Annotated in this window: 42 protein-coding genes, 10 tRNA genes and 1 rRNA gene (1 of these 53 running past the window's edge); 7 read left to right on the top strand and 46 right to left on the bottom strand. The window is 47.7% G+C overall.

Features of this window, described 5'->3' with window-relative positions; genetic code table 11:
• From ASF12_RS35530 to ASF12_RS09530, 9 genes are all read right to left on the bottom strand, one after another.
• Window positions 1-1964, bottom strand: the 5' end (the start) of a protein-coding gene (locus ASF12_RS35530; RefSeq protein WP_081418718.1) for an S-layer homology domain-containing protein. Its footprint begins 3679 nt before the window's first position; the window shows 1964 of its 5643 coding nt (coding positions 1-1964); the start codon lies at window positions 1962-1964; its stop codon lies beyond the left edge, outside the window.
• A 108-nt stretch (window positions 1965-2072) separates the two neighbouring features.
• Window positions 2073-4358, bottom strand: coding sequence for a GH32 C-terminal domain-containing protein (locus ASF12_RS09565; RefSeq protein ID WP_056033205.1), 2286 nt, complete (start codon window positions 4356-4358; stop codon window positions 2073-2075).
• Window positions 4355-6823 (bottom strand): PfkB family carbohydrate kinase, encoded by a 2469-nt coding sequence (locus ASF12_RS09560; protein ID WP_056033203.1) that lies wholly within the window; start codon window positions 6821-6823, stop codon window positions 4355-4357. The genes ASF12_RS09565 and ASF12_RS09560 overlap by 4 nt, the downstream gene beginning before the upstream one ends.
• Before the next feature lie 20 nt (window positions 6824-6843).
• Window positions 6844-8475: an ABC transporter substrate-binding protein gene (locus ASF12_RS09555; RefSeq protein WP_056033200.1), complete on the bottom strand. Its 1632-nt coding sequence runs from the start codon at window positions 8473-8475 to the stop codon at window positions 6844-6846.
• A 107-nt stretch (window positions 8476-8582) separates the two neighbouring features.
• A complete protein-coding gene (locus tag ASF12_RS09550; protein ID WP_056033197.1) occupies window positions 8583-9479 on the bottom strand; it encodes a carbohydrate ABC transporter permease in 897 nt (298 codons plus the stop codon).
• A gap of 13 nt (window positions 9480-9492) precedes the next feature.
• The gene (locus tag ASF12_RS09545) at window positions 9493-10410 is read right to left on the bottom strand and encodes an ABC transporter permease (protein WP_200931605.1); all 918 of its coding nucleotides are present in this window, start codon (window positions 10408-10410) and stop codon (window positions 9493-9495) included.
• A gap of 261 nt (window positions 10411-10671) precedes the next feature.
• A complete protein-coding gene (locus ASF12_RS09540) occupies window positions 10672-11640 on the bottom strand; it encodes a LacI family DNA-binding transcriptional regulator (protein WP_056033190.1) in 969 nt (322 codons plus the stop codon).
• Between the two features lie 340 nt (window positions 11641-11980).
• Entirely contained in the window at window positions 11981-12490 is a 510-nt protein-coding gene (locus ASF12_RS09535; protein ID WP_056033187.1) for a MepB family protein, read from the bottom strand.
• 1119 nt (window positions 12491-13609) lie between these two features.
• Window positions 13610-14599, bottom strand: a complete 990-nt coding sequence (locus ASF12_RS09530) for an aldo/keto reductase (protein ID WP_056033184.1) — start codon at window positions 14597-14599, stop codon at window positions 13610-13612.
• Between the two features lie 243 nt (window positions 14600-14842).
• Here ASF12_RS09530 and ASF12_RS09525 point away from each other — a divergent pair, with 243 nt between their 5' ends.
• Complete coding sequence (locus ASF12_RS09525; RefSeq protein WP_056033181.1) at window positions 14843-15505, top strand: TetR/AcrR family transcriptional regulator; 663 nt, start codon at window positions 14843-14845, stop codon at window positions 15503-15505.
• A gap of 1215 nt (window positions 15506-16720) precedes the next feature.
• On the opposite strand, the gene glmS is transcribed toward ASF12_RS09525, so the two are convergent.
• The 9 genes from glmS to ppc all read right to left on the bottom strand — a co-directional run bounded on the left by glmS (window position 16721) and on the right by ppc (window position 29712).
• Complete coding sequence (gene glmS, locus ASF12_RS09520) at window positions 16721-18553, bottom strand: glutamine--fructose-6-phosphate transaminase (isomerizing) (RefSeq protein ID WP_056033178.1); 1833 nt, start codon at window positions 18551-18553, stop codon at window positions 16721-16723.
• Window positions 18554-18641: 88 nt separating this feature from the next.
• A complete protein-coding gene (locus tag ASF12_RS09515; protein ID WP_155972986.1) occupies window positions 18642-18917 on the bottom strand; it encodes a hypothetical protein in 276 nt (91 codons plus the stop codon).
• Window positions 18918-19452: 535 nt separating this feature from the next.
• Window positions 19453-20793 carry a phosphoglucosamine mutase gene (glmM, locus tag ASF12_RS09510; RefSeq protein WP_056033172.1) on the bottom strand — a complete coding sequence of 447 codons (1341 nt, stop codon included), beginning with the start codon at window positions 20791-20793 and terminating at the stop codon, window positions 19453-19455.
• 76 nt (window positions 20794-20869) lie between these two features.
• Window positions 20870-22315 carry a CdaR family protein gene (locus ASF12_RS09505; protein WP_056033169.1) on the bottom strand — a complete coding sequence of 482 codons (1446 nt, stop codon included), beginning with the start codon at window positions 22313-22315 and terminating at the stop codon, window positions 20870-20872.
• A complete protein-coding gene (gene cdaA / locus ASF12_RS09500; protein WP_056033166.1) occupies window positions 22308-23147 on the bottom strand; it encodes a diadenylate cyclase CdaA in 840 nt (279 codons plus the stop codon). Before cdaA ends, ASF12_RS09505 begins: the two co-directional genes overlap by 8 nt.
• 326 nt (window positions 23148-23473) lie before the next feature.
• Window positions 23474-24112 (bottom strand): zf-HC2 domain-containing protein, encoded by a 639-nt coding sequence (locus ASF12_RS09490; RefSeq protein WP_056033159.1) that lies wholly within the window; start codon window positions 24110-24112, stop codon window positions 23474-23476.
• A gap of 110 nt (window positions 24113-24222) precedes the next feature.
• On the bottom strand, window positions 24223-24789 hold the full coding sequence (gene sigW, locus ASF12_RS09485) for an RNA polymerase sigma factor SigW (RefSeq protein ID WP_056033156.1): 567 nt from the start codon (window positions 24787-24789) through the stop codon (window positions 24223-24225).
• A gap of 327 nt (window positions 24790-25116) precedes the next feature.
• Complete coding sequence (locus tag ASF12_RS09480) at window positions 25117-26556, bottom strand: S1C family serine protease (RefSeq protein WP_056033153.1); 1440 nt, start codon at window positions 26554-26556, stop codon at window positions 25117-25119.
• Between the two features lie 351 nt (window positions 26557-26907).
• On the bottom strand, window positions 26908-29712 hold the full coding sequence (ppc, locus tag ASF12_RS09475) for a phosphoenolpyruvate carboxylase (RefSeq protein ID WP_056033150.1): 2805 nt from the start codon (window positions 29710-29712) through the stop codon (window positions 26908-26910).
• Between the two features lie 344 nt (window positions 29713-30056).
• Between ppc and ASF12_RS09470 the strand changes: the two genes are divergently transcribed.
• Complete coding sequence (locus tag ASF12_RS09470) at window positions 30057-30389, top strand: hypothetical protein (protein ID WP_056033147.1); 333 nt, start codon at window positions 30057-30059, stop codon at window positions 30387-30389.
• A gap of 125 nt (window positions 30390-30514) precedes the next feature.
• Here the strand turns inward: ASF12_RS09470 and ASF12_RS09465 are convergent, their stop codons facing one another.
• From ASF12_RS09465 to ASF12_RS09430, 9 genes are all read right to left on the bottom strand, one after another.
• Window positions 30515-32158, bottom strand: a complete 1644-nt coding sequence (locus ASF12_RS09465) for an ABC transporter substrate-binding protein (RefSeq protein WP_056033143.1) — start codon at window positions 32156-32158, stop codon at window positions 30515-30517.
• Between the two features lie 27 nt (window positions 32159-32185).
• Window positions 32186-33118 (bottom strand): oligopeptide ABC transporter permease, encoded by a 933-nt coding sequence (opp4C, locus tag ASF12_RS09460; RefSeq protein ID WP_442952522.1) that lies wholly within the window; start codon window positions 33116-33118, stop codon window positions 32186-32188.
• A gap of 54 nt (window positions 33119-33172) precedes the next feature.
• Window positions 33173-34123: an ABC transporter permease gene (locus tag ASF12_RS09455; protein ID WP_056033137.1), complete on the bottom strand. Its 951-nt coding sequence runs from the start codon at window positions 34121-34123 to the stop codon at window positions 33173-33175.
• A gap of 154 nt (window positions 34124-34277) precedes the next feature.
• Window positions 34278-35267: an ABC transporter ATP-binding protein gene (locus tag ASF12_RS09450; protein WP_056033134.1), complete on the bottom strand. Its 990-nt coding sequence runs from the start codon at window positions 35265-35267 to the stop codon at window positions 34278-34280.
• Window positions 35260-36261: an ABC transporter ATP-binding protein gene (locus ASF12_RS09445; protein WP_056033131.1), complete on the bottom strand. Its 1002-nt coding sequence runs from the start codon at window positions 36259-36261 to the stop codon at window positions 35260-35262. Before ASF12_RS09445 ends, ASF12_RS09450 begins: the two co-directional genes overlap by 8 nt.
• A gap of 48 nt (window positions 36262-36309) precedes the next feature.
• Window positions 36310-37737 carry an amidohydrolase gene (locus tag ASF12_RS09440; protein ID WP_056033127.1) on the bottom strand — a complete coding sequence of 476 codons (1428 nt, stop codon included), beginning with the start codon at window positions 37735-37737 and terminating at the stop codon, window positions 36310-36312.
• A 342-nt stretch (window positions 37738-38079) separates the two neighbouring features.
• Entirely contained in the window at window positions 38080-39555 is a 1476-nt protein-coding gene (locus ASF12_RS09435; RefSeq protein ID WP_056033124.1) for an MDR family MFS transporter, read from the bottom strand.
• A gap of 24 nt (window positions 39556-39579) precedes the next feature.
• Window positions 39580-39753 carry a hypothetical protein gene (locus tag ASF12_RS34330; RefSeq protein WP_155972982.1) on the bottom strand — a complete coding sequence of 58 codons (174 nt, stop codon included), beginning with the start codon at window positions 39751-39753 and terminating at the stop codon, window positions 39580-39582.
• 43 nt (window positions 39754-39796) lie between these two features.
• Complete coding sequence (locus ASF12_RS09430) at window positions 39797-41212, bottom strand: M20 family metallopeptidase (RefSeq protein ID WP_056033122.1); 1416 nt, start codon at window positions 41210-41212, stop codon at window positions 39797-39799.
• Between the two features lie 309 nt (window positions 41213-41521).
• Between ASF12_RS09430 and ASF12_RS09425 the strand changes: the two genes are divergently transcribed.
• Window positions 41522-42289 (top strand): response regulator transcription factor, encoded by a 768-nt coding sequence (locus ASF12_RS09425; RefSeq protein ID WP_056033119.1) that lies wholly within the window; start codon window positions 41522-41524, stop codon window positions 42287-42289.
• Window positions 42286-44058, top strand: coding sequence for a cache domain-containing sensor histidine kinase (locus ASF12_RS09420; RefSeq protein ID WP_056033116.1), 1773 nt, complete (start codon window positions 42286-42288; stop codon window positions 44056-44058). Before ASF12_RS09425 ends, ASF12_RS09420 begins: the two co-directional genes overlap by 4 nt.
• 290 nt (window positions 44059-44348) lie before the next feature.
• Here the strand turns inward: ASF12_RS09420 and ASF12_RS09415 are convergent, their stop codons facing one another.
• From ASF12_RS09415 to ASF12_RS09360, 12 genes are all read right to left on the bottom strand, one after another.
• Window positions 44349-44891: a DUF2569 family protein gene (locus ASF12_RS09415; RefSeq protein WP_056033113.1), complete on the bottom strand. Its 543-nt coding sequence runs from the start codon at window positions 44889-44891 to the stop codon at window positions 44349-44351.
• Between the two features lie 134 nt (window positions 44892-45025).
• Window positions 45026-45760: a class I SAM-dependent methyltransferase gene (locus ASF12_RS09410; RefSeq protein WP_056033110.1), complete on the bottom strand. Its 735-nt coding sequence runs from the start codon at window positions 45758-45760 to the stop codon at window positions 45026-45028.
• A gap of 44 nt (window positions 45761-45804) precedes the next feature.
• Window positions 45805-46326 (bottom strand): hypothetical protein, encoded by a 522-nt coding sequence (locus tag ASF12_RS09405; protein WP_056033107.1) that lies wholly within the window; start codon window positions 46324-46326, stop codon window positions 45805-45807.
• Window positions 46327-46633: 307 nt separating this feature from the next.
• Window positions 46634-46704: transfer RNA gene (locus tag ASF12_RS09400), tRNA-Gly, on the bottom strand.
• A gap of 6 nt (window positions 46705-46710) precedes the next feature.
• A tRNA-Pro gene (locus ASF12_RS09395) sits at window positions 46711-46787 on the bottom strand.
• A 24-nt stretch (window positions 46788-46811) separates the two neighbouring features.
• Window positions 46812-46888: transfer RNA gene (locus ASF12_RS09390), tRNA-Arg, on the bottom strand.
• Between the two features lie 6 nt (window positions 46889-46894).
• A tRNA-Gly gene (locus ASF12_RS09385) sits at window positions 46895-46969 on the bottom strand.
• Between the two features lie 196 nt (window positions 46970-47165).
• Window positions 47166-48008, bottom strand: a complete 843-nt coding sequence (locus tag ASF12_RS09380) for an ABC transporter ATP-binding protein (protein ID WP_056033104.1) — start codon at window positions 48006-48008, stop codon at window positions 47166-47168.
• Window positions 48009-48422: 414 nt separating this feature from the next.
• Complete coding sequence (gene nfsA, locus ASF12_RS09375) at window positions 48423-49196, bottom strand: oxygen-insensitive NADPH nitroreductase (protein ID WP_235533107.1); 774 nt, start codon at window positions 49194-49196, stop codon at window positions 48423-48425.
• A complete protein-coding gene (locus ASF12_RS09370) occupies window positions 49196-50812 on the bottom strand; it encodes a helix-turn-helix domain-containing protein (protein WP_056033098.1) in 1617 nt (538 codons plus the stop codon). The genes nfsA and ASF12_RS09370 overlap by 1 nt, the downstream gene beginning before the upstream one ends.
• 225 nt (window positions 50813-51037) lie before the next feature.
• Window positions 51038-52078: an ABC transporter substrate-binding protein gene (locus tag ASF12_RS09365; RefSeq protein ID WP_081418715.1), complete on the bottom strand. Its 1041-nt coding sequence runs from the start codon at window positions 52076-52078 to the stop codon at window positions 51038-51040.
• 394 nt (window positions 52079-52472) lie between these two features.
• Window positions 52473-53117: a TetR/AcrR family transcriptional regulator gene (locus tag ASF12_RS09360; RefSeq protein WP_056033091.1), complete on the bottom strand. Its 645-nt coding sequence runs from the start codon at window positions 53115-53117 to the stop codon at window positions 52473-52475.
• 125 nt (window positions 53118-53242) lie between these two features.
• Between ASF12_RS09360 and ASF12_RS09355 the strand changes: the two genes are divergently transcribed.
• The 3 genes from ASF12_RS09355 (at window position 53243) to ASF12_RS09345 (ending at window position 56530) form a co-directional block, all read left to right on the top strand.
• Window positions 53243-54811, top strand: coding sequence for an FAD-dependent monooxygenase (locus tag ASF12_RS09355; protein ID WP_056033088.1), 1569 nt, complete (start codon window positions 53243-53245; stop codon window positions 54809-54811).
• Window positions 54812-54896: 85 nt separating this feature from the next.
• Window positions 54897-55823 (top strand): ABC transporter ATP-binding protein, encoded by a 927-nt coding sequence (locus ASF12_RS09350; RefSeq protein ID WP_056033085.1) that lies wholly within the window; start codon window positions 54897-54899, stop codon window positions 55821-55823.
• Complete coding sequence (locus tag ASF12_RS09345) at window positions 55820-56530, top strand: ABC transporter permease (RefSeq protein ID WP_056033082.1); 711 nt, start codon at window positions 55820-55822, stop codon at window positions 56528-56530. The genes ASF12_RS09350 and ASF12_RS09345 overlap by 4 nt, the downstream gene beginning before the upstream one ends.
• Window positions 56531-56943: 413 nt before the next feature.
• On the opposite strand, the gene ASF12_RS09340 is transcribed toward ASF12_RS09345, so the two are convergent.
• The 7 genes from ASF12_RS09340 to ASF12_RS09310 all read right to left on the bottom strand — a co-directional run.
• Window positions 56944-57028, bottom strand: a tRNA-Leu gene (locus ASF12_RS09340).
• A 23-nt stretch (window positions 57029-57051) separates the two neighbouring features.
• Window positions 57052-57127 (bottom strand) — tRNA-Lys (locus tag ASF12_RS09335).
• Window positions 57128-57133: 6 nt separating this feature from the next.
• Window positions 57134-57208: transfer RNA gene (locus ASF12_RS09330), tRNA-Gln, on the bottom strand.
• Between the two features lie 5 nt (window positions 57209-57213).
• Window positions 57214-57288: transfer RNA gene (locus tag ASF12_RS09325), tRNA-Glu, on the bottom strand.
• A gap of 13 nt (window positions 57289-57301) precedes the next feature.
• Window positions 57302-57377, bottom strand: a tRNA-Thr gene (locus ASF12_RS09320).
• A gap of 3 nt (window positions 57378-57380) precedes the next feature.
• A tRNA-Asn gene (locus ASF12_RS09315) sits at window positions 57381-57456 on the bottom strand.
• 120 nt (window positions 57457-57576) lie between these two features.
• A 23S ribosomal RNA gene (locus tag ASF12_RS09310) occupies window positions 57577-57671 on the bottom strand; the annotation flags it as partial.

Genomic DNA, 57671 nt, shown 5'->3' with positions numbered 1-57671 from the left:
GGAGCAACCCAGGCTTCAATCGTTAACGCATCGCCTACTGGAATGGTATCCTTAGCATTGACCTCAATATCATTCGAGTAGCCGTCAAACAGCAATGCGCCGCCTTTTACTCCGCGCGGAGTCCATCTTGGATCTTTGGAGTCCATATATCTGGCGTTGTTAAATACATAGTTCACATCATGCTCTAGACCGCTTACTTCCTCAAGCGCCTTTTTCCCTGCGCCTTCATCAAGATTCATGTAAAAAATAGTGCCCGTATTATTGGCTTGAAAAGCATCCACGGAAATACGGGCTTGACTGGATTGATCGACAACCTTGATATAAAACTTCTTATTGTAGTGTTTCTGCATTTTCCAGGAAATCTTCTCATTCGCACTGACATCCCCGGTCTTCTCAAGTAGCGCATTAGTGCTGGCATCATATAGCGCGACGTAAGCATCTTCTGGATTGTCGATGCCTAAAACGGTGAAGGTAATCGTTCCGGTTCCCTGAAGCATGAAGGTACTGGAGATTATAGAGCCGACTTCTTCCAAGATGGACTTGGCAAAAAAGCTGCCTTCTTTGCCAGCCCCGGCTTCATCAGTCACTTGAAAAGCATCACCATCAATCGTCCAGCCCTCGAAGTTTCCGTTTTCAAAACTGCGGTTTGCGATTTCGGTCGGGATAATGTTATCCACCATGATTCCATCTTCTGGTACGAGTTCATTGAAGGTGTTGAAGGCATCCGCAAAGATCACTCCCCAATCCGAAGCTGCATGATCAACGACTTCAAGATACAGTTTTTTTCCGATATGCTTGGAGAGATCGGCTTTATATTGCTCCATATTCGCAAGTCTCAAGCCCTGTGCCGGTTCTGGGAAACCCGACTCGTTAAACTCTGTATTTCCGTACCTGGCAATCAATTCGCCAGTGTCCGCTTCGATGACGCTCACATATACTTGATCCATATGCTTGCCGCCGCCTAGTCTGAAAGTAATCCATCCAGTTCCCCCCAATTCAAAGGTACTGGAACGAAGCACGCCAGTTGCAGCTTCGGGATACTTCCAGCCATTTAAATGATAAGCGCCTTCCTGGTTGTACGGGATTTGTTCATCCCACCAGGTAGTTTCATCGGAAACGCTGTTTGGCCCGAATGCTTCGCCTTCTACAACGGTCCATCCGGTCAAATCCCCAGTTTCAAAGCTTGGATTGTCTATCCGGTAGCGCGTGAAATCTGGCTTGATATCCTTGGCAATGATGCCCTCGGCAGGCTCGGATTCATGATACATAAAGAATGCATCTGCAAAAATCAATCCCCAGTCTGAGGTTGCATTATCTACAATCTCTACGTACAGCTTCTTGCCTAAATAATCGGATAGATTTGCCTTATACTGCTCCATATTGGCAAGCCGCATACCCTGAGCGGGATTCGGAAAGCCTACGTCAGCGAATACGCTATTGCCATACCTGGCAATCACTTGGCCCGTATCTGCTTCCACGATATTTACATATGCCTTGTCAGGATTTTTTGCACCGCCAAGCTTAAAGCTGATCCAACCGCTGCCTCCCAGCTCGAAAGTGCTAGAACGGAGCACACCTGTCTCAGCCTCATTATATTTCCAGCCGTTTAAATGATAATTCCCCTCTTGGTTATAAGGAATTTGTTCCGACCACCAAGTACCCTCTTCCGATACGCTGTTCTGACCGAAGGCTTGACCTCTAATAACTGTCCAGCCTGACATGTCCCCAGTTTCAAACCCTGGGTTCTGAATTTGATAGACCGTATCCGTGACAGATGTTCTCAAACTACTACTTGGACTCTGATTGACCGCATCTGTAACAGACGATCCCATATCCACCATTGGAGCAGAAGTATCTGTTTCTGCTGCGGCTGAGGCCGTAATCCCCGGAGTCACTAGCTGAAGAAACAAAACCCCTATAATCAAATTGGAGATCCATGATTTGCTTCTTTGTTTGTCTATCACGAATAAGCCTCCTATGTTATTAATTTGTAAAATAAAACGCTTCCAACAAGGTTTTTTTGCTTGAGTATTGCCCGCATTTATAGGGTAAGGAGCGCCAAGGCGCTCACATTACCATATAGAATGCATATTCCATATTTCCATCGATTTTACCAGCGGTTCGCCATCTCCCCAGAGTTCAAGACCCAAGGCATCCTTACGGCTCGGATATACCCGGGTCGTCAGACTTTTCAAGCCGTTGGCGTAAGTTTCAACCATAGAGCGGTCCAGATAAATATGCAGCTTAAGATTCTCCCCTGACAGCTCCAGCTTACCTCCTTGTACTCCTTTACAGTTCTCACCGGAATGCAGTGTCGTTTTGGTCCGGTCAGCGAAGAGCATGGATTCATTTATGTCATAATACAGCAGCGTTTCTTCCTCTCCATCCGGCGATCGCCGGATTTTGATTCCAAGTTGTTTGGCACTACCAGGCTCCAGCTCTAGTTGAATCTCAAGCATGTCTCCTTGAACATCCTTGAGAAGGCTATTTGCTTCACTTAATGACTTGTCCCTGAGCGATAGCCTCTTCTTGTCGCGCAGCGATTGAAGCTCCTCAATCGGCTCGATACCCAAGCGCCCATCCTCTCTCAAATACACACTTATCGGCAGGCCGCCGTTATGGGCCCAGCCCGATTGATACTCCAATTCAGATGTACGGTCACCTTGAGCAATAGTAAAAATAATTTTTCTGCCCGTCACAGGATCAACCATTCCACTTGGACCTGTAAAATGGAAATCGCCGACATCAATTAATTGAGGTTCCTCTTGATCGGGTTTGAACGATAGATTGTCTTTGTCCAGCTGTCCGATCCAGTAGAAGACCTCTACATCTGCCCCTGCTCCAACAGGGCTGACCAGCAGAAGATGCTTGTAATCTCCCTGCTTGTCAGTTCCAAGAGGGAGAAGGACAGGCAATTCCCATATAGGACCAAGATAAGGGAATTTACGAATATCTGCTTGATAGAAAGATCCTTTGTATGTCCAATTCAACATATCTTCTGATACAAATGCCAGCGCTGCTCCGCCCTCCCCTTCAATTCCGGAACCCGAACCAACCAGGGCATACCAGCCGTCCTCATCCTTCCATACAAACGGGTCACGGAAATCTCCGAATACCCCCATTCCATTTTTTTGTACAATAAGCGGCTCGGGATGTTTGACCCATCGGACCAAATCAATATCTTTGTCTTCGGAGTAGGTGCTTCTAGCAAGCGCGACGCTTTGATTTGGTGAGGCACTATCATTACCTGCTGTAAAAAACAAGACAGGAAGGCTATCAGCATCATAAGTCGCGCTCCCAGACCATATTCCATCCGGTGCAAGCTGATCCTTCTCAGGCGCTAGAGCAATAGGTAGATCACGCCAATGCACCATATCCTCACTCACCCAATGTCCCCAATGAATATGATGAAAGTAGGGCCCTTGAGGATTATGTTGATAGAACAAGTGGTATTGCCCCTCAAAGTAGATCGGTGCGTGAGGTTCGTTCATCCAATGAGCCGGCGGGCTAACATGATACTGTGGTCTGTGCCGATCTGTTAGCAAAAGGGTACGATCCAGCTTGATATCATCATATTGTAATTGTGGATGGACGCCTCCATGTTCTAAATCCAGCACTTCTTGATAAGAAGTGGCCACCTCTTCCGCACTCAGTACCCGGCTGTAGATTTTAAGTTCATCAATGATGCCGCTAAACATATGAAGGCTGAATACTTTTGCCAGCTTGCTACTATGATTATTTTTAGCGATGAATAAATCTGTGCCTACTGCCTCAGTTATACGCGAATCGCGAGGTAAAGCTTCCGAAGCGATTTCTCTGCCATTCAAATACAGCTTGATTTCACCCTCGTGCCCATTGAACACAGCGCTCACGTAGGACCAATCATTCTTTGGCAATTCGTAGCCATCCGGCGACCAGATTTCCTTCCACTCTCCTCCTTCCAGCCCTACTTGAAAGGACCATGACCCGTGGCGGAACATGCCAAGTAGATACCCCTGTTTGTTATCCCTATTGTGGCGGTTCACGATGGCAGCCAGCTTGCCTTCATGACCCCATTCATGGGTTCGCGGGGCAACCCATACTCCGATACTGAGAGCCGAGAGGTATTCCGGTTCGCCATTACGCTCTTCCCTATGAACGCAATGGGCAATGTATGATGAGTAGCCATCGAACAGGAGCCCGCTTCCTTTAACCCCGTGTCTCCACGGCGGAGTAGATGGTTCGGTAAACTCCGCTTGGTTAAATACGTACTGGATATTATTTATGGATTTCGATACGCTCTCCAAAGTGCTTGCCCCGGTTCCTTCATCAAACGCCCAATGCATAATTAATCCCCGGTTATCCGTTGTATTGCTCATACATCATTCCTCCCTAATATCACCTCTGTGCTTTCATCTGAAGCATGAATAGATTTAAGCGAATGGATTTGAAGCGATTTGAGGACAACCTGTCCTGATTTTGCGCTTACCTCAATATTCTCTATCGGTGCATCAGGGAAAATCTGATCGGTCAGCACAACCAAACCATTATCCGCGTACACTTCTACCGCATTGCGGTCCAACCAGATATGCAACTTCAGCTGTCCATTTACCGCAGCCAGGCTGGCTCCGTGCTGGCATGCAAACGCCGGGTGGAAATTGGTCTCACCTGATTTCGAGCGGTCGGTGAACAGCCACTCCATAGCAGAGTCGTACCCGATAACAATCTCGCTCTGTCCAGAGGATTTCAGATGGAAACGCACTTCGTCCCCTAACCGGAAATCCATCTCCGCTTCAATCTCTAGCAGATCATTATTCGACTTCTGCATAAAAGAGGTCACTGGCGTAACTGTGATATCATTCCAGCTCATGGATTCTTTGCGTAGCTGCCCGATTTCCCTGACAGGCATTTGGGTCAGCACTATACTGCCATCCTTGCTGGTGAGTGACAAGGTGCGCGGCAGGGTCATTGCTCCTCTCCAGGAACCGGTAGGCGTCTCATTGGCATACTTCCAGTTGCTCATCCAACCAATGATCACACGGCGTCCGTCCTGCTCAGGGATATCTGACCAGGTAACTCCTGCATAGTTGTCTCTGCCATAATCCAGCCACATGATATGATCAGCCGGATTATCATTAATGAAGGTATTTCCGTCGAACTCTCCAACAAAATATTGTGTACGCGAACCTTCCGGACAATTGGGATTGTCTCCGATGCTTATGATCAGTACCCATTTGGAATGTCCGGTGTCATCCACCGGCAACTCAAACAGATCCGGGCATTCCCAAACACCATCATGTGAGCCTTCTTCTCTGCCGAATTCACCCGTCAGTGACCATTCACGCAAATTATCGGATGCATAGAACCGGGCGTGGTCTCCCGCAACAATAGTCATAATCCACCGCTCACTTTGCGCATGCCAGAACACCTTCGGGTCACGGAAGTCTATCAAATTATCCTCGACAAGCACTGGATTCCCGTCATACTTGTGCCAGGTTTGGCCTTTATCACTGCTGTAAGCCAGGCTCTGACGCTGGCGTGGCTGTCTCGTCTCCGGATGGATATCCGCATGCGTAAAGATTGCAACGAGTCCATGGGAATCTTTAAATAAGCCGCTGCTATTATTCCAATCCACTACACAGCAGCCAGAAAATATCGCTCCATGCTCATCCGGGAATAGAGCAACAGGTGCGTGCTCCCAGTGAACCAGGTCTTCACTTATAGCATGGCCCCAATGCATCGGCCCCCATTTATTACTGTAAGGATGATATTGATAGAATAAATGATAGCTTCCCTCATAATAGACTAATCCGTTTGGATCATTCGCCCAATTGGAGGGTGGTGAAAAATGATACCCCGGTCTGAAACGCTCTTCATTGTACGGTTTGCTGGACTCTATCATCTGATTAATCTCATCTGTCGTCGGCATGGACCCAAGAGCCCCCTTTCGTGTTGTTACTAACGCGCCGCCGGCATTAGCAAAAGTCAGCATGCTAATAATTTGCTGTTTGGTTAGATCTTCCAATGAACTTCCGCCTTCCAGGATCTTATATAACAAGCAGCCCAGAAAAGCATCGCCAGCTCCTGTTGTGTCGATGGCATTCACCTGAAATCCAGACACATATCCATCCTGACCAGCCAACCGGTAATAACAGCCTTGTTCCGCTAAAGTGACGACGACCAACACGATACCGAATTGTTGTTGCAACTCTAGCGAGCCCTGTTCCATATCGCTAGTCCCAGTTATAAAAAAGAGCTCTTCTTCCGATATTTTCAAGATATCGGCGTACTTCATACCCCAAAGGATATTATGTTTTGCTTCCTCCTTGCTCTCCCATAAAGCAAACCGGATATTCGGATCGAACGAGAGCAACACTCCTGCTTCCTTGGCTCTGAGAACTGCCGTCCTGGTTGCGGTACGGGCCGGTTCATGGGTCATGGACAATGAGCCAAAATGCAGGGCTTGGCAGGTTTCAATCCGATCGAGCGGGACATCCTTCGAGTGTAAGAAGGTATCTGCTCCCGGCTTTCGGAAGAAGCTGAACGATCTGTCTCCCTTATCATCCAGATGGACAAAGGCAAGCGTTGTACTCGCTTCATTTGTGAATGAAACTTCAGACACATCAACACCACTACTTAGCAGTGTGTTGTGCAGCAGGGAACCGAATTGGTCCTCCCCAACCTTGCTAATCAATGCAGTTCTGGCTCCTAATCGGGATAGCACAACGGCTACGTTAGCCGGAGCACCTCCTGGATTGCATTCAAACTGCTCGTTCCCCCCAGTTGTATGGCCTGCTGGAGTAAAGTCAATCAATGCTTCTCCAATAGTAATAACATCAAGCACAGTTTCTCCCCACCTGTCATCTATTTATTTATTTTTAGATTTGCGTTATAGCGATCCAGTCCGTTTTGATAAATCTCCATTAATTCGTTTAGGCCCATCTTTTCCAGTGTTTTCACATAGCTTTCCCACTCCTCATCCGCGCCGCCATTAACAATGAATTTTCCCCTTTGGGTATTTACATACTTAATCAATTCAGGCTCGATCTTGTTGATTTTGTCCAGTTCGTCTGGTTCAAAGAAAATACTCGGATAGTTTTCCTTTTCCATGTATGGATCGTAATATTGCTTTAAATCTTCAACACGCTGTTGAGCTCGTGGTTCCAGATCAACAACTTTCCCCAAGTCCTGTATGGTAATGACGCCAGGTCCGCCTGCGCCTGGAGCAACTTTTTGACGGAATTCACCTGCAGAAGCTCCCTCAGGAAGCGGCAGGTTCACCAATTTACCATTTTCGTCTTTCTTGTATACAATATCTAGTGGACCCCAATGAATCTGAGCAGCCATGTACGGTTCATACTGTTCATCGATCCAACGCATCGTGATTTCCGGATTACTGTTCTCTTTTGTAATCACAAAGGCCCCACGCCCTGGACCACCGCCATTGCCGCGTCCGATTGTTTGATCCCCATTTGGTCCTTTAAGTGGAGATAGTAGAACATAATCCTTACCACGTTCAGTTCCTACAACCTCTTCAATTTCCCACCAGATATAAGATCCAAGTGTCTCATCTGTCGTTTTTCCTTTTGCCAGATACTGTGCCGCATCTTGCGTGAAAGATTCGGGGTCAATCAGACCCTGCTTATACCATTTTTCATGGAAGTAATTCAGGGCTTCCTTATATTCAGGCTGAGTAGCAGTAAAAATAACTTTTCCATCTCTGACTACTCGATGCTCCATATTATCAGGAAGACCAAATGCTCCAAAAATTCCGGCAATATCCATGCACCACTGCATATGCATGAAACTCAACGGGATTTCATCTTGCTTACCATTACCATTTGGATCCTTTGTTTTAAAGGCAAGCAGAGCTTCCGTATATTCATCCAGTGTTTGTGGCACTTCTAGACCCAGCTTATCTAGCCATTTTTTATTGATGACATGGAAAAAGGGGTTGGTTCCGAGATTATTCTCTTCGAATGATGGCAGCCCATAAATATGTCCATCCGGTGCTGTAATCGATGATTTGATGTCGGGTCGGCCATCAAGAAGCGCTTTCAAATTTGGCGCATATTGATCAATCAAATCCTCCAGTGGAATAATGGTTCCGTCTTTACCGTAATTGATCAGCTCGTAATCGGTGAATCCAGCTCCGTAAAATGCATCCGGCAGATCTCCGCTTGCCAATAACAAATTTTTCTTTTCAGCAAAATCAGTATCAGGGATGTTTTCCCATTCTATCTTTACGTTTGTTTGCTCTTCCAGCCTCTTGAAAATTTCCATCTCCGAGTATTTCGGAGCCAAGGCAGCTTTCGGGGACACCATTCTCAACGATACTGCTTCTTGAACAATCGGAAGACCGGTTTTATTGAAATTGGCTTCTAGATTTGTATTTTCTGCCTGATTCTTTGATCCGTTACTGTTTCCCGAACATCCACTAACCACAAACGCTCCGGCCAACACAAGAATCCCCACATTTTTAAATAAAGATTTCATTGTACATAACCTCCCTTAGTTGTCATCCAACATGCTGAAAATCACTTTCTTACATGCTTCATCTGAATACTGCTTGTACATCCCCCCTTTCAAGCATTACGTCCACATCACCCCTTGATTGATCCGATCATCACGCCTTTAACAAAGTACTTTTGCAGGAATGGATACAAAATCAACAGTGGCAGACTGGATACAATAATAACACCGTATTTGATTAGTTCTGTGACGCGCATCTTCGCCGCGTAAGATTCAACATCTATCATCATGCCGGAGTTAACCTGATTCTGAACAAGAATGTTGCGAAGCACCAATTGCAGCGGGTATTTGCTTTCATCGCTAAGGTAGATCAAGGAGTCAAAAAAACCATTCCAGAAACCAACGACATGATACAGCACCATTACGGCTAGGATCGATTTGGACAAAGGCAGAACGATGCTCCAAAAAAATCTGGTGTTGGAACATCCGTCAATAGATGCGGCTTCCCACATTTCATCCGGTATGGACGACTGAAAAAAAGTTCTCACGATAATAACATTGAATACACCGCCCGCTCCGGGAATCACGAGTGCCCATATTGTATTTAGCATGTGAAGATCCTTAATCAGCAAATAGGTTGGAATCAGTCCTCCGCTAAAAAACATGGTAACCAACAAAAACCACATAATCACAGACTTACCTGCCAGATTTTTGCGTGCTAAAGGGTAGGCTGCACAAACAGTCACGGCGACTCCAATAAATGTTCCAAGTGTCGCGTATAAAATTGAGTTGGCATACCCAATCCATATAGATGAATCATTGAAAATTCGTTCGTATCCATCTAACGTAAAGCCTTTCGGAAACAACCAAACTTCACCTGAGTATATATAATTGGGGTCACTGAATGATGCTATCAGCACAAAGTACAACGGAAATAATACGAGCAGCATGATGATGGTTAACAAGAAGTAGTTGACTAAGTCAAACCATGCATCCCCTGTGCTCTTTCTCTTCAATAATTGATTCAAAATGAACTCCTCCTTACCACAGGCTAGTTTCAGTTACTTTTTTGGCGATCCGGTTAACGGTGAAAATTAGGATGATATTGATTAGAGAGTTGAACAGGCCAATCGCCGTGGAAAAGCTGTATTGCGCCTTCTGAATCCCCATTTCATACACGTAGGTGGGAATAATATTGGAGGTGGCGTAGTTCAGATCGCTCTGCATTAGAAACGCTTTTTCAAAACCAATGCTCATTATGTTGCCGAGTGCGAGAATCAGCAGAATGACGATCGTCGGCAGAATGCTCGGAATGTCCACGTGCCATACACGCTTCCTTTTGCTCGCTCCATCCATAGTTGCAGCTTCATGCAGTTCGGGATTGACTCCCGCAAGGGCAGCAAGATAAATAATCGTGGCAAATCCGGTCTCCTGCCATATCCCTGATAAGATATACAAGGGACGGAACCAGCCCTCATCGGCCATAAAGAGCACGGGGTCCCCTCCAAACCAGGTGATGATGTGATTCACGATCCCGCTGTTCGGAGATAAAAAAACATTAAGCATACCGACAAGTACAACGGTAGAGATAAAGTGCGGCGCGTAAATTACGGTCTGAACAAATTTCTTATAGGTCTTCCCAAGCATCTGATTCAGCATGATTGCGATAATGATGGGAGCCGGGAAGCCAAACAGCAGGGATAGAAAACTGAGTGTAAGCGTATTCGTAATGATAGTCCAGAAGTTATAGGAATTGAAAAAATCTATAAAGTGCTGAAATCCCACCCATTCACTACCCCATATCCCCTGACTTGGTGAAAAGTCCTTAAAAGCAATTTGCACCCCGTACATCGGATAATACTTGAATACGAGATAAAGAATAATGATCGGCAGTAAGAACAGATACAGTTCATAGTCGCGTTTGACTCGGCTCCATCTCTTTCGTTTTGGTTTGATCATGGAATGATCCAGGCTACTAATTTTTGAATTCACTCTTGTACACCCTTTCCAGTAAAGTATTCTCCGTTTTGAAACGTTTCCAATTCAGTGTGTGCGAAGGGATTTATAGATAAATCGACATCATAAACCGACCGAATAAACGAATACTTTCCAACCTGATCATAATTTGAAACGTTTCCAATTATGGGTAAGAAAAACGCCAGAGGGTCAATTCACACTGTTAAATCGACCATGAGCTGATGCTTTTCCTACCAATCATAATCACGTAGTTTCGCCTTGCCTAAAAGTAACCGGGAGTCGATACACTTGCTGTTCTAAATCCTTGCCTTCAATCTTCTCATAAAGCAGTCTGATGGTCATGCGTGCCATTTCCTCCACCGGTTGTCTGATTGTTGACAACAAAGGATGGAAATAGGGATGATCCTGGATGCCATCGTATCCAATGACCTTTACATCTTCTGGGACCCGAATACCCTGCCTGCCTGCTCTTTCAATATATTTGGCGGCAAATATATCGGTAATGGCAAAAACGCCGTCCACATCGTGATGCTCTTTTAGTAACTCATCAAAATAAGCGTCGTCATCCTCAACGGGGTCTGGCTTCTCGTATACAACGTACTCAACACCCATTGTTTTCGCCTCTTGAATGAAGCCTTCTCTACGATTCATGGTTTCACTGTAAACTGAAGTGACGCTTCCTATAAATGCCGGTTTTCTAGCACCCGCTTTTACTAGCTCCCTTAAGGCCAAACGCCCGCCTTCGTAATTATCCGAAGTTACGCAGGTAATTTTCTTGTTAAAATGCCTGTCGATACTTACAATCGGAATGTCGTTTCTCACGTTGTTCTCTATATCGTTGTAAGTAATGCCGACGATACCAGCCACTTTGTTTTGCTGAAGCATTTCCAAATAATAAAGTTCTTTTTCAGGCTTGCCTCCGCTATTACAGAGCATGAGCTTATAACCCTCAAGGTCCAACTCATCCTCAATGTAATACGCCAGTTCAGAAAAAAATGGGTGCCAGATGCTTGGTAACATCAGTGCTACCATCTTGGATTTACGCATTTTGAAATTTCGGGCAATTTCATTAGGGACATAATTCAGCTCTTGTATGGCTTCTTCAACTTTTCTGCGTGTAGCGGGTTTTACAGCACCTGATTTATTAATGACACGGGACACGGTTCCTACTGCTACGCCAGCTAAGATGGCTACATCTTTAATACTCGACATCTAACCCCCCACTTAAACCCTCGATAAAAATTATAATATCACCAAATTGGAAACGTTTCAATATTTTTTTGAACGTTTCCATCAGAGTTCACTTCCTGCGGAATGTAGTTGTCCTTGAAGAATTGTCTGACCGCTAAGCCTCTAAGTGAAGAGCGCTTCTGGCGGCATGAAATTTTCATGCGGTATGTTTACCATAGTTCTCCCTAACTCTCTTATCATGCAGACAGGAGTCCTTCTGATACCTAAATCAATACGGTTTGGTGCTACTTATGTAGCTTTGGAATAAAGTTTGATCATTTTCTGGCTATGATCTTCAACAATCGCGCCCGATTGCGGAGGATTAAAGAGAATACAGTTCTATTACTTTTTCTAAGGAAAATTGATTCGGAATACACATATCAACAAAATAGGGTAACTGCCATTTTTGAGTTTTCATCGCTTGTTTACTACTCGGACTATCCCAGCTAGGATAAACTCTTATTGCCATTTTGCCCTTTGTTGAAGTAGACCTAAGAATGTTCTGTTTTAAAAGTATTTCTTTTGGAAAAATAAATTGCCCAAACTCATTTTCATTTTTAAAGGTAGTTATAACTAATAAATCAGGGGCTTCCTCATATAAGTAAGGTTGATTTTGATTATTTTCGTCCTTTTCCCAAAATGCAACAAACTGCCCTACTTTGGTAGGGGTTATATTCGAAACTCTGAATCGCACTGTTTTAGAAGATAATTGAAATGTACCAGCACCATACTTAGAATTTTGCTTTTCTTCTTGAACTGACTTTACAGTTAAGTGATTCGACTCATAAATCTTTTTATTTACATAAGTTAATGCTGTAAAAAAATTATTCATTTCTTCACTCCTAAAATTCACACAAAATGGCCCGATTGCTGAATTGTCATAATCCATCCTGTCGACGTAATTGTATCAAACTTTATTATAAATTATCGAACTTTATTCCAAAGCCACAACTTAACCCAGTCGATTCGGAGTATTGTCACTAAATAATGTATCAGGAAAAAAGTTCAATTATAATCGCTTTTTTAGACGCATAATTTTATCTCATTCATATAATTTCACTACCTTTTAAATTATTTGAATTTCATAAAGCCAATTTAACGGTGACACTAGCAAAACAATGTCACTTTAACAATCACGTAATGATAAAAATAAGGGTAGCCCTATAAATGACTTAGGGCTACCCTTGATGAATTATTAAGTTTTAAATTCCCGTTTCGTCACTTCCTATTTGGAAGAGAACAACACTTTATTGTAATGAATCAGATTGCATTAAATAAAAGGGCATAGACCCGTCGAGAAATGTGAGTGAAAGCCTCCAGAGGTGTGTGGAGCAGCGTGCAGCAGATCAACAAAAAAGGAGCAAAACTCGCCCCTTCTGTTCCCGCATGCTTGCCGGTTGCCCATTTTGACGGCTCTCGTCCCATTCAATCCGGGTTACGATTTATCTTCTGGTGAAATCCTGCGAATAATCGAGCATTAGTGAGAAAACTGCATCGTACCAAGGGAGCTTAATGAAGCATAGTCAGTCTAATACTTTATTTGCCGAGTCTAACATTTTATTTTCTTCTGACAGTAATGAATCAGTTACCACACTCCTCCGGACATGAGAATCCGTCATGAGCTACATCCGCCCAAGTTCTTGCCAGTAGATTGATCAGAGGTAGCCCTTTGCCATGTAAAGCTGAACACCACTATGTTGGAGCTGAACGTGTAAAAATAACTTCATAACAGCAACAAAAAAATAAACAGCCTCAGTCCTATGGAATACAGGAAAAAGACCGTCTATTTTTCTAATTGTACTACCTACTTGACGTGGTGCAGTTCAGTCCTAGATTGCCGTTGTTAGTCTGAAGTATTAATGCTCCTGCAATACAATAAGGACTTTGTATTGTTCATTCTTTTATTTACTTGCAAGTAAAATAGAATGTTCACCTTGCTCTTGGCGAGTCGTTACTCTCTTGTGAAATTCTCTAACATCCCCGCAGGATATCGACTACCTGCCGATCCATTAGGAATGATTTCTGCAATACGCGCAAGGTCATTATCAGTTAGTTCAATATCCGCAGCCCCAACGTTCTCTTTAAGGCGACCAACACTTCGCGTTCCAGGAATCGGAACAATACTCTCATCCTGTGCTAGTAACCAAGAGAGCGCCAATTGTGCAACTGTGATCCCTTTGTTTGATGCCAATTCTTTAAGTTGTTGAACGGCCTTCAAATTATAGGTAAAATTCTCTCCCTTCCAGCGCTCATCTATACGACGAAAATCATCTTCAGGATACTCCTCAGCTGGTTTAACATCATTAGTTAGAAATCCTCTGCCTAACGGTGCATAAGGGACTAAACCAATGCCTAATTCCCTTAACACTGTAATTATGTTTCTATCTTCAAGCTCCCTCTCAAAAATAGAATACTCACTCTGCAATACCGATACTGGTGTCACAGCATGTGCACGGCGAATGGTATCTGTGCCAGCATTACTTAACCCAAAATATTTCACTTTTCCTTGTTGAATGAGGTCACCTACTGCACCAGCAACTTCCTCAATTGGGACATTTGGATCTGGAATGTGTTGATAAAAGACATCAATATAATCTGTTTGTAAGTAGCGCAAGCTATTCTCAGCCACTTTACGAATATTGTCTGGATGGCTGTTGAAACCTGCACCAACCTGCTCTGCTTTCATATCAAAACCAAATTTTGTTGCGAGCACAACTTTATCACGAAAATCTTTAACGGCTCTGCCAAGCACTTGCTCATTATGACCATTACCGTATAACTCTGCTGTATCAAAGAAATTGATACCGAGGTCATAAGCTTGTCGTATCGTCTCAATGCCCTCATTCTCATTAGAAGGACCATACGCTACTGAAATGCCCATGCAACCAAAACCAAGTGAAGAAACACGCAACCCCTGTTGTCCTAAAGAACGATACTGCATATTTTATTCTCCCTTCGTTTAAGGCTAATGAAAGCCTTGTAAATAATTATCTTTACTCCCTAGCGATCATCAACCTAATTGAAGTGGTCTACACTTCAGAGTTAGTATCATATCGTCGAAGTAATCATACCAAATTAAAATTACAAAGTAAACAAAAAGAATAAAGTTTGTATATTCCGTTTATAAAATGTATTATGTATTTCATGTAGAGGAGCGGTTATAATATTGAAAGGAGGGAATGAAATGAATAACAAGATTGTCACCGATAAGCACAATGAAACAAGAAGCAAACTCATGGCGAAATTACTTCCTTACGTGAGGAAAAATGGGTTTCAGTTGCTTACAATGGACGAAATATCTAGAATAATGGGCATTAGTCGAGCCACATTATATAAGTACTACTCTACAAAAGAAGATATTGTGGAATTTATAGTAGATAGTTTTGTTCAATATATTCATGAAATCGTTGATGAAACAAGTGGGGAGAAAATGGGGGATCGTTTTCAACAAATTTTCGAGCAAACCGTTTTATTAATGCAATACATTACAGATGTATTCTTGAAGGATCTTGAGGTCCATTACCCAGAGAAATTTGATCAACTCGGCGAGGCGCTAAAAACACGCGAGCAACAAATATTAGATTTTTATAATGCGGGAATAAAACAGGGGATTTTCAACAAAATTAACGTGAAGATTACCATTAAGCAGGATGAGATTTTAAGAGATATCTTGGATGCAAAGTATCTAATGGAAAATAATCTTACAGTATATAATGCGATTTCCGACTATTATACGATAAAAAAAATATTACTATTTATACCCGATAAACTGCATACCGTCGATGACAAGGCAATGACTCCGAAAATCGAATATATGGCTGCTAAAATAACCAAAAATCTTTTTTAATAATATCCACACTTAGGACTATACCAACTATAAGTATTCCCCTCTCCCTATTGATCAAAGAAGCCCTGCTAAGGGCTCTTTTGATTACACCTTTGATCAAAACAAAACCCTTGTTTTCATTACCCAAAACAAGCGCTCCCCAAGCATAGTATTTGCGCTGCCGCTTTAAAGGAACGGGGGTAGTGAAGAGGAACAAACAAAAGTTTTAAATAAGTGTCCCCATCTATTCAATCCTGCCCCTCCTCCCCACAAGGCTTCCCAGCCCTTTCTCCTCCCTTCTCCCTAACCCCTAAAGCATAATAAGTTTGAGCTGAGCTTAGGAAGTGATCAATCAGGTAAAGCAGTCGAGGAAACACCTGAGAAAATAGCTTGAGAACGCAGGCGTGATACGGAATTCCAAGGCTGTGGATGCTGGGAAAAGCCTGCTTCCTGGGGAAAAGAGTGAGAAAAATGCCGAGCGAAAATCAGGGGTGGATACCTGAAGTTCGTCGGTGACGAAAGAAAACAAAGTTGTGGACTAAGAGGACGGCGAAGCTGTAGCCGTGCGCCTGCTTGTTCTTCCTGGATCGGTATGCTGGTGCCGGCAGCGGCGAGCTGCGGATCATGCTTCCAGTTTGTTCTTTCAGAAGTTCCTGTTCGGCACGATCTTTCACCGCCGATCGCTCCAGTCTTCCAGCGTGATACAGTTGGTTTTTCAGTCTAATACCTATTTCGCTGGGCTGACAATTCTAACAGCTGTAAAGCGCGTAACATCAACCATGCTAGTCTACAACTTAATTTTCTTTCGACAGTCGACTCGTGAGCAAACTTTAAGTGGAGAGCGGCAAACATAGTGTGGAGAGTTGCAGACTTCAATGGAAGTCTACACCTATCTCATTCATTTGGTTTCACCGCTCATTCATTTATTTGAGCTACTAATAGCTAGTCTAAAAAATTCATTATTAAAAGTCATTTAAAAATCTCACGACGAAAAAACAAGGGCAGTCCTATAAAATAACTTAGGACTACCCTTAATGATTAAAAAAGTTTTAAACTTTCGTTTCGTCTTTCGTTTCGTCACTTCCTATTTAGAAAGAGAAAAAAGACTTTATTGTAATGAATCATGGACATAAACTATTTTGAAAAATCACACACTATATTGTTAAAGAAACGACTATATTGTCTAGACAACAACTTTAATGTCACTAGACACAGGGGGGAATTTATTACTCTCCCCTACTCCACCGTAACACTCTTCGCCAAATTTCTCGGTTTATCAACATCATGCCCGAGCGCAAGCGAAGCATAGTAGGAGATCAATTGCAGTGGTACAACGGACAGTGCTGGCGTCAGGATCGGCAGTGTGCGAGGGATCGAGAACAGTGTATCAACCGACTTGTTCGCTTCCTCTTCATAGCCAACATTACCAATACCGAGCACATTCGCGCCGCGCGCTTTTACTTCTTTAATATTGCTCAATGTTTTCTCATACAACTCTTCCTGCGTGACCAAAGCGATAACCGGAACGCCTTCTTCGATCAGCGCCAGCGTGCCATGCTTCAGCTCGCCAGCTGGGTAAGCTTCCGAGTGAATATACGAAATTTCTTTCAGCTTCAGCGAGCCTTCCAGCGCTACTGGATAGTCAATGCCGCGGCCAATAAAGAATAGGCTCGGATGCGAGGAGATCGATTCAGCAATATCGCGCAATACCGGCGCTTGCTCCAAAATGCTTTCCACTTGCTCAGGAAGCTCTTGCATCGCAGCAAGAATTTCGCTTACCTCCGCTGTATTTTTCGTTCCCAGCGTATCCGCGAAATACAAGCTGAGCAGGTAGAATACTACGAGCTGCGACGTGTAAGCTTTCGTCGAAGCAACCGCAATTTCCGGTCCTGCCAACGTTACCAGCACATCATCCGCTTCGCGGGCAATCGAGCTGCCCACTACGTTCGTAATCGCCAATACGCGAGCGCCATTGCGCTTCGCTTCACGAAGTGCAGCAAGCGTATCCGCTGTTTCACCGGATTGGCTGACTACAATTACGAGCGTGTCTGGCGTAATGATCGGCGAGCGGTAACGATATTCCGAAGCGACATCCGTTTCAACCGGAATGCGGGCAATGGACTCAATAACCGTTTTACCAACAAGGCCAGCATGATATGCTGTTCCGCAAGCTACGATATGCACTTTACGAATCGATTTAATATAATCCTTCGTCATCGCCAGTTCAGACAGCTGTACCGATTTGCCGTCGTCAGCAACGCGGCCCAGCATCGTGTCGCGGTATGCTTTCGGCTGCTCATAAATTTCTTTCAGCATAAAATGATCAAATCCGGCTTTTTCTGCGGTTACCAGATCCCAATCGACATGGAATATTTCCTTGGAAATAGCTGCGCCTTCTGTCGTCATCAATTCGACACTATCACGTGTCAAAATAGCCATTTCGCCGTCGTCCAAAATATAAACGTCACGCGTATGCTCCAAAATCGCCGGAATATCCGATCCGATGAAGTTTTCGCCTTTGCCTACGCCGATGACGAGCGGGCTTGCAAAACGAACCGCTACGAGCTTCTCCGGTTCAAACTCTGTCAAAACGCCCAGAGCGAATGCTCCGCGCATACGTTTAACGGCACGCTGCACCGCTTCAATGATGTTGCCGTCATACTCATCAGCTACGAGATGCGAGATCACTTCTGTATCCGTCTCCGATACGAATACATGGCCTTTCGCAGTCAATTCATCTTTCAGATCCAGATAGTTCTCAATGATACCATTGTGAACGACCGAAAATTTAGCGGAATTGTCCGTATGCGGATGAGAGTTCACATCGGATGGCTTGCCGTGTGTTGCCCAGCGCGTATGCCCAATGCCGACGGAACCATGCAATGGCTCACCTTGCAGCTTGCCTTCAAGATTAGCAAGGCGTCCTTTAGCTTTCGAAACTTCAAGACCGTTGTCTGTGAATACAGCAATACCTGCCGAGTCATAGCCGCGGTATTCCAGCTTTTTCAGCCCTTCGATCAAAATCGCCTGCGAGTCACGTTTACCAATATATCCTACAATTCCACACATAATTTAATAGACCTCCGTTTTAGGTATAATGCCCTTATGACGGATGCCTGCCTATATGCGGCACAGGCGCTATTCGGTTGTCACAAATTCAGTTCTGCTTTTGTCCAAAGAAGTTGTGTAACCCTCTGCCCATACCAGCCCCACAGGCGGCACCATAGACATACGGGAATAAAAGTTCAATTATTTCGTCTGTTGATGCCTGCTGAACGTTTGTATGAATGGTCGCCCAATCATTTTGCGTCTCAGCTTTCGGTTGGCATGCTATAACCGGGAGGCCCCCGCCGAACATTTCGAACACCTCCACCTCGTCAGCTTCCCGTATGATCGCCCCGAGTGCTTCTCCATAACCACTGTATCCGCACATCCAACATGCAGCCCATTCATCGGTTACGTAGAGCATCAAAACGAATCATCACGCAAGCTCTGGCGCTTATATTGCAGTGTAACCTCGATCCTCGCTTTCCTTCTGGAATGAAATCATTACTCTCTATTGTATTCATTATCAGGCAAATATGCAACAGCATCGGGCTCGTGCCCATTCATAAGCAGCTATACCCACCGATTGTCTCCATTGCCTCATTCATTCTATGTCTCAACAAATTATCGGTGCCTAGCCGCCTGCCTCCCGCAAATCACCTTAGCATGCGCTCAAGCTTCAACGCATATGCTTCGGTTCAATCACCGGAGGCAAGCGGCCTTAATCATTAAAGGCACTGATTATTGTCATTTATGCCGCTTAACATTACTATCGTTTACTATTGCTCACATAAAAAATAAGTCACGTATAATATGACTGCCATTAAAGTATATAGGCGCCAACCCTTACGGACATTGAAGATTATGGTTGAAGTTTCCTATCGTTAACGATTATCGCCGCTGAAAACTCAGCCCATTAATCTTTAACCGAGTTCTTTTTTCACCACATCAACGATTTTTGCCACGTATGCTTCAACCTGAGCCTTGTCTGGCCCTTCTGCCATGACGCGAATGAGCGATTCCGTACCGGAAGGACGAACGAGCACACGGCCGTTGTCGCCAAGCTCACGAGACACTTCTTCCGCTACTGCTTCAATCGCCTGGTTGCCCAGGTATTTGCTCTTGTCTTCTACGCGCACGTTAACGAGCACTTGCGGGAACTTGCGCATAATGGTTTTCAGCTCGCTGAGCTTGCGGCCGGAAGCTTTAATCGTATCGACCAGCTGCAAAGCGGTCAGAATGCCGTCACCCGTTGTAATATAATCCAGAAAAATAACATGGCCGGACTGCTCGCCGCCCAAGTTGAAGCCGCCGCGACGCATTTCTTCCATCACGTAGCGGTCGCCAACAGCCGTTTGCGCGGTTTGCAGGCCAAGCTGCCCCGCCGCTTTGAAGAAACCAATGTTCGCCATAACTGTCGTAACGACGGTGTCATGCTTCAGCTTTCCAGCCTGTTTCATAGCGTCGCCAATGATGCACAAAATATAATCGCCATCGACCTCTTCGCCCTGGTCATCAATCGCAATCAGACGATCGGCGTCGCCGTCAAAGGATAGTCCCAAATCCGCTTTATGCGCCAGCACCTGCTCACGCAAATATTCCGGATGCGTCGATCCGACGCCCGCATTGATGTTGCGGCCATCCGGCTCCGCTCCTACCGTAATAATTTCCGCGCCAAGCTCGCGGAATACAGCTGGCGCCAGCTCATAAGCAGAGCCGTTCGCGCAGTCGAGCACGATTTTAAGGCCGCTGAACCCGCCTCTAATCGTCGTTTTCAAAAAGTCCAGATAACGCTTCTTCGCGGAATCGTCATCGGTTACAGTGCCAATATCGCCGCCTACAGGGCGCGGCAATTCATCCTGCTCCGCATCAATCAGCTGCTCAATGCGAATTTCCGTCTCATCCGACAGCTTGAAGCCGTCGCCAGCGAAAAACTTAATGCCATTATCCTCAACCGGATTATGCGAAGCGGAAATCATAACGCCCGCATCCGCCTTCAGCTCGCGTGTAATATAAGCGACTGCCGGCGTCGACACGACACCTAGGCGCACAACGCTTGCGCCGATAGACAGCAAGCCTGCGATAAGCGCCGATTCCAGCATTGGACCGGAGATACGCGTATCCCGTCCGATGACGACTACCGGCTTATCTGCCTCTCCCGTTAATACGAATCCGCCGCAGCGGCCAATTTTATAAGCAAGCTCTGGTGTCAATTCCTGATTCGCGACACCGCGCACGCCATCTGTACCAAAATATTTCCCCATTGTCGTTCTAGCCCCTTTTATTATATCGATATTGACTGAAAAACCAGCCAATCCTATGCTGCTGCTCATTAATCAACTAACCATTTGCGTTTGCGGAGCTGCCATTGCTAGGCTCGCCGCCCGCATTCGTAGCTCCATTGCCATCATTGCCGCCATCGTTTCCCGAGCCAGGACTAGGCGTACTTTCTTCCTCATCCGGCGTTGCCGATGGCTCAGGCGTTGGAGTCGGCTCCGGCTTGGTCGTACCGCCGCTTTCTTCCGGATCTGCCGTCACCGGATCAGACTTCTCGCCAATAACTACCGTAGCGGTTAATGCCGCTTCTTCGTTCGTCAAGGTCACGAAACGCGGCACCGTTGTCGACAGCTTAATCGTATGCGTTCCAGCCTTCAGTCCCTGCAAATCAGCTGTCAGCTGCAAATCCTTGTCGCTAATTGCCGATAGCACATCTGGTGCGCCGTGAATGGTGAGGCTCGCCTCGCCGCTCTGCGGCTTGCTGATTTCAGCAAAAAGCCCTTCGCCAACATTTGTTAATTGAATCGCTCTCGTCAAGGTCAGCGCTTCCCATGAAACGACATTCACCTCAACATTAATTTCAGCAGGCTCAACCATCACTATGCCATCCAGCTTCGTGACCTTCGCCTTCACCGTGCCCGACTGCTCGACAGCTCCGAGATCAATCGTCACCCCATTATATACTTCGAGAGCATCAAGCGTTTTTTGATCCGCATAAACGGCAACTTTGTCGATTTCCGGTTTAATCGAAGCGATGCTTAAACCTTCCGGCAAGCTGCCCGTATAGCTGATCTGGAGCGGTACCATCTTGATTGGCGGAGTGACGGGAACCTCCACATCGACGATCTTCGGATCGGTAATGGCATGCTCCATCACTTTGCCTTCCGTATCATAAACGACAACACCCGCTTTTTTATCCTCAACTGTCGATTTCGCGCCTTCCACACTAACGGTCGCGCTTACCGAACCGACATATTCCATTTCATCCTTCGGGAGCGTCACTTTAACGGACGGAACTGTCTCCTTGCCGACCAGTGATGGCGTTCCAACAATATAGCCGCTTGAAGGCGTACCAGACGTCTTCAGCCCCAAATCAAAGGACTTCGTCTGAATTTCTTCGATATCTACCTTTATCGTACGCTGTGAAATTTCCAGCAGGTTGACGCCGCTCGGCATCGTATACGTTAACGGCACAACATGCTCGCCTTCCCCAAGTCCGGTTAAATCAGCTGTAATAATATAATCCTCGTCTTTGGCAGTGAGCAGCTTGGAGCGGCGGCCTTCTACCATAATCCTGACAACGGTCGGCTCCATCTGCACGAGCGAATATTTAGCTTCATCCAGCCCGGTTGGAATAATTTGCGCGGCCTCGATAATTTTTTTATCTGTATTGGAGGTCACCGCAGCAGGAGTCGATTCCGGATCGAAATGCACGACTGCCCACAGCAGCAGCGCAATGACGATAGAAATAATTTTGATCGCTGTCGGATGACTAAGCCATTTATCCATCCTGGCCTCCTTTCCGCTTCCAGAACGCGAACGACTGACGTTCCTTCGTGCGTCCATTCGTCTTCGGAGTCAGCTCCTCGAACAGCTTCGAGATTAGCGATTCTTCTTTAATATCACGAACGATCATGCCGTTGAGCGCCAAGGAAACTTGTCCCGTTTCTTCCGATACGACGACCGACACCGCGTCACTAACCTCGCTGACGCCGATGGCCGCACGATGGCGCGTCCCAAGCTCCTTGCTTATAAAAGGATTTTCAGACAGCGGCAAATAACAGCCCGCCGCCATAATTTGATTACCCCGAATAATGACCGCTCCATCATGCAGCGGCGTATTTGGCGTGAAAATATTGTTCAGCAGCTCGGAGGTAATCCGCGACTCCATCTGTACACCTGATTCAATCAGTTCATTGACGCCGGTTGTCCGTTCAAATACAATTAGCGCGCCAATTTTTCTTTTCGCCATAAACTGAACAGCCTTCATCACTTCATCAATCTGCTCATTGACGACATCCTTATCCATGAAGGAGGAGCTGACGAACAGCTTTCCTCGTCCCACCTGCTCCAGCACCCGCCTCAGCTCCGGCTGAAAAATGATGAGGACAGACACGACGCCAAAGGTGAACATTTGGTTCATTACCCATTTGAGCGTATATAAATTAAACCATGTGCTAATCGCCCATACAGCAATAAGCACAAGGATTCCCTTCAAGAGCTGAACCGCTCTGGTTCCTTGTACAAGCAAAATGATTTTGTAAATAATATAGCTGACGATCCCGATATCAATGACGTCCTTGATGCCGTTCTGCCAAGTCAAATCTGCAAAGTAACTCATGTATGAACCCCCAAACAACCGAGCACGTATCGCATGTATTTTGAATTTCAACTTATTATTTTCTATATTCGGTGCGGAAACTCCTTTATTCAAGGTGAAACAGCTGTCGCCATCCTTTGGCGGTGCAGCACGTTTCATTCCGAGAAATATAGAGAAAGGATGGACACATCATATCCTTTCCTATATTTCAAGGTGAAACGGCTGTCGCCATCCTTTGGCGGTGCAGCGCGTTTCATTCCGAGAAATATAGAGAAAGGATGGAACAATCATATCCTTCCCTATATTTTCGAAAAAAAAGCTGCCTTCCCGTCAGGAAGGCAGCTCACCTAAGAAGCCAATCCGCTGAAAGTTGTCGTTACCTTATACCAGAACCAATCCAGTGCCTGATCAATGGTCCGGCTTTGCCCGGCAATAAAACCGGTCGAGGCCAAATTGAGGGAACCGTCAATGACCGTTACATTGCCATCGATTTCGCCTCTAACGTCGGCCATGCCATTTTCAACGATCAAATTTCCTTTAATATGCACACCTTCTGGAATTGTAACCGTGTTGCCGTCAATAACGACCTGATGCAGATCCTCGCCCGACACCACCAGCTTCGTATCGTGTCCCCACATGGAGACAAAGCTGCCCAGCATAACGAGTACAAAAATCGCTGCGACCGTTACGCCTGGGTACTTGTAGAGCAAACGCAAATACTGCGGACGAGTCTTCGCCTGCGGTTTCGGTATTTGGTCCAAAATAAGCTGCGTCAGCTTCTCGGAAGCCTGTATATCGTAATGCGGGACCACTGCGGCATGCTCTAAGGCGGAAAAAGTCATCGCTTCCGTCTTCTCCAGCTGTTCGAACCGAGCGAGGCAAGCGGGACAAGTACTCATATGCCCCTTCAAATCCATCGTACCTTGTCTGGTCAGATCACCGTCAAAATAGTCGTGCATCATTCCGATGGCGACTTTGCATTCCATAGCAGCCAGTCCTTTCTTTCTTTTGCTTACGTTAACGCCCTACTACAACTATAGGATACGTATCAAATCCGAAAGTGTTTCAAAATTTCGCGACAAGCTTTCGGCCAATTTTACAGCTTGTATTCCAGCTTCTTGCGCAGAAACTCCCGTCCCCGGTGTACCCTCGTCTTAATCGTCGTGACAGGGATATCCATGACCTCGCTAATTTCTTGAAGAGACAAATCCTCAATATAGCGCAGCATCATTACCGTCTTGTATTTCGGCGGAAGCGAGGCAATCGCCTGATGAATAATCCGCTGTGTCTCAGACAGCAGCGTCTCCGACTCGGGCGTTCGATTGTCGCTTGGAATCATCGAATAACCATCCAAACCTTCATGATCCGTCGATTCCGCATCTAGCGAATATACAGGCTTGCGCTTGCGCAGCTTGTCGATGCAAAGATTCGTCGCGATCCGATAAATCCAGGTGGAAAATTTCAAGGTTTCATCATAACGCTCTAAATTTCTATACACTCGCATGAACGCTTCCTGCACGACATCTTCCGCCTCTTGACGGTTGCTCAGCATGCGGTACGCCATGTGAAAAAGCTTGTCCTGATAGAGCCCTACGAGCTCAGCAAATGCCCGCTGGTCGCCTTTTAACGATAATTTTGCAAGGCGGGCTTCCAATACATTCACTTCTACTCCTCCAAACTTTCCGTTTGAACGGATTGTTGCCGCGAGTGCTATTATGAATCAGCAATGCCTACTAAAACAAATATAACTCCTGCCGCGTCCTCTGCCCTTAAACTCTATAGAAAATCGTAATCCACATGGACTTAAAAAGCAAGATAAATGCGCAAGTTGAAACGGCTATTGCCGCCTTATTTGAACTATTATATACGTTTTCCACTCTTTATGGCAAAAAAGCAGCTCTCAAGCTTATCGCTTGATGCTGCTCTTGCCGGGCCTTTTACGGATGCGCTGCGTACCGCACTTCGTCCCAGCCTTCTTTTATAAAAGAGATTATAAGGAATTGGTCATCAGTTTTTGAAGCACGCTTTGAATTTCGCTCGATGGAATGGCAAAACCAATGCCCTGCGCCTCGGTGCTTACCGCCGTATTAATGCCAATGACCTGACCGCTCGTATTGAGCAGCGGACCGCCCGAGTTGCCCGGGTTAATGGAGGCATCGGTTTGCAGCAAATGCTTGTAATCCTTCGTGCCGCCATCTTCGTCTTGGACGGAAATCGGACGTTCTTTCGCGCTTAGCACACCCACTGTCATCGTGTGGTCAAAGCCATACGGATTGCCAATTGCAATAACCCAGTCGCCGATTGCTGTGCTGTCAGAGTCGCCAAGCGACAGCGTCGGGAACGCCGTCGTTCCGGTAATTTTCAGAACCGCCAAATCCAGATCGGCGCTGGAGCCTACCACCTTAGCCACAAACGGCTCATCATAACCTTCTACGGTTACCTTCACTTGGGAAGCTCCGCTAATGACATGCTCATTCGTTAAAATGTAGCCATCGGACTGGAATATGAATCCCGTTCCCGAACCTGTAAGCTGCAAATTGGAATCGTCTGTTCCGCTCTGGTCATTAGAGCCTGCACTCGGCTGCTGCTGGCCGCTCTGCGGTGCCAGCTGCCCGAAAAACTGCCAGTAGTCTGAACCGCGTCCGCTTGCGCGTGTCGCTTGGCCGTAATTTTCAATTTTGACAACCGCCGGGGACGCTGCCGCATAAATGTTGGAAATTTGGCTGTCCACCGAATTCGCTGCTGTTGTCACGCCCGCGCTGTTCTCGCTGCCATTGCTAACTACACTGCCGTTAGTCGTATTTACCGTAGCCACGCCGCCTGTGAACAAATTGCTGCGATCCGCTGTATACATAAAGCCGCCAATGACGACAGCCCCTGCTAAAAATGCTGCAAAAATGGACTTCAACGGCGTACGCTTCGCTGGCTTCTGTGAACCCTCATCGCCGCCTCTGCCTGCGTCGCTTTGTCCTCTGTCCGTCATCGTCCGCAGCTCACTGAGCTGCTTCTCATACGAATGGCGCAAGTTAGAGGGAGAACGCTCCGACTCGTAGATGTAGGAAGCAACAAGCGGCGCCGTCTGTTTTCCAGCTTCTTGCCCTGCAGCTGTTTCCTGCTGCGCCGCGGATGAATCTGCTTGCTGCGGCTTTGCCTGGCTGCTATCCGCATCCGCTGACGCCGAAGCCTCACGCCCCGGTTCAGCCGCATCTTCATAACCATAAACGGTTTTGAAAACTTGCTCACCCTCCGGCTTGCCCTCTTGCTTGCCAACTGCACTCGATTGCTCGATTTTGCTATCGCTTGCCCCCGCTGCGTTCATCTTCGCCTGTTGTTTCCCTTGTTCGCCGCCATTTACTTGATCCGCCATACGTTCATCTCCCTGTCCATTCATGCTGTTATTTGTTCCTCTATATTGGTTGTCCTCGCTCATCTTGATTGCCTCCTTCAAGTTTTACCGAGTAAATTTCTTCACGTAAGCTAAGTATTGAGATAATAAGGATTAGTCAGTGTGTATTCGGTCATTTTGTTTGCCTTCTATGTATACATCATGCAGGATGCACCTTAAACCAAACTTAAGCGATATTTAAAGCAACATAAAACCTTTCGGGGCAGCCCTATTTGCGTACTAAAAAGCTGTACAAGCGCATAACAAGTCCCCTTGCTGCCGCTCAACCCACCTTTTCAACGCAAAAAAAAGCCAAGCTGGGCAATGGCTGCCCTGCTTGGCTTTCCTGTTCACGCCAGCGTTTTCTGGCGTTTATTTATTTGTTCAAGCGCCTTATTAGCCCGTGTTTCTCAGGCCGGCGGCAATTCCGTTAATCGTGAGCAATACTTCACGAAGCAGCTCTGGATCATCCTCGTCCTTCGCCCGCAGTCCGCGGAGCTCAGTCAGAAGCTGTACTTGCATGTAGCTGAGCGGATCGACGTACGGATTACGGAGGCGAATCGATTCTTGAATAACGGGTACGTTATCCAAAATTTCCGTTTGGCCCGTAATGCTTAAAATCATTTGCGACGTCAGCGCGTATTCCGACTCGATTTGCTGGAAAATACGGTTGCGGATCGCCTCGTCGGAAATCATGCCCGCGTATTCCTTCGCAATAATAAGATCGGCTTTCGCCAGTGCCATCTGCAAATTGTCGATCAAAGAGCGGAAGAATGGGAACTGCTCATACATCGTTTTTAGCGTCTGCAGACGCTCTTCGCTTCCATCCACATATTGCTGGAGCGCTGTGCCGGCTGCATACCAGGCTGGCAGCAAATAACGGCTTTGCGTCCAAGCGAATACCCATGGAATGGCACGCAAATCTTCAAAGCGGTCACTGTTTTTCCGTTTGGACGGACGGGAGCCAATGTTCAGCTCGCCAACCTCAGGCAGCGGTGTCGACTCCTTGAAGTATGTGAGGAAATCCGGATCACGGAAAATCAAATCCTGATATTTCTCCAGCGCCGTCTCGGAAATCGAACGGGCAATCTCTTCCCACTCCGGCTCGGCTGTCTGGCCTTGCTCCGGATATTTGGCCAAGCGCGCAGCTGTAATCAGCGCCCAAGTGGCCTGCTCCAAGCTGCGGTATGCGATACCCTGCATCGAATAACGCGAGGAAAGCACTTCGCCTTGCTCGGTAATTTTGATGCCGCCGCCTACTGTATGCGGAGGCTGTGCCAAAATGCTGCGGTTCAGCGGCATGCCGCCGCGACCGAGCGCGCCGCCGCGTCCGTGGAAAAACTTCAGCTTAACGTCGTATTCGTTCGCCGCTGCTGTAATTTCCTTAAGCGCTACACGCAGCTCCCAGTTAGCTGTAACCGCTCCGCCATCTTTATTGCTGTCGGAGTAGCCCAGCATAATTTCATGCAGATCGCCGCGAGCCGCAATGGCTTGACGGTAAATCGGCAGCTCGAACAGCTGCTTCATAATAGCTGGAGCCGCATGAAGGTCGTCAATCGTCTCGAACAGCGGCACCGATTGAACGGAGCAGTGAACGGTACCGTCGCGATCTTGGCGGAACAAGCCGACTTCCTTCGAGAAGACCATGACTTCCAGCATGTCGCTGGCGCCCTGCGTCATACTGATCAGGTAGCTCGAAATGCAGTTCGGGCCAAATTCTTGCTTCGCACGGTAAGCCGTATGGTAGACATCGAGGCATTCACGCGTTGCATCTGTATAGTCCAAATGGCTCGACGTCAACGGACGCGGATCATTCAGCAGGCGATGCAGCAGCTCAACCTTTTCATCCTCATTCAAAGCCGCATAATTCGGCGTAATGTTCATTTTCGCCAAAATTTCAGTCATCGCATTTTCATGCTCTTTGCTGTGCTGGCGAATATCGAGCGTCATCAGGTGGAAGCCGAACAGCTCAACCTGGCGTACCAGCTTGCCGATATGCGTATCTGCGACATAATCCGCGAAGTGATTGCGCAGGCTGCGGTCAATAATTTTCAAATCCTCCAGCAGCTCTTCCGGGTTGTTATAGCGCATAGCGGAGCCTTTAAGCGCCTCATTGCGCGTATTTGCGAGCTTCTCCAGCATAAAGCCAAGCTTGATGCGGTAAGGCTCCTTCGTATTGCGCCACAGCTCTACGCATTTCAGCTCAACCTGCTCGCGGTCGCGGCGAATCGATTCGATCAATTCATCCGACACTTCCACAATGTTCGTGCTGAAGCTCAGTTGGCCCATCAGCTCATTCAGCGTTTCTTCATACTTGCGAATCGCCAGCAGGCGGTGCATCGTCAGCGCTTCCCACGTCACCTTCGCGGTTACGGAAGGGTTGCCGTCACGGTCGCCGCCGATCCACGAGCCAAAACGGAGAAAGTCTGGCGCATGCCATTTTTCACCTGGATAATATTTTTCAAGGCAGCGCTCTAGCTCCTCGTAAACAGCAGGCAGCACCTCGAATAACGTTTCATCAAAATAATACAAGCCGTTGCGAACTTCGTCGATAACCGTAGGCTTACGGTCGCGAAGCTCATCGCTTTGCCACAAAATAAGCACTTCATTCAATAGCTTCTCGCGAAGCTTCTCGCGCTCACGGTAAGTCAGCGTCGGATTATCAAGCTCCATCACATCTTCAGCAATCCGCTTGTGGATGTCCAGCACCGCTCTGCGTGTAGCTTCCGTAGGATGTGCGGTCATGACAAGCTCCAGCGAAATGCCGCTCAGCATTTGCTGTACATCTTCCACTGCGATTTGACGTTCCTTCAGATCCGCTACAGCGCTCTCAATGGAGCCGCGTTGAACGCCTTCCCCAGTAGAACGCTCATAATCGCGCTTGCGGCGAATACGGTGATTTTGTTCAGCAATGTTAACCAGTTGAAAATAAATCGCGAAGGCACGAATGACCTGGTGCCTAATTTCCGGGCTCAATGACGACACGGTCGTCTTGAATTGCGCGAATAGCTCCGGAATATATTCCGCTCGCAACGATTTGCTTGTTTCGCGGATTTGCTCCACAATTTCAAGCAATTCCTTGCCGCCCTGGTGGACGAGCACTTCGCCGAGTATGTTGCCTAGAAACCGAACATCCCTACGCAGCAAATTGTTCGCTTGCTGGCGGCTTGCCGATAAATTCGTTGCAGCTTGTTCCGACATACTGAAATCCTCCTGTAGCGTGCCCTATAACGGACTCATTTTAACTATCATACATCATACTACAAAATCCTTCATGGTTGAAGCCCCGCCATTTACCAAGATGTATGGGAGGATGTCTATCATGCTCGCAACTAAAAAGGGGGTATTTCTCATAAAATAAGGCGATGATCTTCTGCATTTCCGCCAACTCCCTACATTACCCCTATCTGCTTCATTTCTATCTAAATCACTATTTTTGAATAAATGTAATCGTTTTCTTATCCAGAAAAAAGAGTAGTTGCGATTTTCGTAAACCATCAGGTATGGTATAAAAAGGAATTTAAGGTGAAAAGGTGGGAACTTCTATGCTCCAGCTATACTTGCCATTGCTTTTGTTTATCGCAGCTATTGTTTATGTGACAGTTAAACTTACAGACAAAAAGGGCAGCTACCAGATGCTTGCCCCTTATCAAATCGCCGTTATCGCCTTCAGCTTGCTGCTTATGCTCGTGCAGTCATTTATCCCTTACCAGAATGTTACGTTTAGGGGCGGCGCATTGGCATCCTCGCTGCTGTCCACCGCCTTGTCCCTGCTCGCAATTTTCCTCACCTATTTCAGAAAAAATAGTTGGGCCTACCTCTCTCTTGCTGCTGCTTGCGCTTCGGGAATCGTGTCCGTCCTTCTGAAAATATATTAATGGAAAATTTTCCGAAAACCGAAATTTATAGAAAATAACAAAAGCCAACCAAACAGCGCTGGCTAGTTGGTTGGCTTTTATTTGGCTAAAGAATTACTAAATCTGCTTGCTACTTTTCAAGCCGCTTATTTCGACTCCACATCCCACTCATACACATTGATGAACGCGCCCAAATCCTTCGGCCCACCGACCAGCACGCGTTTGTTCGTTGCCAGCAGGCGGTAATCGGCGAACAAAGCAATTTGCGGCAGATCCTCCATGATTAGCTCCTGCACCTTGTCATAGATGACGCGGCGTTTGTCCGAATCCGTCTCCTTCGTGCCTTCCAGCAGCAGCTTGTCCATTTCTATACTGGAATAGCGGGCATAGTTTGTTTTGCTTCCCGTACCAAATACGGTCGTCAAATCGGGATCAAGAATAAAGATGAGGCCCAAAATATCCAAATCGTATTCGCCTTTGATCAGCTTCTGCACCGACGTGGCAAGATCAAACTTTTGCACTTGGGCGTTGATGCCTACCGCCTTCAAATTTTCGACAATAATGTCGGCAGCCTGCTCCCTCGTCTTATTGCCCGAAGGCACGACCAGCCTCAGCGTCTTGCTCGAATCCCAGCCTGCTTCCTTGAGCAGCTCCTTCGCTTTTTCCGGATTATACGTAATAGGCGTCAGGTTTTTGTTATAGTACGGGTGAATCGGCGTATATTGCACATCCATGCTCTCGCCTTCGCCTTTAAGCAGATTGTCGATCATCATCTCGCGATTAATCGCATAAGCGATGGCGTGGCGCACGCGAGCGTCGGTTATCGTCTCATTATTGAAATAAAGATTTTGGTAGTTGAACGGCTTGCCGGACACCGCATTAACGTTGGACATGTTTTTCACTTTCTCAAAATCCTGTACCGAAATCGTGCCGATACCCGGGAAGTTCATATCAATCTCGCCGCTTTGCAGCTGGGCAACCAAATTGCTCGAAGGCATAATTTTAAAATTCAGCTTGTCCAGCTTGGGCGCGCCTTTGAAAAAATCCTTGTTGGCTTGCAGCTCAATATATTGATCCTTGGCGTAAGTAACGAAGGTGAATGGTCCATTGACGACGGTCGGCTTTTGGAAAAATGGATTTTGCGCCAGCGTCTCCGGACTCGCGTCTTTCAATACATGCTCCGGCAGCGGCTTAAGGTTTTTGCCGAAGCTTTCCATGAACAGGTTAGGGTCCACTGGCTGCTTCGTGCGGAATTCGACGGTGTGGTCGTCGATTTTTTTCACGCCCGCTACATCGCTTGCCCCTTCCGGCAGCTTGCCTAGCTCATCGAAGCCTTCCAGCAGCGCATAACGAGTGGACAGCGATACAATCGACTTCGGATTGCCAATCAGCTTCACCGTAAATACGACATCATCCGCTGTGACGGACTCACCGTCGCTCCATTTGGCCTTTTCATTCAGCTTTACGGTGTAAACCTGATTATCTTCGGTTTCAATGCTGTCGGCCAGCATCGGAACGAACTTCAAGTTTTCATCCAGCTCCATGAGCGGCTGGAACAAAATCGACGTCACAATAATCGACGTATTGTCCGTCTGGTCAATGGGATTAAACATAAGCGGCGCATTCGTAATCCCGATGTTTACGACCTTACTTTCCCCCGCTGGCTTCGCTTCGCTGCCGCCGCTTTCTCCGGCTGTAGCTGGACCGCTGCTTGAGCATGCGCTTAGTGTCAGCATAGATATAATTCCAACAAGCGCACAAACCATTTTCCAACTGTTTTTTGTCTTCATCGATGATTGTCCCCCTTAAAATGGTCGTTATTTCAAGCTTTTTGGATCCATTGCATCGCGCAGCCCGTCGCCGATAAAATTTACCGACAATACGCTAACGACGATCATGATGCCCGGCGGCAGCCACAGCCATGGCTGCGAGGTCAGCACCGTAAGCGATTGGGCATCGGTAAGCATATTGCCCCAGCTTGCTGTTGGCGGCTGAACGCCAAGCCCCAGGAAGCTAAGCGAAGCCTCGGATACGATAGCACCTGCAATACCGAAGGTTGCATTCACGAGAATCGGAGCCAGAGCATTTGGCAAAATGTGCTTGAACAAAATACTCTGCGTACCTAGTCCCAAAGCGACTCCCGCTTTGACATAATCCATCTGCTTAATCGACAGCACGCTTCCCCTTACAAGCCGCGCTACGCCCGTCCAGCCAAGGAAGCCAAGAATCAAAATGACATTCGTCAAGCTGGGACCGACTACGCTGACCACAACGAGAATAAGCATCAGCTGGGGAAAGGACATAAAAATATCCGTCACCCGCATGACCGCCATATCCACAATGCCGCCAAAATACCCCGAAACGAGGCCCAGCACCGTCCCTATCGTGACGCTGATTAAGACGGAGCCCAAGCCGACCATAAGCGACACTCTCGCCGCGTATATTAACCGGCTCAACACATCGCGCCCTACCTGGTCGGTGCCAAGCAAATGCTCGGCGGAAGGCTCGGCTTCGAAAGCCTCCGTCACCTGATAAGGATCATGCGGAACGATCCAAGGAGCCATAATTGCTCCCAGCGAAAGCAGCGTCATGAGGACAAGCCCCGCTACCGCAAGCTTGTGCTTCTTAAATCTGCGAACGACCATCCCTGCATAGCTCTCTTCTTTATGGCTGCTTTTCACAGCCGTCTCTGCGAGCTGGCCGCCTCCACCTCCAGAGCCCGCTGCCTTGTTCGTGCTCATCTGCAGCATAGCCATGGCGCTTCCCCCTCTCCTTGTTGCGAGACTATCGTTTTCGTTACGTTCTTACTTATATTTAATACGCGGATCTGCAACGGAATAAATAATATCTGTCAGCAGGTTTGCCGCAAGCACCATGAAAGCCGCCAATAAGTTTAATGCCATTAAGGTTGGATAATCCCTGTTCATAATGGAGCCCATCGTCAGCTGGCCGATCCCCGGCCAAGAGAATATTTGCTCGGTTACAACAGCACCGCCCAGCAGAATCGGCACTTCAAGCCCGATGACCGTGACAATGGGAATCAGCGCATTGCGCAAGGCATGCTTATTCACGACCATAAACTCGCGTACGCCCTTGGCGCGTGCGGTCCGCAAATAATCCTGGCCTAAAATATCGATGACGCTCGACCGCACATAACGAATCTTTTTCCCCGCAATGCCTGTCCCCAGTACGAGTACGGGAAGGATGAGATGCTTCAGCCGGTCGACGAACCCGCCATCCCCGCCAAGCGTAATCATGCCACCTGAGGGCAGCAGCTTTAATTCCAGTGAAAATACGTAGATTAAGCCCAGCGCGAGGAAAAAGTTCGGAATGGATATGCCGAGAAAGGAACCGCCAGTCGCCAAATAATCCAGCTTGGAATTTTGCCGGGTTGCGCTAATGATGCCGAGGGGAACCGCAATCGCCAAGCCGACGATGAGCGACAGCCCCATAAGGGTGACGGTCGGCCCAATGCGCTCGCCGATCATTTGCGCCACAGGCTGATAGGTCGTCAGCGAGAAGCCGAAGTTTCCTTTGAACACATCAACCAACCAGTGGATGTATTGCAAATACAGAGGGTCATTCAGCCCCAGCGCGTCCTTCTTCGCTTCAATGTCGGCTGGCGGCGTATTGGGGTCGATCATCATTTCGACCGGACTTCCGGGCGCCAGATTGATGACAATGAAATTAATGATGGTCACGCCCAGCAGCACCGGCACAGCAATTAACAGACGCCTAATGATATAGGCCAGCATGCGGCTCTCCCCCTCTTCTCATAAACGATAGACTCTAGTGAAAAATGTTCCCTGCGGGCATTCCCGCAATCTTGCAATCTTGCCTTCCAGCGTTCTTGCCTTCCAGCGTTCTCGCATTCTTGCATTCCAGCGTTCTTGCAATCCCGCCACAACGTTAGGCTTCGCTCGCAAAGCACGCGACACTGTGCTGGGCGCCCTTCAGCTCCGGCTCCTGCTCGCGGCAGATTGCCATCGCCAGCGGGCAGCGTGTATGAAACCGGCAGCCGCTTGGCGGATTCGCCGGACTTGGCACATCGCCTTGAATAACGATGCGCTCCTTCGTCCGCAAATGCGGGTTAGGGACCGGGTAGGCGCTGAGCAGCGCCCGCGTGTATGGATGCTTCGGCTGGCGAAAAATGCTCTCCGTCGTCGCAATTTCAACGATCTTGCCCAAATACATGACCGCAATGCGGTCGCTAATATACCGAACAGCCCCGAGGCCGTGACCGATAAACAAATAAGTGAGCTGGAACTCCTTCTGCAAGTCCTTTAGCAGATTTAGCACCTGCGCTTGAATCGATACGTCGAGGGCTGATACCGGCTCATCGCAGACGATCAGCTTCGGCTTAAGCGAGAGCGCCCGTGCAATGCCGATCCGCTGGCGCTGTCCTCCCGAAAACTCGTGAGGATAGCGGTTTTTGTAGCTTTTTGGCAAGCCTACAATTTCAAGCAGCATCTCCACCTCGCCCGCCACCTGCTCCTTCGGCAAAATGCCATGCACCAGCATCGGCTCCGCCAATATATCGCTAATGCGCTTGCGCGGATTGAGCGAGGAGTACGGATCTTGAAAAATCATCTGCATGTCCGAGCGGACCTGTTTCATCGCCTTGCTGCCATAATGGGCAATATCGTCGCCCCGGAACAAAATCCGCCCCTCCGTCGGCTCCTCCAGCCTGACAATCGTGCGGCCAATCGTGGATTTGCCGCAGCCGGACTCCCCGACCAGCCCCACCGTCTCGCCCGGATAGATTGCCAAATTGACGCCATCGACCGCTTTGACATGCCCGACCGTACGGGAGATGACCCCTTTACGAATCGGATAATAGGTTTTCAACTGCTCGATTTGCAGCAGCGGCTGTCTGCCTGCCAGCTCCGGATTAACCATACGCAGCCTCCTTCGCCATGCTTGCCGGCTGCTCAGCGAGCCAACAGCGTGTTAAGTGATTTTTGCCGGAGGGAATTAATGGTGGAAGCTCCGCTTCGCATTTTTCCATCGCATGGGGACATCTGGCACGGAAGCGGCAGCCTGCCGGCATATTTTGCAAGGACGGGACGGAGCCCGGTATGGATGCAAGCCGTTCGCCAAGCTCCGCATCAATATGCGGAATGGACTGCATAAGCCCCTGTGTATAGGGATGCCTAGGCTCATCGAACAATGTATACACATCCGTCTCCTCTACAACTTGGCCTGCATACATCACGATGACTTTATCCGCCATTTCCGCAATGACGCCAAGATCATGGGTAATGAGCATAATCGCGGTGCCCGACTCCTGCTTCAGCTTCTTCATCAGCTCCAAAATTTGCGCCTGTATCGTCACGTCCAGCGCCGTCGTCGGCTCATCCGCAATGAGCAGGCGCGGCTCGCAGGACAGCGCCATCGCAATCATGACCCGCTGTCTCATGCCCCCGGAGAGCGCATGCGGATATTCATCCACCATAACCTCGGGGCGGGGAATGCCTACCCTTTTCAACATTTCTATCGCATAGGCTCTAGCCGCCTTTTTATCCAAGCTCATATGCAGCCGAATCGCTTCAATCATTTGATGCCCGATCGTAAATACCGGATTAAGCGACGTCATCGGCTCCTGAAAAATCATTGAAATATCATTGCCGCGAATATCGCGCATCTGAGCTTCGGTCAGTTCCCCAAGGCTTTTATCCTCAAAAATAATTTCCCCGCGTCTGATGCGCCCCTTCGCCCCGAGCAATCGCATAATCGACAAGGAGGTGACGCTTTTGCCGCAGCCAGACTCGCCAACGATGCCCAGCGTCTCTCCCGGTTTAAGCCGAAAGCTGACATCATCAATTGAAATCACTTCCCCCTGATCGGTACGAAAGGCCGTCTGCAGCCGATTGACGGTTAGCAAATGCTCCATGCGCTTCTCACGCTCCCTCTGCAAATGTGTGTAAGCTGAACCTGATTCTTACCTTGCAACAACGGGCAGCGGCTTCGCTTCAGGCGGTATTAAGCTTTGGTAGGGCTTGCCCTCGCGCTCTGCCTCATGCTCCTGCTTCGCCAACGCAAGCAGCTCGGGATTTAGCAGAAGCTCCGCTGCCGTCGCCGCCATAACTTTGCCGGCATGCAGCATGCCTTTGTGTCCTATCGACGTGGCGCCTTGGGAGACGACCTGCCATGTATGAAGCGGCGTGCCAAGCGCAAGACATGCGGTTCCGCACTGCGCTGTCGGCACAAGCCAGCTTACATCGCCTACATCCGTCGAGCCGGGCACGATGCCGGCTTTGGGCTTGTACGCCTCCAGCTTATCGGCCAGCGGCTGCTCCGTATCCTCGCCCTGCTGCCTATCGCTTTGCAGCTCCTGCGGGGACAGCGTCTGGCGAATGTGGCTGGCGAACGCCTTTTCCTCCGCATCAAACTGCGGAATGCCAAGCCGTTCGAAATTTTGCTGCATCACCTTTTCAAGCGCCGTGTTCAAAATCATATTCGAGGAAGCCGCGTCAAAGCGGATTTCCAGCTCTGTTTCGGTCATCAGTGCTGCGCCGCGGGCAATGTTCGTTACACGCTCATACATTTGCGCCACCTGCTCATTCAGCGGAGCTCTCAGCTTATACAGCACCTCGGCCTCCGCCTGTACAACGTTTGGCGAAATGCCGCCGGCATTCGTAACCGCATAATGCAGGCGCGTTTCCTGCTCCAGATGCTCACGCAAGTAGTTGGCGCCCACGTTCATCAGCTCCACGGCATCTAGCGCGCTGCGTCCCAGATGCGGGCTGGCAGCGGCATGGGAGCTGCGTCCCTTGAACTTGTAATACACTTGGCACGTAGCGAGGAAGCCATAGGACATCACGCCATTGCGCGTGGAAGGATGCCAAGTCAATGCCGCATCTACACCGTCGAAAAGCCCGGCCCTCGCCATAAAGGCTTTGCCGCCTCCGCCTTCCTCTGCTGGACAGCCATAATATTTCACCGTGCCGGCCAAGCCATTTTCCAGCATGTAAATCCGAAGTGCTGCTGCCGCCGCTAGCGCCCCGGCACCTAGCAAATTATGTCCGCACCCATGTCCATTGCCGCCTGCCTCAATCGGCTGCTTCTCCGTCAAGCCTGGGCGCTGACTCAAATTAAATAAGGCATCATATTCGCCCAAGATGGCGATGACCGGCGCACCCGAGCCAAAGCTGCCAACGATGGCATGAGGCACATCGCCCGCTTCCCTCACAACGTCGAAGCCTGCCTGCTCAAGGGTGGCAGCGACAAGCTCCGCCGACTTCTGCTCCGTATAACGCGTTTCTGCATATGCCCAAATTTCATCGCTCAGGCGAATGAATGCCTCTCGTTTCTGGTCAATAATTGCGGATAAACGTTCTGCATGATGCGTCTTATTCGTTGGGCTCAAAGCAGTCAGCTCCTTTTCCTGTCTCTGTTATTCACTAGCGCGAATTGCGTGTGAACTTTCCTTACGTCAATTAAACAGGATTTTGAGCCGTTTTAGTAGGCATTGGATTTATGATTTGGATTCATATCTTGGCATAAAGCTGGAGGCTTGACGGCAATAGGTATCTTTATTTCATTTTTCCAGCTAAAATAGATACTTTTTCACCCAAGACAGCTAATGAAGATCCCTTTACAGCCTTTTCCATGAGACCAATGCTATTTAAAAAAGCTCCCACGACTAAAACTAGTCATGGAAGCTTTTTGTTCGGATGTTCATATGAGAGCCTATTCGCCTAAGAGTGTGTTATTTAGAAACGAAGGCTTGATCTGGAGGCAAAATAACGGGTTCCTTCCGCTGCCGCAGCACCCATAAAAACGGCAAAACCGCAAATACAATAAGAGCAGCCAGAAGCGTGACGTCATTAATCGCCATCGTATAGGCCTGCAGTTCTGTACCCGTATCTGGTGTTTGCGGACCCTTTTCCGCCACATGCACCATGAGCCGCGTCGACAGCAGCGACGTAAACAAGCCTATTGCAAGCGATGCACTCGCCTGACGCACCCAATTGCTAGCCGATGAAGCATGAGCCGTCATCTGGCGGGCAATTTGCTCCATCCCCGCATTAGACACAGGCACAATGCCAAGCGCCACGCCAATGTTGCGAACAATCATCCAGCCTATTACGTAACCATGCGGCGTATCCACCGTTAACCGCGACATCGCAAGCGTTCCAATCCCCATTAGCAAAAGGCCTGTCAGAACTAGCCTCGCTGGGCCAACACGCCCATACAGCTTTCCAGCTATCGGAATAAAAACCGCCATGGCAATGGAAGCTGGCAGCATCACCAGTCCCGCCTCCATCGCAGAAGCCGATTGAATCGTTTGGAGGAAGACAGGGGTCAAATATGATCCACTGTATAGGGACATGCCAAGCACGCTGCTGACGACGAGACACATCGCAAACCGCCTGTTGCTGAATACGGACAAATCAAGCAGCGGCTCCGCAGCATTTCTCTCCCGCCATATGAAGGCAAGCAGCAGCAGCATTCCGGCAACCAGCAGCCCGACTGTTTTCCAAGAGCCCCAGCCCCATTGATCGATTTCACTGAACGCAATGAGCAGGAAGGAGCTGCATGTAATGACCAGCGCAAAGCCCGAGCTGTCGAACCGCTTCGGCTCGCTTAAGCGATAATGCGGAAGCAGCTTCCAAGCCGCAACCACCGCAGCAATGCCGAAGGGCAGATTCATCCAAAACACCCACTGCCAGGACAGCGACTGAATGAGCCACCCTGACAACGTCGGCCCAAGCGCAGGCGCAAGTACGGTGGAAAGGCTCCACATGCTGCTGGCGAAGGCTTGGCGCTCCCGCGGTATAACCTGATAAATAATCGTCATCGTCACAGGCAAAATCAAACCGCTGAACAGCCCTTGCAGCAGCCGGAAGACGATCAGCGCCTCCATGCTCCACGCCACTGCGCACAGTGCGCACGATACCGTGAAGCCGACAAGCGCCAAAATGTATAAATATTTCGCACTTAGCTTATCGACTAAATAGCCCGTCACCGGAGCAATAATGCCATTAGCCAGCATAAATCCCGTCAATGTCCATTTCACGGTGCTTAGCTCCGCCTGAAAATGGTTCATAAGCACAGGGATCGCCACATTAATCGAGGATATAGCCAATACGGATAAAAACGCTCCGAAAAATATCGCTGTCATAATCGGCCAAAACGAGCCTTCCGAAAATTCTCCTGTTGCTTCCTTGCGCGAAGCGGACATATCCCTCTCTCCTTTGGCGGCAGCCTATGCCGTGAGCGCACGGGGGCAGCAAGGCAAGCGCCGCATCAAATGCGGCTTTGCCCGCAGCGCCTCATGCTCCTGATGATAAAAGCTTAATTGCAAAAAGGCTGCATGCGCCATATCCTCACGAGCTTCGCAGCCTTTTTGATTGCCCTTTGCTTTGCTTTTCGCTGCCATTGCTTTATTACTCCTGTTACGTTGTCACGCGCCCCTATCGTTGTTACTTTTTCGCCGATGGTTTTACATATGCAGGTATTGGGCATTCATAAGCTCCACCCTGCAGCCGCTCCTTCAGCTCCGCCTTCGCCTCCGCAATAAGCCCAGGCGATTGCAGCGCTTCGAGTCCGGTCATCGCCATCACCTTGGCGGCGTGCAGCATGCCTTTATGACCGATGGACGAGGCGCCCTGTGCGACGACCTGCCACGTATGGAAGGGCGTGCCAATGGCGACGCAGGAGGTGAAGCATTGCACCGTTGGCACAATCCAGCTGACATCGCCTACATCCGTCGAGCCCGACATTCGGCTCCCGCCCTCCCGCTCATCAAAGGGCAGCAAAATGTCGCATAAATCCTTTCCTGCAACCTCCTTAATAGAAACGCTCGCTTTGTCCGCCTCCGACAGCGTAGCGCGAATCGCACGGGCGTAGCGCTGCTCCTCTTCGGAAAATACAGGCATCCCCAGTTGTTCGAACTGCTTATGCATAGCACGGCCAAGCGTATAGTTCGGCACCAAATTAGAGCAGGCCTTGTCGAACACGATTTCGACCTCGGTGCCTGTCATCAGCGCGGCCCCTCTTGCAATATTGCATACACGCTGATAGATTTCCTCTACCTGCGGCGTTTCCGGCGCCCGGATGAGGTACAGCACCTCTGCCGCCCCTTGCACAACATTCGGCGAAATGCCGCCCGCGTTCGTCACCGCATAATGCACTCTGGCTTCCGGGATGATATGCTCGCGCAAATAGTTCACGCCCACATTCATCAGCTCGACCGCATCGAGCGCGCTTCTGCCTAAATGCGGACTGCCTGCTGCATGGGAGGAGCGGCCCTTAAATTTATAATAAATTTGGTAGTTGGCGAGGGAGTTCCCCGGCATAATGCCGTTCAAGCCGCTCGGATGCCAGCAAATCGCCATATCCGCATCATCGAATAAGCCCTCTCGCGCCATAAACGCTTTGCCCGAGCCGCCCTCCTCGCCTGGACAGCCATAATAGCGTACCGTTCCGGCAATCCCGTTCTGCTCCATATAATGGCGCAGCGCAACAGCCGCAGCCAGCGAGCCCGTGCCGAGCAGATTATGGCCGCATCCATGCCCATTGCCCCCCGGCTCAACCGGCTGCTCTTCCGACAGCCCCTTGTGCTGGCTCAGCCCTGCGAGTGCGTCAAACTCGCCCAATATCGCAAGTACAGGCGCTCCTTCGCCATAGCTGTAACTGCCAATGAAGGCCGTTTCTATGCCGCCGACGCCCCGTTCGACTCGAAAGCCTTCCTCCTCAAGCGCCTTGCACAGCAGCTCAGCCGATTGGTGCTCTTCAAAACGTGTTTCGGCAAGTGCCCAAATTTGATCGCTTAACGCCGTGAACAATGGCTTCTTAAGCTCAATCATGTCGCTTATATCCAAACCCTGCTTCAGCATGCCCCAGCACCTCCAGATTCAACGTTAAATTACATAACATAATTGTAACAATAGAACCTAAAGCATAAACAGGGACTGCATTTGTGAATTACTCTCCTTTTTTAACGTATTTCTAGCTCTGGCAAGGCTGAAAGGTATCATTTTTCAATATTCTGCCTCCATTTTTGACACTAACCTTCCTTCTCCTATTGTCCAAAACGAATAAAATCGCTCATTACCCAGTCATTTTTCATAGAATATCTGTTTACGCAATGCTATAATGTCACTTAACATAACATAATATCTTACTTTGGAAAAGGGGGCTGCCCTTTGTATAAGCTGTTGATCGCTGATGATGAGATTGAAATTCGCAATGGATTAAGCCAGTACATTCCTTGGGATCATATTGGCTTCGAGGTAGTGGGACAAGCAGCAAATGGCTTGCATGCGCTCGAATATATGGCGGAGAAGCCCGTGGACGTGCTTCTGTGCGACATTAAAATGCCGCAGATGGGAGGAATTGAAGTTGCCCGCAAGCTGTTTGAGCAGCGTTCAAGCGTAAGCGTTGTGCTGCTAAGCGGCCACCGGGAATTTGAGCTGGCCCAGCAGGCGTTAAACTATGGCGTGAAGCAATACTTATTAAAGCCGACGAAATACAGCGAAATCAATAAAGTTTTCGAGCGCCTGAAAGAGGATCTAGATCTCAAGGCTTTGCTTGAGCAGCAATCGGAGCCGTCAGATGATGCTCAAACCGAAGAACAGCCGGCACCCGAAACAGCGATTGATAAAATTAAGCATTATATTTCATGCCATTACAAGGAAGCCTCCTTGGAAAATGCCTCTAATGTCGTATATATGAACCCCTACTATTTAAGCAAATATTTTAAGCAGAAGACGGGTGAAAACTTCTCCGATTATTTAACGGCGGTCCGTATGAACAAAGCGGCCGAGCTGCTTAAGGACCCTTCCTATAAAACGTATGAAATTAGCGAGCTGGTTGGCTATAGCAATGCCAAAAACTTCACACGCACGTTCCGCCGCTATTTTGGAGAAACGCCTAGAGAATACCGCAATATGGATGGCAGGCGATTGGAATGACCAAGGTGTATTTTAAATTTTTCGCCCGCAATCTGCTTACTTTTCTTATCCCAATGCTTGTACCGTTGCTGGTGCTTGGCACATTGTCCACGTTCCTCATTTCGCAATATATAACGAAGGAAATCAACAATAACAATATGAATCTGCTGAAGCAGACGAAAGGCAATATCGAGCTGATCTTTAACGAGCTAGATACGCTGAATCTGCATATTGTCGCCAGCGCGCTTCAGTTTACGAATTTGAAAAATATGATGACCAAAGAATTTCCCGAGCCCGTCGATTACGATCAGCTTGCCTCGCTCAAAAACTTTATCGATTCGCCCTCCATCGGCAAGCCTTATATTGATTCGATTTATATTTATTTAAATAATGACCGCAAGCGGTTTATTTCCTCAACGACTGGCGGCCTGGTCGAGCTGAATGACTTTTACGATTCGGACTGGTACAGCAGCTATCAAAGCCACCCTTTAGATGAGCTGATGTGGGCGGAAAGCCGGCCCGTCATCCGTCCAACAACTGGCCAGTCCACCGTGCAGACGAATGTCATTACAATGTTCCGCCGCATTTCCGTAGCCGCCGACAACGATGGCATCATTGTCCTCAATGTTAAGCCTGATTACATTACACAAAGCTTAAACGAGCTGGATACGCTGCAAGGGCAAAGCATCTTTATTTTGGACCGTGACAATAACGTTATTTTTCGCAATCATCCAGACTATAAGCTGACCGCCGAAGATGCCGAGACGATTTATCGGACAGACAGCTCCTTCTTCTCTATGAAGGTCAATGGCGAAACGCAGGTGCTGAACAAGCTGGCCTCCGAAAAATATCAATGGACCTTTCTCTCTAGCGTGCCTAGCGACTCCTTATATGTCATTCCGAATGGGCTCAAGCTGACTACATTGGTGCTGCTGATCATTTCGTTCGCAATCGGCACGATGCTGGCCTACTGGCTGACTCGCAAAAACTACAGCAATCTGAAGGCGATTGTCACGATTTTGGATTTCGCCAAGAGCGGCCGCCCGCTTCCGCCTCTGCCTCGTTACTCTAAGGATGTTTTTGGCTACATTTTGCAAAATACGCTTAATCATTTCATCGAGCATAATTTCTTAAAGGTTCAGCTGTCCGAGCGAAAATATTTGCTGCAAACGCTGGAATTCGAAGCGCTGCATGCGCAAATCAATCCCCATTTTCTCTTTAATACACTAGAAACGCTCAATTGGAAGGCGAGCAAGCTGACCGGTGGCCCTAATGATATGACCGATATTATCGAGAACTTATCCGATATTTTGCGCTATTCGCTCGAAGGCGGCTCGGGCATGGTATCGCTGCAAACAGAAATCAATCAAACGCTGCCCTATATCGCCATTCTCCGCACACGCTACAAGGACAAATTTGATGTCAGCTGGGACGTAGATGACAAAGCGCTCAAATATCATGTGCTCAAGCTGACCTTCCAGCCGCTCATTGAAAACAGCCTTTATCATGGCATAAAAGAAAAGGACGGCTTTGGCCTAATCCGGGTAAAAGCACGGGTGTCTGGCGCGCGGCTGCTGCTCTCCGTCGTCGACAACGGCATAGGCGTAACGGCTGAAAAGCTCGCTTATTTGCGAACCCAGCTGGAAAGCAGCCTGGATCAATCCCAGCATATCGGCATGTTTAACACGCAAAAAAGATTGAAGCTTACCTATGGCAAAACCTTCGGTTTAACTATCCGCAGCAAGCTGGGCTGGGGAACTGGCATATACATCGCGATCCCGATTGATTGAGCGCGTGCAGGAGCGCTTATAGCCTTGATACATGTCCTGGGATGAACTATCCATCGCCATATCGCTTATCCCATACCTCCTCCCCTCCGTTCACTCCCCTCCTCTGAGTCTCCTTCGCCTCCCTCAAATCAAAAAAAGACGCCTGCTCTGTTCTACACAGAGCAAACGTCTCTCTTGATTGGATAGCTGCTTGCACTTGCAGCAAATGTCTCCAGTATTACGCCTCTAATAGGCCGGACAGACGCTCCTGCGATACATCGGCCCGCAGCCTTTTACTTTTTTATGAAGAGCTATTTATCAAATGTATTCTCAACTCTTTCAGATACAGTAAAGTAAACAATCCAAATTAGATTTTTAATAACTGAAATTATTGTCATTATTATTAAATATTCACCTATCCGAGATTCAACTATATAATAATTGTCCGAATAATAACTCAGCCAACAATTTGCAATTGAAATCAGTGATATGACAATAAGGTAACCTCTAATCCAATGAACCGTCTGTCTCTTCTCAAAATAGAACATAAGCATAATGGGAATCAGTATTATAATGATAAAAGGATTTTGCAAATAGCCAAGCCATTGGGATAAAACATATTCTGGCGCCGTCTCCCAACTCTTCTCTGTTACTCTCATTATGGATGACAATTCTTTTAATTCTAAGCCTTTTATTATTTGATACGCCGCCATCATTATTCCGAGCCAAATGCTAATTTGAAATAAAAAGAGCCAGCCCCCAAAGCCTTGAAGCCCATATGCTTCATGTACCTCTACATCATCTGAGCTTGAGCTGCGCGATAATGCATCTAAATTAAATTTCGACTCCACCATTCCTTCGTCCCTTCAAATTCATAACTACCACATAAAAACTGGGTATTTGTCATTTATTATCGGTACAAAGGAACTAAATGTGTATAGTATGAAGCCGAAATCTGCTTTATTATTCAATTAGCATCTTTATTTTGTTATTTTTTAACTGCCGAAACTAAAAGAAACATCGGACGGCGCATTTCCTCCTGCCAAGCTGGATGGCTATCCAGCAACTCCTTCGTTGGCGCAAGCTCCGAAAGCTGTTTAAGCTCAAACCCGGATTCAAGCAAAAGGTTCATATAAGTTGAAACCGTACGATGGTATTTAACGACATCATGCTCCAAAAATCTGGAATGGCGCAGGCCCTCCCGATGATAATCATCAAGCGGCCAATGCAGCTTTTCCCCTTCTACCCCATAATGCCAGTCCTGCCCCGCAAGCGCAGTGAACACCGGGTGCTCGACTGAAAATACAAAAGCTCCGCCTGGCGCCAAGCAATGATGGATTTTCTTGAAAAGGTCACCCAATTGCTCCACATAGTGCAGCGCAAGCGAGCTAATAACGATATCGAACTCCTCTGCTGGAAAATCGATGTCCTCAATCGCAAGCTGGCGATATTCAATCTGCTCATCGTCCGTCATTTCTTTTGCCCGTTCCAGCATGTTGCCCGAAAGGTCAATCCCAACAACCGAGCGGGCCAGCTGCTCCCGCGCATAGCGGCAATGCCAGCCAAACCCGCAGCCTAGATCGAGTACTTTTGTACCAGCCAGCTCCGGAAGCATTTGCCGAAAGAACGACCATTCTCCAGCGGCGTCCAGTCCCCCAATCGAACGAGCCATCTGGCTATAATTTGTGAAAAAAGAGGACTCATCATATTTGTTCTGCTTCAATATTTATCAGACCTCCATTACTTTAGGCGGAATGAGGGTAGAAATTATAAGATCGTTTCTGATGGACCTGATTTTTGATCTTCCATATCACCTAATATTTTTAAAGCAGCCTCGCTTCTTAGAACCAATTGCATGTTCTTTTTTAATATCTGGTCAAATTTCCGGGTAACACTAACCATTGGAAGCGGCATTTTGAAGGTAATGTTATTAATGTCTCCCGAAGAGGACACGTAAGATACGATATATACTTGCAACGTTTTCCCTTTTTTTGTACCGATGCCCGACATGCCACCTAATACCAGCCCTGCTGGACCAAAAATAAGTCCACCGACAATTCCACGGCCGATTACACTTTTTTGAACCTCTTCCATGTCCTTGTCTGTTGTCAGCGTTGATTCAAGAAAGTTAGCCAATGGAATTTTGAATGTGTTTTCCACATTTCTTTTAAAGCCTTTATAAGCATGCTCTACGATAATCAAAAATTCGTTATCAAATGTAATCTCCAGTTGCGCCTCTGGGTCCTTCAAATTCAATCCATCAACTAAACTTACAATCGCTTTTACCATTAACAATCATTCCCTTCGCTTCAAGTATGTAATTAACAAATTATACAACATTGCTCCGCTCTTTACCTCCACTTTTCTACAAATAATGACAATCCCACGCAGCGACCTAACAATGGATCAAAAATATCCCATAACAAAAAGCCTTGCATGCCGCAAGGCTTTCTTCGTAATTAGAGGCATTAAAACCAAAAAAGCTGAGATTTGCCCCACGATCTGCCCCATAGACCAAAAGTACTCGTCCGAATTTGAAAAAACAGCAAGCAAAAAACCCCTGCTGCACAAGGGTTTCAAGTCTTTCTCTTCGTTAAGCGGGTGATGGGAATCGAACCCACGCTATTAGCTTGGAAGGCTAAAGTTCTACCATTGAACTACACCCGCAAATAATGGTCGGGACGACACGATTTGAACATGCGACCCCCTGGTCCCAAACCAGGTGCTCTACCAAGCTGAGCTACGTCCCGACAGACGATTCTTTTGTAAAGAAATGGCGTGCCCTAAGAGATTCGAACTCCTGGCCTTTTGATTCGTAGTCAAACGCTCTATCCAGCTGAGCTAAGGGCACACAATATGGAGCGGACGACGAGATTCGAACTCGCGACCCTCGCCTTGGCAAGGCGATGCTCTACCACTGAGCCACGTCCGCATTATATTTCCGCCTGTATTTCTCAAGTATTTCATCGCGGCGACAAGTAATAATATATCATGTTGCGGAGGGAATTGCAACTGTTATTTGCTCTTTTTCAAAAAAAACTTTTTTCCTCGTGCTGAGCTTTCCTTCGCTGCATGTCTCGCCATAAAAACATCAAACCGTGCTCCTTCCAGCACGGTTTGATGACCAACTATACGACTCCAGCTAATGCCGGTTTCTTATCAAGAATGACTTTGGATGCAGCCGACTCGCCTGCGAGCGCATACGGCATGCACAGCGGAACACCGGTACGCGGATCAGGCATAATATCCGCTTCAATGTTAAACACCTCGCGCAAAATCTCCGGTGTCATAACCTGTTGCGGCGAGCCTTCGCCAACGACACTGCCTTTTTTAATCGCGATCATGTGATGCGCATAACGCGAAGCGTGGTTCAAGTCATGGACAACCATAACGACCGTCCGGTTATTAACCTCGTTAAGCTTCTCAAGCAAATGCAATACTTCGAGCTGATGCGCCATATCAAGGAACGTGGTTGGCTCATCCAAAAATAAAATATCCGTTTCTTGCGCCAAAGACATCGCGATCCAGGCACGCTGGCGTTGGCCGCCTGACAGCTGGTCAACCGGACGGTCTGCAAAATCAACCATTCCTGTCGCTTCAATCGCCCATTGAATAATTTTACGGTCATCCTTGCTCACAGAGCCGAAGCCCTTCTGATAAGGAAAACGTCCATACGATACAAGCTCAGATACAGTCAGACCATCTGGAGCAGTCGGATTTTGCGGCAAAATCGCCAGCTGCTTCGCCACTTCCTTCGTCGCTTGCTTATGAATCGACTTCCCATCCAGCAATACGCTGCCTGCAGATGGATTCATCAGACGAGCCATCGTTTTCAAAATCGTCGATTTACCCGAACCGTTAGACCCTACCAACGCAGTAATTTTTCCTTGTGGGATAGCAATATTCAGATCTTGAACGATTAACCGTTCATCATAAGCAATGTCGAGATTCGATGTTGTGAGGCGAATCATGTGACATGCACGCTCCTTCCGATGCCCGCTTATACGGGTTTTTTGCTGATTTTATTATATAAGGTGAAACGGTTGTCGCTATCCTCTGGCGGCGCGGCGCGTTTCATTCCGAAAAATATAGAGATAGGATAGCGTTAGGTTACCCTTTTCTATATTTCAAGGTGAAACGGCTGTCGCCGTCCTCTGGCGGCAAAGCTACCGTTTCGCGTTGAAAAATAAGCCCATTATAAGTGTGAAACTTATAAATGCTTATATTTTAAAAACACACGACTTATCATTCATTAAGCATGATAACTATTATCAGTATCATTCAATAATTAATGATAATCGTTCTCACGTATAAAGTCAATGAAAATAAAGCAATTGTTAAGGCTAAAATAAATTTGCACAGCCCAAACCCCGCCTAACGGCTTCTTATTGTTGCAAGAAGCCTTTGCTGCGGAGAAACTCGCCCATATGCAGACGCGGATGATTGATTTTGGCCGCCATTGATTCGGACCAGCTCGTATTCAGCTTTCCTTCTGACCGCTCCAGCATATACTGCCTAATCGTCTCGTCATACTCCCGAATGCCGCTTTCCACTGCTTTCTGATCATAGCTGTCTTCATGCAAAATCGCCTGCTGTGGCAATCTTGGACGCCTCAGCGGCGCTTGATCCGGCTCCCCCATGCACATTCCGAATACGGGGTACACATGCGATGGCAGCCCTAATAGCGCTGAAACCTCCTGCGGATTGTTGCGGATACCGCCAATATACACAATTCCGTAGCCAAGCGATTCTGCCGCGATTGCTGCATTTTGAGCTGCCAGCGCAGTATCGACTGTGGCAACGATAAAATTTTCAACCGTGCTCGTCATATCGCCCTCAAAATGAAGCTTGGCTGCCTGCTCATAACGGAACAGATCCGCGCACCAGACGAGAAAAACTGGGCATTCCTCAATATAAGCCTGGTTGCCGGAAAGCTCGGCCAGCTGTTTCCGCTTATCTCGGTCACTCACGTTGATTACCGTGAAGCACTGCATACTGCTTGAGGTAGAAGCCTGCTGCGCCGCCTCTATTATTTTTGCCAGTGTCGGCTGTGGAATGGGGTTCGATTTGAATTTCCGTATGGAGCGGTGATTAAGCAGCACGTCTATCGTTTCAGGCCACATCATGATCAACTCATTTCTATATATAGTTTTACTCATTAACCTACATCTTCGTTGTGCAAAAGGGCAACCGCCTCATCAAGCTGCCCATCAATGGCCAGCGGCGAGTACACCCACCATTTGTTAAAAGGAACTATGTGCATGCTGCCACTGCGGACTGCCGCGAGATTTTGCCATCGTTCGGACATTATCAACCGCTTAAAAGCTTCTGGAGCCCCTTTATCCTTCGGGTTGACCATAATAATGAGCCGATCGGCGTCGTATTTTGACAGCTCATGATACGGTTTAGGCTCGGAAAAAATAAACGGCGCTCCCGCCTCCATATGCTGCTTCACAAGCGGATGGGGATTGAGGCCAAGTGTCTGAAAAAAAACATGTCCCATATTTCGGCCCCCTACTACTCTGAATGTATCGCTTTCCATGACCAGCACGGCGCATGTCTCCTTGCCACCAATAAGACGCTGGACCCGTTCCCTCGCTTGATCCGCTTTAGCCAAATGCCGTTCCATCCATTCTCGTTCCTGTTTCCGCTTGCCAACAATGGCTGAAATTTGTCGCAGCTGCCCATAAACGTCCTGGGTATGCCAATCGATAGGAATAACCTCGGCTAGTTGGCTAAGCTGCTCCTGCTCCTCAGACAGCATATGCTCATAACCTAAAATCAAGTCAGGCTTCATAGCTCGAACAGCATCCATGTCACATGGTTCCCATTTGAACGGGGTCATTGCTCTTGCATGCTCACGCACATAATAATTTTCGAATAGATGGTAATCGGGGGCGCCTACAGGCACATGACCAAGGGCCAGCAAATGCGATGTATAGAGAAGGCCAATAACCCGGGGCTCTCTCGTCTGCATATATACCCGGGGTGATACGCCAACCTGCTGCTTAAACTTTCGGCTAAAATAAAATTCATCCTTAAAGCCAACATGGCTGGCTACTGTGACCATATCATTCGAAGCGACCAGCAGCAGCTTCTTAGCCCGGTCCATGCGCAGCTTGCCCAAATAATCCATCGGGCTTGCTCCCGTCACCTGCTTGAACAAATGAGTGTACTGTCGTATGCCCACACCCGCCAAATTCGCGAGCTCCGGCAGCGTTATTTTGCTTTTATAGTATTCCTTCATATATAAAATCGTTCGTTGTACGGCATGCTCCGCATCCCTGGAGTCGTTAGAAGCCGCAGCGGCGGCAGCAAATAAATAAATGGCCTCCTGCAGGTTAATATTGCGCTTAAATCGCTCCATTCCGCTCACAGCCGTTCGTAAATCAAACAATGAATCCATAACGTCCATGAATGGGGCAAACGGCTTTATGAAGAAGGGATAGCCCAAGGCAAAGGAAAGCAGCTCCTTGCCAGCCTCTTCAACACTAGTGGAAGCGGCTTCAAACTCAAGCGAATAATACTGAATCCGTCCATCCACCGTTCCACCGACCTCTATAGTTGACTTGGGCTCAAACAGAACACAGGTGCCTGGCTGAAGCAATATAGGATGTCCTTGGAACAACACAGCTGCCGTTCCTTGCGTTATGGCCAATAACGTATATGCCATAGCGTTTTGGGAAAGCGCTGGTATCCCTTCAGTACATGAGCCCTTAGTAATCTGAACCCAGCGGAGCTGCAAATCATCTAGGTGTTCATCCATATCCGCCATTTGACCTTGTTCCCCTCCCATTATGATAACCGTTCTCAAAAATGCTATCATTTTATTGTAGCGGAAAAATGCCCAAGCGTAAACGGCTGAAGCCATCCTTTGGCGGCAAAGCTTCCGTTTCGCGTAGAAACATAGAGAAAGGATGGAAAAACCATATCCTTTCCTATATTTATAAAAAAAAAGCTTTCCCATTGAATCAGGAAAGCTTCATTGCCAGCTGTTCGTTTATTTTTTGAATAACTGCATCGTTTCATCCAGCAAAGCGTCGGTCGAAAACAACGTATAGGACCACCATTTATCATGCGGTACGATATATACTTTGCCATTTTTCACTGCGGAAAGACTTTTCCAAATCGCCGATTGCTGCATTTCTTCAAAAAATTGCTCCGAACCCGGCTGTGTAATATCTACCTTTACGATCAACCGATCCGCATCATAATCCGGCAGTTTTTCAAGCGATAGTGAATCGGTATACACAAAATAATCTTCGCTATCATCAATTTGCTTCTGAATGGATGGCAGCGGTTTAAGCCCCAGCAAATCATAAAGCACATGTCCCATGTTGCGATTGCCGGCTACCTGGAACGAGTTTTTAAAAATTTGAATCGCAGCAACTGTCTCATCTGGCTCAACATACTGCTTAATCTCTTCCTTGTATTTCGCCGCTTTCTCCTCATGCTGCTTAATCCACTGCTCGGCCTCTGCTTCTTTCCCTACAATACCGGCTATGAACTTCAGCTGCTCATACAAATTTACTCCCCATGGATAAATAACCGTAGGTGCAATTTTGCTGAGCTGGTCAACGACATCGGCTTCAACAAAGGAAGAAGCAATAATAAGATCCGGCTTCAATTCCAAAACCGACTCATAATTAATCGGATAATCTCCAGCGATCGTAATTTGATCTTTATAACTATTTAAATAATAATCCGGTGTAATTTCATAATTCAAGCCGCCAATCGGCGTAATACCTAGTGCCAGCAATGGCGTAGTAGCGCTCACTGAAAAAATCCGCTGCGGATTAGCCGGAATTTCCTTCTCTCCGTATGAGTCAGTGACTATACGTGTATTAGAAGCGTCAGCTGGCTCCTGCCCCGTCGCTGCATTTGTCTGTTGTGCTGGAGACGCTGTTGATTCCGATCCCGAATTTGCCGCTGTACCACAGCCTGCGAGAACGATTAGACATCCTATAAGCAGCGTTGCTAACCTAATCGTGTATTTCCTTGTTCCATTTACCACCGAACTCACCCTTTTCTGTTTCTTCATTGATAGTAATTCTCACTGCTATGCCATTATACACAATCAAACCTACAAGCAACATGGAAAATCGGGCGTACTTTACTGGATAAATTGGAGGAAGGACCTTGATAAAAAACATCAAAAAACCCTTCTTATCTTTTTCAGATAAAAAGGGTTGAATTTAATTAAATGGCGCGCGTGGAGGGACTTGAACCCCCACGTTGTGAAACGCCAGATCCTAAGATTGGTGAGTACCTAGGCGGTGATTCATTCCGCTCGTTTTAGCGAAAATTGTTATAATATCAAGTTTTCTCGCCGATTGCAAACTTTTTTTCGAAATCCAAAACATCGATTTTTGCAGTCTCCTGAGCAATCCGTCGAGCCGCAAAACCAGCAAATTACGTTCGAACAGGCCGTCAGATCATTTATTTTGAACGGTGTGTTGTCCATAGGCGCAAAGAAAGACGCGTACACCTTCAGTAATTATACGTTTGGTTTGTTCCTCCTCCAAAGTCCCAGTTTTTCTAGGTTGATTGAATACCAACAAAAACGTTAATGCAGCGAAGTGCTTTGTAGCCATTTCAGGATCGGGCACATTGAGTAATCCGGTTTGTCCAAACTCTGTAAACCTCCTGATAATCCCCTCTTCCGTCGCGTTGTCCAGCCTTTCTAGGAATAAGGCTGGCAGATTCGCGGCTTCCGTCAGAACTAGACGGATCAAAGCGGTGTAATCGGACGAACCATTCGCAGAATCAACAATTTGTTCGCAAAATAAGATGAGCGCCTGATTCAAATCCTTGAATTCCCTGAGGTGGTCTGAAATTCCTTGCTCAATCATGTCCAGAACCGCCGAACTGGTTTCTTCGAGAACAGTGAGCAATAAGTTCTGTTTGTCCCCATAATAATCATAAACTGTCCGTTTGGAAACTCCCGCTTTAGCTGCGACCGTATCGACGCTGGTACGATCAAACCCCTCTGAAAGAAACAGGTCTCGTGCCGCCGCAATAATTTTAGCTCGTTTGTCTGAAGAGCCTTTGCGGATTTTCTTGTTTTCCGTATGATCCATTCTCAAGTTTCCCCCTAGTATGAGCAAATAATTCAAAACTCGTTGTTTCGCTTTACAAATTACACTATACGGTGTAGTATATCATTTGTGGCATAACAAAGCAATAATCAAGGAGGGTTTTATCCATGAAAACCATGCAATCTTTTGTTGATGTTCTCATTGTCGGAGCCGGACCAACCGGACTTACACTTGCGTGCGACCTTGGCCGTCGAAACGTAGACCATCGCATTATTGAACGAAGCACCTTGTATAACGTAGCATCTCGCGCCAAAGGAATCCAGCCCCGCTCGCTTGAAGTCATCGATGATTTGGGGGCCGTTCGCTACCTTGTTGACACAGGCGTCGTGGATTTGCCTGTCCGTTATTATACCCCAGATGGCAGAAGCGTGGACAAGCCGGCTATTACCGTGGCAGCCAGCGCCGAACTTGAGACACCTTATCGTGATCCGGTCTGGATTGCTCAGTTTGATGTGGAAAAAGCATTGCGCGACCGATATGCGTTGCTTGGCGGTCAAGTTGAGTTGGGCGTGGAAGCAGTTGGGCTTGTTCAGGATTCGGATGGCGTAACGGTAATCGTGAATACACCACAAGGAGAAGAGCAAATTCGCGCCCGATATGTAGTTGGCGCTGACGGGGGCAAAAGCAATATCCGCAAGTTTATTCATTTGCCGCTGATTGGGGAAACACACGATCATGAGCGGTGGTACCTTGGCGATGTACGTTTGGAGGGGCTGGATCGTGACCATATCCATATCTGGACATCTCCAGAGGGGATGGTCGGGGTGACACCATTGCCGAATTCGGACATTTGGCAACTTCAGGCTACAATTGCAGCAGAAATTGAAGAACCGGAGAAGCCGTCACTAGAAGAGTACCAAGCCATGATTGACCGGCGAGCAGGCGCCGGACGTGTCCGGCTCACGGATGCCTCATGGCTATCCATCTACCGGATCAACGTCCGCATGGTTGAATGTTACCACAACGGCAGAGTTTTCCTTGCTGGCGATGCCGCTCATGTTCATTCGCCGGCCGGCGGCCAAGGCATGAATACGGGGATACAAGATGCTTACAACCTCGGATGGAAGCTGACAGCCGTCATACGAGGAGCAGGCCCCGCCTTGCTCGACACGTATAATGAGGAGCGCCACCCCGTAGCTCGAGCCGTGCTTGAGGACAGCACAAAGAAGATGGAAAGGGTCGTAGGAACGGCGACTGAAAGCATAGCGTTGTCCCAATCCTTAAGCGCCATATCCGACGATCTGACGAGCGGACTTCTCATTTCTTACCGGTCAAGTTCTCTTACCCGTCCGTCTGCTCGAACGAATGTTACCCGTTCATTGCCCGGAGATCGTGCTCCTAATGCCGAGAGTCTTCAAGGCACAGGGCTCGCTGGAAGTGCTTTTGACCTGTTCCGCGGCCCACACTGGACGCTATTAGCTTTTGTAAATTGCTCAGATCATCCTTCTTTGGAGAACTTCACTTACGACGAACTCCACGTGCATTGCATTCTGCCCTCCCATGCGGGGGAAGCCAAAGGCATAATCGACACGGCAGGAAATGCCTATCGAGTATACGATGTAACAAACGAAGAACTCATATTGATTCGTCCCGATGGTTATATTGCGCTACGCACCCCTATTGAGGACACTTCATCGATTCCACAATACTTGAACTCTATTTATCGCGCTATTTGATTTGAGCCAGGCTGGCGGGCATTCTCAGATGCCGCCGGCTCTTTTATAGAATGCATTCAATCAAGGCTATGGAGGGACTGTTACTATGGAAGATATTATTCGAACCGTTAACCTGACAAAGCAATACGGAAATAAAGTCATAGTGGATGGGGTTTCGATTTCCGTTAAGAAGGGAGAAATCTATGGCTTCCTGGGGTTAAACGGCGCCGGGAAAACGACAACTATCCGTGCCCTTCTCGGCATGAGCAAGCCTTCTTCCGGAGAAGTATATCTATTCGGTCAGCGATGGACCAACCGGAATTTCGACTTGTCCAGACGGGTAGGTTATATGGTGGAAGTCCCTTATGCTTATCCCCAGTTTACAGTTAGGGAAAACTTGAACTTGATGGCCAGGTTGCGAGGATTAATGGTTCCAAGGACAGTTAACGATATGATGGAGCAATTAAAATTGGCTGAATACGCGAATACCAAGGCCAAAGATTTGTCACTGGGCAACGCGCAAAAGCTTGGATTGGCCAAAGCATTAATTCATAAACCGGACGTTCTGATTCTTGATGAACCAACCAATGCGCTTGACCCCGCGGGAATTGTAGAAATACGTGAAATGCTTAAAACTCTAGCAACTCAACATGGTGTTACCGTCTTTATATCGAGCCATATCCTTGAGGAAATCTCCAAATTGGCTTCTCGAATCGGTATTATTCACAAGGGTGTACTCCTGGAGGAACTTACAACAAAAGACTTTGAAGCAATTCGCCGAAAGCAGTTGATGATCGGAACGAAGGATGCTTGGAAGGCTCTATCTATTCTATCTGACTCTGGGTATACGGTACTTTCGACTTCGAATAACTGCCTAGCGCTAACGGATGATCATGCCGTTAATCATCCCGAACATATTGCGAAATTGCTTGTGCATCATGAAGTGCCGCTCGCCATGCTTAAAATTGAAGAAGAGAATCTGGAGCATTATTTTTTCAAAGTAATCAGAGCTCGAGGAGGGAACAACGAATGAGACAGTTGTTGACAGCCTGCAGCGTTGAGATTTATAAATTGCGTCGATCCTTTGTTTTATGGGGGACGCTTCTGTTCACCTTGTTCGTTATCACGTTGTTCCTGGGGCAGTCCGATTGGTCTTCCTTTTTTGAAAAGATTGCGTTTTTGTATGCATCCGTATTTGGGCTGCTGGGATTTGGATTGATAACAAGCTGGACATTTGGCCGTGAGTATTCCGATCGAACACTTAAGGATCTGCTAGTGCTGCCTATATCGCGCGGTAAAATAGCAATTGCCAAATATACCGCAATTGTATTCTGGTGTATTGTGATGATGCTGATCAGCTTAGCATACGCCGTAATAGTTGGTTTCGCATCTGGACTACCTGGATTCTCATCAGCAACTGTACAGCATTATTTTTTCCTGATACTTACAATTGGAATTCTTCACCTATCTATAAGTGCACCTCTTGCCCTATTGGCCTGCATTTCACGCGGTTATCTGGTACCGATCGGCTTTGCTTTTACAACTTTGATGCTGGCACTGGTAATCGGGCCAACCGCTATTGGTGCTTATCTACCTTGGTCTGTTCCTGCTTTGCATTTGAAGGAAAACGGAGTAGCTCTTTTCCCCTTGACGGGCATTAGTTATTTTCTGGTATTCATAACAGGACTAGCAGGCTTCATTGGGACGGTTAAATGGTTGCAAAACAGGGAGCAACGATGAGTGTCCCCATAACCTCAAACAAGTTATTCGGTAGATCCCGGACATATCTTTACAACCGTGATTCCCTTATCGTTTACTTCCGCCAAAAAAGCCTCACTCCAGGACATAACAAATGACATTGTTCCGCTTATATACGACCATAAACTGCATAGGTTGAAAAGCGACTGTGGCAGTCACATTAATAATGTCCCGGATTTACGCTAAAAGCATGACTTTGCAAGAAGAAATGCGTTGTCGCCGCTCACTTCCGCGGAAGTGAGCGGCGACACAAAGTGTTGAAAACAAAGGATTTCTATGTATCTATACGTTGTATTCCTATTACGCACTCCAAATGTGTCGTATACGGTAATGCGCATTTTGGACAATTATAAAAGCCATCAGATTCTTTGATCTAATGGCTCAATTTGTGTTTATGGTGCGCGTGGAGGGACTTGAACCCCCACGTCGTGAAACGCCAGATCCTAAGTCTGGTGCGTCTGCCAATTCCGCCACACGCGCATGGGTAAAGCTATAAGGAAAAATGGTGAGTCATGTAGGATTCGAACCTACGACACCCTGATTAAAAGTCAGGTGCTCTACCAGCTGAGCTAATGACTCATGAAATGGCTGGGGATTCAGGGATCGAACCTGAGAATGACGGAGTCAAAGTCCGTTGCCTTACCGCTTGGCTAATCCCCAATAAATGGTGACCCGTAGGGGATTCGAACCCCTGTTACCTCCGTGAAAGGGAGGTGTCTTAACCCCTTGACCAACGGGCCTTACGAATAAAGCTGGAGCTCTCAACCGGGATCGAACCGGTGACCTCATCCTTACCATGGATGCACTCTACCTACTGAGCTATGAGAGCATATGGCTCCCCGAACAGGACTCGAACCTGTGACAACTCGATTAACAGTCGAGTGCTCTACCAACTGAGCTATCAGGGAATATTTCAGCTGTTCGTTGAATGACCTGGTAAAAAAGGTTCAACGGTAAAGACGCTACGATTGAGTTGCGCCTTGAAAACTGGATGCGAAAGACAAGTCATGAAACTTTAGCGTGTTTGTTAGGATAAGCCCTCGACCGATTAGTATTCGTCAGCTGCACGCATTGCTGCGCTTCCACCCCGAACCTATCAACCTCGTCGTCTTCAAGGGGTCTT

The sequence above is a fragment of the Paenibacillus sp. Leaf72 genome (assembly GCF_001422685.1).
In the GTDB taxonomy this organism is placed as follows: Bacteria; Bacillota; Bacilli; order Paenibacillales; family Paenibacillaceae; genus Pristimantibacillus.
This window is presented reverse-complemented; position numbering and strand designations above follow the sequence as displayed.

Bases quoted from the DNA above. Each gene is read 5' to 3' on its own strand.
- glmM (WP_056033172.1), bottom strand. From the start codon at position 20,793: ATGGGGAAATATTTTGGTACAGATGGCGTGCGCGGTGTCGCGAATCAG.
- ASF12_RS34330 (WP_155972982.1), bottom strand. From the start codon at position 39,753: ATGGCAGCGAAAAGCAAAGCAAAGGGCAATCAAAAAGGCTGCGAAGCT.
- ASF12_RS09465 (WP_056033143.1), bottom strand. From the start codon at position 32,158: ATGAAGACAAAAAACAGTTGGAAAATGGTTTGTGCGCTTGTTGGAATT.
- ASF12_RS09505 (WP_056033169.1), bottom strand. From the start codon at position 22,315: ATGGATAAATGGCTTAGTCATCCGACAGCGATCAAAATTATTTCTATC.
- ASF12_RS09545 (WP_200931605.1), bottom strand. From the start codon at position 10,410: ATGATCAAACCAAAACGAAAGAGATGGAGCCGAGTCAAACGCGACTAT.
- ASF12_RS09430 (WP_056033122.1), bottom strand. From the start codon at position 41,212: ATGCTGAAGCAGGGTTTGGATATAAGCGACATGATTGAGCTTAAGAAG.
- ASF12_RS09415 (WP_056033113.1), bottom strand. From the start codon at position 44,891: ATGGTGGAGTCGAAATTTAATTTAGATGCATTATCGCGCAGCTCAAGC.
- ASF12_RS09405 (WP_056033107.1), bottom strand. From the start codon at position 46,326: ATGGTAAAAGCGATTGTAAGTTTAGTTGATGGATTGAATTTGAAGGAC.
- ASF12_RS09525 (WP_056033181.1), top strand. From the start codon at position 14,843: ATGAATAACAAGATTGTCACCGATAAGCACAATGAAACAAGAAGCAAA.
- ppc (WP_056033150.1), bottom strand. From the start codon at position 29,712: ATGTCGGAACAAGCTGCAACGAATTTATCGGCAAGCCGCCAGCAAGCG.
- ASF12_RS09470 (WP_056033147.1), top strand. From the start codon at position 30,057: ATGCTCCAGCTATACTTGCCATTGCTTTTGTTTATCGCAGCTATTGTT.
- ASF12_RS09360 (WP_056033091.1), bottom strand. From the start codon at position 53,117: ATGGATCATACGGAAAACAAGAAAATCCGCAAAGGCTCTTCAGACAAA.
- cdaA (WP_056033166.1), bottom strand. From the start codon at position 23,147: ATGAGTTACTTTGCAGATTTGACTTGGCAGAACGGCATCAAGGACGTC.
- ASF12_RS09350 (WP_056033085.1), top strand. From the start codon at position 54,897: ATGGAAGATATTATTCGAACCGTTAACCTGACAAAGCAATACGGAAAT.
- ASF12_RS09480 (WP_056033153.1), bottom strand. From the start codon at position 26,556: ATGAGCGAGGACAACCAATATAGAGGAACAAATAACAGCATGAATGGA.
- ASF12_RS09445 (WP_056033131.1), bottom strand. From the start codon at position 36,261: ATGGAGCATTTGCTAACCGTCAATCGGCTGCAGACGGCCTTTCGTACC.
- ASF12_RS09435 (WP_056033124.1), bottom strand. From the start codon at position 39,555: ATGTCCGCTTCGCGCAAGGAAGCAACAGGAGAATTTTCGGAAGGCTCG.
- ASF12_RS09515 (WP_155972986.1), bottom strand. From the start codon at position 18,917: ATGTGCGGATACAGTGGTTATGGAGAAGCACTCGGGGCGATCATACGG.
- nfsA (WP_235533107.1), bottom strand. From the start codon at position 49,196: ATGAGTAAAACTATATATAGAAATGAGTTGATCATGATGTGGCCTGAA.
- glmS (WP_056033178.1), bottom strand. From the start codon at position 18,553: ATGTGTGGAATTGTAGGATATATTGGTAAACGTGACTCGCAGGCGATT.
- ASF12_RS09345 (WP_056033082.1), top strand. From the start codon at position 55,820: ATGAGACAGTTGTTGACAGCCTGCAGCGTTGAGATTTATAAATTGCGT.
- ASF12_RS09530 (WP_056033184.1), bottom strand. From the start codon at position 14,599: ATGCAGTATCGTTCTTTAGGACAACAGGGGTTGCGTGTTTCTTCACTT.
- ASF12_RS09540 (WP_056033190.1), bottom strand. From the start codon at position 11,640: ATGTCGAGTATTAAAGATGTAGCCATCTTAGCTGGCGTAGCAGTAGGA.
- ASF12_RS09555 (WP_056033200.1), bottom strand. From the start codon at position 8,475: ATGAAATCTTTATTTAAAAATGTGGGGATTCTTGTGTTGGCCGGAGCG.
- ASF12_RS09365 (WP_081418715.1), bottom strand. From the start codon at position 52,078: ATGAAGAAACAGAAAAGGGTGAGTTCGGTGGTAAATGGAACAAGGAAA.
- opp4C (WP_442952522.1), bottom strand. From the start codon at position 33,118: ATGCTGCAGATGAGCACGAACAAGGCAGCGGGCTCTGGAGGTGGAGGC.
- ASF12_RS09490 (WP_056033159.1), bottom strand. From the start codon at position 24,112: ATGGAATGCAAAGTCGCCATCGGAATGATGCACGACTATTTTGACGGT.
- ASF12_RS09455 (WP_056033137.1), bottom strand. From the start codon at position 34,123: ATGCTGGCCTATATCATTAGGCGTCTGTTAATTGCTGTGCCGGTGCTG.
- ASF12_RS09450 (WP_056033134.1), bottom strand. From the start codon at position 35,267: ATGGTTAATCCGGAGCTGGCAGGCAGACAGCCGCTGCTGCAAATCGAG.
- ASF12_RS09420 (WP_056033116.1), top strand. From the start codon at position 42,286: ATGACCAAGGTGTATTTTAAATTTTTCGCCCGCAATCTGCTTACTTTT.
- ASF12_RS09380 (WP_056033104.1), bottom strand. From the start codon at position 48,008: ATGATTCGCCTCACAACATCGAATCTCGACATTGCTTATGATGAACGG.
- ASF12_RS09565 (WP_056033205.1), bottom strand. From the start codon at position 4,358: ATGAGCAATACAACGGATAACCGGGGATTAATTATGCATTGGGCGTTT.
- ASF12_RS09355 (WP_056033088.1), top strand. From the start codon at position 53,243: ATGAAAACCATGCAATCTTTTGTTGATGTTCTCATTGTCGGAGCCGGA.
- ASF12_RS09370 (WP_056033098.1), bottom strand. From the start codon at position 50,812: ATGGCGGATATGGATGAACACCTAGATGATTTGCAGCTCCGCTGGGTT.
- ASF12_RS09535 (WP_056033187.1), bottom strand. From the start codon at position 12,490: ATGAATAATTTTTTTACAGCATTAACTTATGTAAATAAAAAGATTTAT.